The organism is Sphingomonas melonis DAPP-PG 224, from assembly GCF_000379045.1.
GTDB lineage: Bacteria > Pseudomonadota > Alphaproteobacteria > Sphingomonadales > Sphingomonadaceae > Sphingomonas > Sphingomonas aquatilis.
This window is the reverse complement of sequence record NZ_KB900605.1, coordinates 981,207-1,038,877: the sequence shown is the minus strand read 5'-3', so window position 1 is coordinate 1,038,877 and position 57,671 is coordinate 981,207. Positions and strand designations below refer to the sequence as shown.

Sequence of the window (57,671 nt, the reverse complement as noted above, 5' to 3'; positions counted from 1 at the left end):
GCGCTGCTCGTCGAGCACGCCTTGCGTGATCGCACCGAGCAGATAGCCCATGCGATCGCTCTCCAGGAACAGCGCACGGTCCAGCGCGCCGGTCGGCACCGTCTCGAAATAATTGGTGCGATCGAAATAGGTCGTGCCGTTGAGGTCGGTCGCGCCGATCTGCTTCAGCGGCGCGAAGAAGTCGCCCGGGGCATTTTCCGATCCGTTGAACATCAGATGTTCGAACAGATGCGCAAAGCCGGTCGAACCCTGCGGCTCGTGCTTCGACCCGACGTCATACCATACGCTGACCGCGACGACCGGCGCCTTGCGGTCGGTGTGAACGATCACGCGCAGCCCGTTCTTCAGCGTGAACTCCTGATACGGGATGTTCACTTCCTTGACCAACGCCGACACCGGCGCGGCCTTCACCGCCGCGGGCGAGGTCTGCGCAACGGCGGGCAGCGCAAGCGCAAGCGTCGCGGCCCCGGCCAGCGCGGCAAATTTGATCGTCGTCATGCAATCCCCCCGAGAGCGTCCCGTAATGGACGTGAACGGCGGCGAGCATAGCCCCGCCCCGACAACTGGCAAGCGGTGTCGGATGAAACCATCGACGACTATTGTGTTGCACAAAGGCAACACTACATTCCTGCCCAGTTAGGAAGGGGTAAGTGATGAACCTCGAAAAGTTTACCGACCGCGCCAAGGGCTTTCTGCAATCGGCGCAAACCGTCGCGATCCGTATGAATCATCAGCGGATTGCGCCCGAACACCTGTTGAAGGCGCTGCTCGAAGACGAGCAGGGCATGGCCGCCGGACTGATCCAGGCGGCCGGCGGCGACGCGCGCCGCGCCACCGCGGACACCGACGCCGCGCTCGCGAAGATTCCCGCGGTCAGCGGCTCGGGCGCGCAACAGACGCCCGGTCTCGACAACGACACCGTCCGCGTCCTCGATTCGGCCGAACAGGTCGCGCAGAAAGCCGGTGACAGCTACGTCACCGTCGAACGGCTGCTGCTCGCCCTCGCGCTCGCCCAGACCACCGCCGCTGGTAAGGCGCTCAAGACCGCCGGCGTCACCGCCGAAGGGCTGAACGCCGCGATCAACGACCTGCGCGGCGGCCGCACCGCCGACACCGCCAGCGCCGAAGACCGCTACGACGCCCTCAAGAAGTTCGCGCGCGACCTGACGCAGGCGGCGCGCGACGGCAAGCTCGACCCCGTGATCGGCCGCGACGAGGAAATCCGCCGTACGATCCAGGTCCTCGCGCGCCGTACTAAGAACAATCCCGTCCTCATCGGCGAACCCGGCGTCGGCAAGACCGCGATCGTCGAGGGCCTCGCGCTGCGCATCGCCAATGGCGACGTGCCCGATGGCCTCAAGGACAAGACGCTGATGGCGCTCGACATGGGCGCGCTGATCGCGGGCGCAAAATATCGCGGCGAGTTCGAGGAGCGGCTGAAGGGCGTCATCGACGAGGTGAAGGGCGCCGAGGGCGACATCATCCTGTTCATCGACGAGATGCACCAGCTGATCGGCGCCGGCAAATCCGACGGTGCGATGGACGCCGGCAATCTGCTCAAGCCCGCGCTCGCCCGCGGCGAACTGCATTGCGTCGGCGCGACCACGCTCGACGAATATCGCAAATATGTCGAGAAAGACCCCGCGCTCCAGCGCCGCTTCCAGCCCGTGTTCGTCGGCGAACCGACGGTCGAGGATACGATCAGCATCCTGCGCGGCCTGAAGGACAAATATGAGATGCACCACGGGGTGCGGATCACCGATGGCGCGCTCGTGTCGGCAGCGACACTGTCCAACCGCTACATCACCGACCGCTTCCTTCCCGACAAGGCGATCGACCTGATGGACGAAGCGGCGAGCCGCATCCGCATGGAGGTGGAATCGAAGCCCGAGGAGATCGAAAGCCTCGACCGCCGCATCCTGCGCCTGAAGATCGAGCGCGAGGGCCTGCGCCGCGAAACCGACGCGGCCAGCGTCGATCGCCTCGAAACGCTGGAGGGCGAACTCGCCAATCTCGAACAGCAATCGGCCGAACTGACCACGCGCTGGCAGGCGGAAAAGGACAAGATCGCCGGCGAAGCCAAGCTCAAGGAACAGCTCGACGCCGCCCGGCTCGAACTGGAACAGGCGCAGCGCGGCGGCGACCTCGCCAAGGCGGGCGAGCTGTCCTACGGCCGCATCCCCGCGCTCGAAAAGCAGCTCGCCGAGGCTCAGGGCGCAACGCAGGGCGCGATGCTGCGCGAGGAAGTGACCGCCGACGACATCGCCGGCGTCGTCAGCCGCTGGACCGGCGTGCCCGTCGACCGCATGCTGGAGGGCGAACGCGAAAAGCTGCTCAAGATGGAGGAGGTGCTCGGCGCCCGCGTCATCGGCCAGTCCGATGCGGTGCGCGCCGTCGCCACCGCCGTCCGCCGTGCCCGCGCGGGTCTGCAGGACCCGAACCGGCCGCTGGGCAGCTTCCTGTTCCTCGGGCCGACGGGCGTCGGCAAGACCGAGCTGACCAAGGCGCTCGCGGAATTCCTGTTCGACGATCCTGCCGCGATGGTGCGCATCGACATGAGCGAATTCATGGAGAAGCACGCCGTCGCCCGCCTGATCGGCGCGCCTCCCGGCTACGTCGGCTATGAGGAAGGCGGCGTGCTGACCGAAGCGGTGCGGCGCCGGCCCTATCAGGTCGTGCTGTTCGACGAGGTGGAAAAGGCGCACGGCGACGTCTTCAACGTGCTGTTGCAAGTCCTCGACGACGGCCGCCTGACCGATGGCCAGGGCCGCACCGTCGACTTCAGCAACACGATCATCATCCTGACGTCCAACCTCGGCAGCCAGTATCTGGCGAACCTCGAGGACGGCCAGTCGGTCGACAGCGTCGAACCGCAGGTGATGGACATCGTCCGCGCCCACTTCCGCCCGGAATTCCTCAACCGGCTGGACGAGATCATCCTCTTCCACCGCCTGGGGCAAGGCCACATGGGCCCGATCGTCGACATCCAGGTCGCCCGCGTCGCGAAACTTCTGGCAGATCGCAAGATCACGCTGGAACTCACCGATGCGGCCCGCGAATGGCTCGGCCGAGTCGGCTACGACCCCGTCTACGGCGCAAGACCCCTACGCCGTGCGGTCCAACGCCACCTCCAGGACCCCCTCGCCGAAGCGATCCTCCGCGGCGAGGTGAAGGACGGGTCGACGGTGAAGGTGGATGAGGGAGATGGAAAGCTAATAGTGACAGTAGATTAGTCGGCCGCGACCGCGAAATTCCCCAATCGAATTGGCAACAACGTCTGTAACAAAATTGATACACTCGGCCAGCAATCTTTCGATGTGACAGCTCTGTCATTTGCGATGGGGTTGCTGGCCTGCAACCCTCGGCGGATCATGCTGCGATTGCGAAGGCGATCATGGCATTGGCCACAAGAGGGGAACACAGTGATTAAACGGTCGCGTAACATTTTCCTGGTGACGACGATTCTGGCAGGCACGGCCTATGCCATGCCGGCTGTTGCTCAGGAGACCGGCGGGGCAGTTGCCTCGCAAACCACCGGACAAACCGCAGGAGCACAGCCAGACCAAACCGCCGCAGCATCTACGGATATCGTCGTTACCGGATCCCGCATCGCGCGACCCGACCTACAGGCATCGGTGCCGGTCGTAACCATTGGCGCCGAGAGGATTCAGGATACCGGCGCGTCGAATATCCAGGATGTTCTGGCCACCCTGCCTGCGGTGGGCCAGAACGTCAGTCGCACCAGCTCGAACTTTTCGAACACCGGCAACGGCGTGGCCACCGTCAATCTGCGCAACCTGGGCGCGTCGCGCACCCTTGTGCTGATCGATGGGCGCAGATCGCTCGGTATCGCGGGTTCGTCCGCTGTCGACGTCAACAATATCCCGACCGACCTGATCGAACGCGTCGAGGTCGTCACTGGCGGTGCCTCCGCCGTCTACGGATCGGAAGCCGTCGCCGGCGTCGTAAACTTTGTCCTCAACCGTAAGTTCGAGGGGCTGCGCGTCCGTGCGCAGAACACCATCTCGGACAAGGGCGATGCACCGCGCCAATACGTATCGATCACCGCCGGTCATGGTTTTGCCGATGATCGCGGCCATGTCGCTGCGAATTTCAGCTACGACAACGACCATGGGCTACCGTCTCGCAACCGCAGTTTTTCGGCCAAGGACGTACCAAACCGCAGCTCCTACGCAGCGCAGGGGCTCTTCGATGTCAGCAATCCGGCTACCCAGACGACCTTCTCTCCGGCGACCGGTCGAACCTTCACCTTCGATGGCAACAACGCGCTGAAGGGCTATCAGGGCGCCAATATTGATGGCTACAACCGCAATGGCGACCGCTTGCTGTCGGTGCCGGTTGAACGACTGCAAGGGACCTTCCTGGGCAACTACGACTTCTCGGATGCGTTCAAGGTTTATGCCGAGGGCGAATACGTTCACACCAATTCCAACGCATCGCTCGAACCGTCTGCAATTGCGAATAGCGGCCCTGGTGCTGCGCTGAACTTCGACGGTTCGGCCTATGCCGGCATTCCGATCACCAGCCCTTACGTTCCGGCGGCGGTCCGTGCCGCGGCCATTGCGAACGGCACCAACGTGATCCAGTTCCGTCGCCGTTCGAACGACATCTTCAGCCGTAGCAATCAGAACGATCGCGATTTCTACCGCGGCGTATTGGGCGTAAAGGGCGATATCGGCGGCAGCGGCAAGTGGTCGTACGATCTGTATTACGAACACTCGCAAAGCCGTGACCACACGACGGCACAGGCTATCTATACGCCGAACTATGGCGCCGCACTGAGCAACGAAATCGGGCCGGACGGTCAGGTTCGCTGTTCGAATGCCGCAGCGCGGGCCGCGGGCTGCGTTCCCATCAACATTTTCGGGTATAATACCGCCAGCGCCGCCGCGTCTCGCTTCTTGCAGACTTATACCGGCCCGACCACCAACGTGACGTTGGTCGATGGTAACGTCGTCCAACTGAAGAACGGCTCGAACGTGACGTTCGATTACCTGGCGAAGGTCAACCAAGACGTCGTCTCCGGTAGCATCAGCGGCAACCTGTTCTCCTTGTGGGGCGGCCCGGTTGCCGTGGCCTTCGGCGGTGAATATCGCCACGAGAAAAGCTCTGAGGTCTTCGATCCGTTCACGCAGGCCGGGTTGTCGTCGGGCAATCAAATCACGAACACCCAAGGCCAATTCAACGTTAAGGAAGGCTTCGTCGAGGTCGTCGCACCGATCGTCGAAGACCGTCCGGGCCTCCATTACCTCGGAATAGAGGGGGCAGCGCGTTATGCGGATTATTCCACCATTGGTGGAGTGTGGAGTTTCAAGGCCGGTGCGACCTATGCGCCGACCGCTGACATCCGCTTCCGCGGCGTCTTCGCCCGCGCCACGCGCGCGCCGAATATCGGCGAATTGTTCGCATCGCTCAGCCAGACGTTCCCTGCCGTAAACGATCCCTGTGATCAGGCACAGGGCAACGGCGATGGGGCAAAGACCGTGCCGCTACCCGCAGGTTGCTCTGCGATCCCGGGCATTGCAGCGACCGTCGCATCGCGCGGCAGCTTCCAGTACAGCACGTCTCAGATCCAAACGATTGACGGGCTGCTAGGTGGTAATCGCAACCTGAAGCAGGAAACCGCCGACACGATCACCGCGGGCGCCGTCATCACGCCGACTATGATCCGCAATTTCAGCCTGACGGTCGATTATTATCGCATCAAGGTAAAGAACGCGATTGGGATCATCGGCCAGCAGGTTTCGGTTTCGCAATGCTTCACCGGTGGCCAGCCGCTATTCTGTAACAACGTCATCCGCGATGCGAACGGCTTCATCACCCGCGTAAACGCATTGAACTTGAATACGGGGTCCTACCTTGTTTCAGGTCTTGACGTCGAAGGTCGCTATTCGATCCCGCTCGGTGGGACGCGATTGGATATCGACGTGCTTTATAACCACCGCTTCGATCAGCAGCAGACTCCTTTCCCGGGCGGTCCGGTGCAAAACGAACTCGGCCAAGCAAACTGCTACAGCTGCGGTCGCCTCGGCTCGGGGTTCAAGGACAGGGTTACCGGCAATTTCACGCTGGGCACGGAACGCTACCAGCTGAATTATCGTGTCGACTATCTTGGTCCGTTGAAGGACAACCTGGATGGCAGCACGACGGTCATCACTCCGATCCCCGCCTACTGGTATCATAACGTCCAGGGCAAGATTGCAGTGGGCGAGGGCCGGAAGATGGAACTATATGTCGGCGTGAACAACTTGTTCGACAAGAAGCCGCCGATGTTCGGGGATACGAATCCCGTAACGTGGCCTGGCACGCAGACCGTGGCAGATACTTACGACCTCTATGGGCGCATGTTCTACGCCGGCGCCACCATCAAATTCTGATCTAACACCGACTAAAGTACTAAGGCGGCCTTCGGTTCGAAGGCCGCCTTTTTTATGGGCAAGCCTAGTTTCCTTCACTTGCATCCCAGATGCACGGCGCCCGCTCTAAAGCCCAAGCAGCTTCGCGCTTTGCGATCGTCGACTAGTTCACCCTGATTGGGCGTCACCGCTGACAAAAAAAAGGGGCGGCCCTGCAGAGCCGCCCCGTCCTTGAGTCGCCACCCCTCCGCAGAGGGGCAGGGTAGCGGCGTTTAGAAGCCGAACTTCACGCCCGCGCGATACTGACGGCCGAAGATGCCGTCGCCGCCCTGGACGGCGTTGTACAGATACGCGCCGTACGTGACCGGATCGATCGGAGGCAGGCGGTTGAAGACGTTCAGCACGTTCACATAGAACGAGAACTTGTCGTTCACCCGGAACGTCGCGTTCGCATCCGCCGTGATGTAGCTCTTCACGCGGCAGCCGAAATAGGCCGGTGCCTGACCGCAGTCCTTGTACGCGTCGCCCTGGTCCATCGCCGACAGGTCGTAACCCGACGTGTAGTTGACGGTGCCGGTCAGCGCGAAATCGCCGAAGTCGAACGTGTTGGCCCAGTTGCCCTTCCACTCGAACGTGCCCGAACCGGCCGTCAGGTTGAAGTTGCCGAGCGTGTCGACATAGGTCTGGCGCACGCCGTCGACGGTGGTGCTCAGCTCCAGGATGAGGCTGGCGTTCAGCGCCGTGGTCCACTTCACGTTGCCGAAGTTGACGAAGCCGTTGGCGCCGAAATCGATGCCTTCCGACTTGATCGTCTGCGCGTTGATCAGCTGCGAGCGGACGAACGCGATCTTGGGCTTGGCGGTCGGGTTGTTGACGTCCACCGCGTCGGCGATGACGTCGAACCCGGCGGGGATCGCCGTGCCAGCATAATAGGCCGCGATCGCCGGCGACAGATCCGGCGTGGTGATCGCGCCGGTCTTGCGGATGTTGTAGTAATCGACCGTGAACGACAGGCTGCGGATCGGCTCGAACTTGATGCCGGCGGTGAAGCTGCGCGACTTTTCAGGCTGCAGGTTCGGCGATGCCAGCGTGGTCTGACCGATCGAATAGGCCGTGATGTACGACGAGCAGGCGGTCGGTGCCGCAGCCGAGCACGGCGTGGTCGAACCGCGATTGGTGTACTGCGCCAGGAACGCCGCCGGAATGCTCGACAGCTGCTGCGTCACGTAACCCGTCGTCGGCAGGGCGTTCGCCTCGCCGAACGAGGGGATGCGGAAGCCGCGCGAATAGGTGCCGCGCACGGTGACCTGACGGATCGGGTTGAAGATCGCGCCGAACTTCGGCGAGAACGCGCTCTGACCGGTCGAATAATGGTCGTAGCGACCCGATGCGTTCAGCGTCAGCTGGTCGAGGATCGGCGCGTTGATTTCGCCGAAGGCCGAGGTGACGGTGCGGTTGCCGCTGGTGCCGAAGGCGTTCAGGCGGAAATAGCGCTGCGTCGGGCCGTTGGTGTCCGGGTTGCCGCTGGGGGCGTCGACCGCTTCGTAGAAGATCGAGCCACCGAGCGCCACGCGCAGGTCGCCACCCGGCAGCGCCATCAGCGCCTTACCCAGGGTGAACTGCGCCTGGTACAGATCCGACGAGCTGTTGTTGATGAACTGCGGCGTCAGATAGTCGCGCACCGCCTGGCTGTTCTGGCCGGGGTTGAGGAAGTTGTAGCTGCCGTCGTTGATCACATCGAGCAGGTGCTGGATGTAGACGTAGCCGTCGGTGCGACGACGCAGGTCCGTGTGCATCGCGGTCGCGTCGACGCGATAGTCGACGTCGCCGAAGATGGTGCCGTTGATGCCCATCGCGGCGCGATAGACGCGGCTGCGGGTCTCGTTGAACTCACGCTCATTGGCCAGCGTGCCGACGATGCGCGCCACCTGGCCCAGCCCTGCGAACGGGTTGTTCGGGTTGAGCGTGCCGTTCGCCGCGGTGCAGGCCGCGGTCGTACCGCGCGGGCAGATGTAGACCGGCAGCGCCAGGATCGCCGAACGCGGATCGATCGACGGCGTCGGGCCCTGCGAGGTCGAATATTGCGGGAAGAGGATGCCCGCCGGAGCGTTGGCGCGGATCGTCGCCGGAACGCCCGTGTAGCTCGACGTCGACTGCTGGAAGTTGACCTGGAAATAGGCTTCCGACGTATCACCGACCTTGGCGGTGAACTTGGCCGAACCGCCGAAGCGTTCGATGTCCGGGGTCACGTTGCCGTACAGGTTCTGGGTGTCGACCTGGCAGACGGTGCCCGGTGCGGTCGGGTTGTTGGCGAGGTCGGTCGCGGTCAGGTTGTAGGGCGTACCGACGACGCAGCCCAGCGCCGGGTTCAGGAACTGATAGCGGCCCAACGCGGTCGTGTTGGTCGCATCGGCCGGACGGACGTAGAAGTTGCCGGTGCCGATCGAGAAGCCGGGCAGCGTGCCGTTTGGGCCGACGCTGTTGGCGATGTTGTTCGGACCGCACACCGTGGTCCCGGTGCGGTTGCTGCACAGGCTGCGCTCGTCGCTCGTGTTATACGGCGCCGGCAGCGACGACGCCTTCACGCCTTCGCTGCGATAATAGAAGCCGCTGATATAGGCGTTATAGCCCTTCTCATCGAGATCGCCGGTGCCGGCGGTCAGCGACAGGCGCTGGTTGGCGTTATAGCCACGCTCCGCAATGCCCGCTTCGACGCGGCCGGCGATGCCCTGGAACGAACGCTTGGTGATGATGTTGACCACGCCCGCGATCGCGTCCGCGCCATAGCTGGACGAGGCGCCGTCGCGCAGCACGTCGACGCGCTCGACGATGTCGTCCGGGATGGTGTTGAGGTCGACGAAGTTGCGCGAACCGTCATCCGACAGCGGATAGTAAGCGGCGCGCAGGCCGTCGAACAGCACCAGCGTCGAGTTGGTCGACAGGCCGCGCAGCGACACCGACGACGCACCCGAAGCGAATGCGCCATTGGCGGTGAACGAGTTGGTCAGCGCCGGGCCGTTGTTCGACGACAGCGCCTGGATGCCCGCCTGCACGGTGTTGATGCCGCGCACGTCGAGGTTCTCGGTCGTGATCGTGCTGACCGGCGACGGGCCGGCATCGGCGCCGCGGATGATCGAGCCGGTGACGACGATGTCGTTGCCGGTCGACGCTTCCTGCGGCTGGGCTGGGGTCTGCGGTGCGGCGGCTGCGGTCTGATCCGACGAATCGGTGGTCGGCTGCGGAGCCGGGGTGGTCTGCGCCGCGGCAACGCCGGCGGACAGCAGCACGAACGGCGTCGCGGCGGCGAGCAGGGCCGCCTTTCGCGTAAAGCGGTACATCGTGGTCATCGTCTTCCCTCGCTTGACCCGGATGGCCGGCCCGTTGTGACGGTGCCGGTTCCAGGCATGGCCAAGCCCCCTCAAGCCGCATTCGGCTTCCAAAGGACATGGGACAGGAATGCGTTCACGTATTTAGGGTGTAAAGCCGTCATTCATCCGCGGCTCATCTTTGCGCGCCGGTGTCGCCGAAATGACACAATGCCTGCCCTGTATGGCAGGCCGGATCGGGAATTCTGCCCGGTAACGGGCAGAACGCGCTGACAGGCATCTTAGTTCACCGACCGGCTAATTTGTTCCGAAACGGCTTTTTATCATAGATTTATGTCGCCGGGTGTGGCGGAACACCCACATCGTCCGGCCTGCAAAGCCTGTCTCTGCTCGACGGGGCAAATTGGACGTATGCTGACCTAATGACCTGGTTTGGGCCCTCCCAAACCGTCACCCGTCTCTATCGTCTAGTCGAAAAGGATAGGACATCTACTATGCCCTGCCTGTGCGGCACGCGGTTCCGCGGCCGCGCGCCCTGCGAGCGCGCGCGTCTTCATTCGATCGTCAAAAAAGCCGGCTTACTTGGCCGGCATCGCCCCCGCGACGAGCATCGGGTCGAGGCGCGCATCGCGCCAGCGCAGGCTCCAGTGGAGATGGGGACCGGTCGCGCGCCCGGTCTTGCCGACCGCGCCGATCACCTGCCCCTGGCGGACGTGATCGCCCACGGCCACGTCGATGCGCGACAGGTGCAGGAAGGCGCTGTTCAGCCCCATGCCGTGGTCGATCATCAGCAGATTGCCCTCCAGAGTGAAGGGATGATCCGCGGCCAGGATCACGACGCCGTCCGCCGGCGCGACGACGGGCGCGCCCACCGGCAGCGCCACGTCGGTGCCCGAATGATAGGCGCCCGGCTCGCCGCGATAGACGCGCTGCGACCCGAACCAGCCCGAAATGCGGCCGATCGCCGGCCAGACGAAACGCTGCCGCCACCCCTGCGCGTCGGTCTCGATCGCGCGCGCCGCGGCGATCTGCGCGAGTTCGGGCGGGCGCAGCTGCGCCATCACCGGATCGGGCGCCGGAAACCGGGGCAAAGTGTTGAGCCGCTCGATCCGCCACGCGCGCGGCGCGACGGTCAGCGCCGTGGTCACGACCAGCGGGGTGCCGGCGGGGCCCGTAAAATGCTCGGCGACCCGCATTGTGGCGGGTGCATCCCGATCGAAGCCGAGGACGAACGTGCCGTCCGCTGCGACCGGCACGTCATGCCCATCCAGCGTTAGCCGCGTGCCGGGGCGGGCATGGCCGCGTACCAGCGCGCCCTGCATCGGTGTCCCCTCCAGCCGCAGCGCGGACGCGCCGGCCGGCAAGGGTCCAGCGCCGCGCACGATCGGCGCCTGCTGCGCCACGCCGGGTGCCGCCCCACCAAGGATCAGCGCGAGCAACAGGCCGCCTCGCCCGCCGGCACGCCTCATTGCGGGCGCATCGCCTCGCTGGCGATCGCGGCCGTCGCATAGGCTTCCTGCTTGGCGACGCTCCAATAGCGCAACAGGTCGATCGGCACGCGTGCCCCGCTCACCGCGCAGGTGACATGGTCGCCGGGCGCCAGCACGCGAAAGCCATTGGCCATATAGTGCAGCCGCGCGGGCCGGTCGGAATTGGAAACGAGCATGTCTTGTGTCCGTATCAGAGCCCAGCCGTCACAATAACGTCGGCTGGTCGGGCGTGGGGGCGACATAGGCGCGCGCCGCCTTGCGCTCAACCTTGAGGCGCTCAACCTTGGGGGATACGGGGGCGGGCGCAGGCGCCGGCGCCTCATCGCCCACCACCGCATCGACGCTGTCGTCGCGGAAGCGCAGCGTCACCGCCCCCGCCACGCGCACCGCCGCCGCCGAGGACAGCGTCGTGCCGTCGCGCGCCGTCACCCGTGCATAGCCACGGTCCAGCACCGCATCGGGGTTGAGCGACTGTACCAGCCGCCACGTCGCCGCCAGCCGCTCGCGCCCGCGCTCCACCTGTCGCTCCAGCACCGCCGGCCGCAGCGCCCCCGCCGATCGATCGAGACTGCCGCGCGCCAGCGTCACCCGCCGCTCCAGCCCCCGGTCCAGTCGCTGCCCGGCGTCGTCGGCGCGCTGCCGCTGCGGCCCCAGCAGCGCCTCGCGCTTCGGCAGCAGCCGGGCGAGCGCGGCCAGCCGCTCGCGCCCGCGCTCGACATAGCGGTTGGCGCACCGCTGCGTCCGGCTGCCATGGCTCTGGATCGTGTAGCGCAGGTCGGCGAGCACCGGCACCGCCAGCTCGGCGGCCGCAGTCGGCGTCGGCGCGCGCAGGTCGGCGGCGAAATCGCAGAGCGTCGTGTCGGTCTCATGTCCCACAGCCGAGATGATCGGGATCGTGCAGTCCGCGACCGCGCGCACCACCACTTCCTCGTTGAACGCCCACAGATCCTCGATCGAGCCGCCGCCGCGCGCGACGATGACGAGATCGGGTCGCGGCACCGGGCCATAGGCGGGGATCGCATCGAAGCCGCGCACCGCCGCCGCCACTTCTTCCGCAGCACCCTGCCCCTGCACCTTCACCGGCCAGACGATGACATGGCTGGGGCAGCGATCCTCCAGCCGGTGCAGGATGTCGCGGATCACCGCGCCGGTCGGCGACGTCACCACCCCGATCGTGCGCGGCAGATAGGGCAGGCCCACCTTGCGCTCGCGATCGAACAGCCCCTCGCCCGCCAGCTTGGCCTTCAATTTCTCGAACAGCGCCATCAGCGCACCCGCGCCGGCAAGCTCCATCCGCTCGATGACGATCTGGTATTTCGACCGGCCGGGATAGGTGGTCAGCTTGCCGGTCGCGATCACCTCGATCCCGTCCTGCGGCGCAAAGGCGAGCGCGTTCACCTGCCCCTTCCACATCACGCCGTCGATCACCGCGGCATCGTCCTTCAGCGCTAGGTAGACGTGGCCCGAGGCGGCCCGCTTGTAGCCCGAAATCTCGCCGCGCAGCCGGACGTGGCCGAACTCGCCCTCCACCATCCGCTTCAGCTTGAAGCTCAGCTCGCCCACCGACAGCGCGAGCGCGTTGTCGCCGGGGCGCTCCTCGGCTAGCAGCCGGGCATCATCGGTATCGGATAGGAACTCTGGCATGAACGTCCTGCTGCTGGGCTCAGGCGGCCGCGAACACGCATTGGCGTGGAAACTGGCGCAATCGCCGACCCTCGATACGCTCTATGCCGCGCCAGGCAACCCCGGCATCGCGCAGCATGCGACGTGCGTCGCCCTCGACGCGACGGATCACGCCGCGGTGATCGATTTCGTGCGGGCGCAAGCGATTGGCCTGGTCGTGATCGGCCCCGAAGCGCCGCTGGTCGATGGGCTTGCAGACAGTTTGCGCACCGCAGGCGTCCCCGTCTTCGGCCCCGACAAGGCCGCCGCGCAGCTGGAAGGGTCGAAGGGTTTCACCAAGGATCTGTGCCGCCGCGCCGACATCCCGACCGCCGGCTATGTCCGCGTGACCTCGCGCACCGAGGCGGAGGCCGCCCTCGCCGCGACCTTCGGCTATCCCGTCGTCATCAAGGCGGACGGCCTCGCCGCGGGCAAGGGCGTGGTGATCGCGACCAGCGAGGCAGAGGCGGCGCAGGCGTTCGACGCGATGTTCGCGCAGGGTGACGCCCCCGTCGTGCTCGAGGAATTCCTGGAGGGCGAAGAGGCCAGCCTGTTCGTCCTGACCGACGGCACCGCGCTCCTCCCGTTCGGCAGCGCGCAGGATCACAAGCGCGTCGGCGAGGGCGATACCGGCCCCAACACCGGCGGCATGGGCGCCTACAGCCCCGCCCCCGTCCTCACTCCCGACCTGGAGGAGCGTGCGATCGCCGAGATCGTCGCGCCCACCGTCAAGGCGATGCGGGAGGAAGGCATGCCGTTCAGCGGCGTCCTCTACGCCGGGTTGATGCTGACCCGGACGGGGCCGAAGCTCATCGAATATAACGCCCGCTTCGGCGACCCCGAATGCCAGGTGCTGATGATGCGCTTCCAAGGCGATCTGCTCGCGGTGATGCTCGCCACCGCCGAAGGCCGGCTCGCGATGCTCGGCGACATCGCCTTGTCGGACGACATCGCGATGACCGTCGTCCTCGCCGCGGCGGGCTATCCCGGCACGCCCAAGGCCGGCGGCGCGATCCGCGGCATCGATGCGGCGGAAGCGACCGGCGCAATCGTCTTCCAGGCGGGCACGAAGCAGTCCGGCGATACGCTGGCAGCGTCCGGTGGCCGCGTCCTCGCCGTCACCGCCACCGGCCCCGACATCCGCGCCGCCCGCGACGCGGCCTATCGCGGCGTAGACGCGATCGACTTCGCCGACGGCTTCTGCCGCCGCGACATCGGCTGGCGCGAACTGGCACGATAAGGCGCGCGCTCGACACCCACGCCCACACCCACCCCCACACCCCCTCCGTCATTCCCGCGAAGGCGGGAATCCAGACACGCTTTCCTCGCGCCTCCAGCCGAAACGTCCGAGGTTATGGATTCCCGCCTTCGCGGGAATGACGAAGAAGGGGGGTAGCGTGACAAAAAAAAGGCCCGCCGGATCGCTCCGACGGGCCTTTTCTCATACCGAACGCACCGATCAGAAGTTGATCGTCGTCCCGATCGCGATGTTGCGACCCAGCGAGTCATAGCGCTGCGGGATCGTGTTCCCGCGGGCCAGGCTGATATTGTACGAATCCGGCACGATCGGCGCCGCCTTGTCGAGCAGGTTGTTCGCGATCAGGCGCAGCGAGAACTGCTTGGCGATCGCGAAGTTGAGCGCGAGGTCGAAGTAATTGGCCGGGGCGACCCGGTAATAGCTCGTCCGTGCACGCGCCGCCGTGCCGCCGATCGCGGGATCGCCCGAATTGTCGGCGTTGGTCAGCGACCCCACATAGCGCCAGTTGAACGATGCACTGAAGCCGCGCCCTTCGGTCGTATAGGTCGCGCGCAGGCCGTGGCTCCACTTCGGGATCAGCTGGCCGCAGCCGTTGCCGTAATAGCCCGCGCAGTTGCGCTCGGGCTGCACCGGCGAATCCTGGCCCCCGGCGAAGGTGGTCAGCGAGCCATTGAAGCTCCAGTCGATGCGGCCCGCGCTGCCCAGCTCCATCGGATATTGCGCCTGGAAGTCATAGCCACGCGCGATCGAGGTGTAATAGTTGCTGGTGCCCTGACGGATGAAGCCCGTCGTCGGGTTATTCGCCGCGTTCGAGAACAACGTGCCGTTCGCGTTGCGAACGATGCCCTGGCAGAAGAACTGGTCGCCGCCCGAGCGCAGACAGCCATCGGTGTAATAGCTGTAATCGTTGTAACCCAGCGAGTTGTCGATCTTGATCCGATACCGGTCGACCGAGAACACCAGGCCGCGCACGAACCGCGGCTTCAGCACCAGGCCATAGGTCTGGGTATAGGCCGTCTCCGGATCGGCGGTGAAGCCGCCCGAGCGGACGGTGCAGGCCGCGGTGCCGTTCGGCGTCGTGCCGTTGCTGCACAACAGGCTGGTGCTGCCATACAGCGCGTCGGACAGGCCGGTCGCACGGCACACCTCACGCGAGGCGAGCGGCGCGCCATAGGTCACGCCATTGGGGCCGGGGATCGGCGTCGGCGCGCAGAAGTCGTTGAACGTGCCCGCACCGCCGGCGGCGAAGTCGATGTTCGTCGCCTGCCGGATTTCGACCACCGTCGGCGCACGCTGCGCCTTGTTGAACGAGGCGCGGAAGGTGATGTCCTTCACCGGCGCATAGATGCCCTCGATCTTCCAGGTGTTGAAGGTCGATGGATTGCTGCTGTACTTCGACAGGCGATAGCCGCCGTTGACCTGCGCCAGCTCGACGAACGGCTTGTGCTCGATCAGCGGCACCTGCACTTCGGCGTTGGCTTCCCACACGTCCTGGCTGAGATAGCTGTCGGTGCCGCCCAGCGCGCTGCGATAGCTGGCGTCGGCGGTCGATTTCAGCGTGTCCTTGCGATATTCCGTGCCCAGCGCGATCGCCACGCCCTGTTCGGCGAACGGTGAGGTGATGCCGTATTTGCCCAGGTCGCCGCTGACGTTGGCGAGCACGTCGTACAACGTCCCCGTCGTCTGCGACGTGCCGGTCGTGAACAGATAGTTGATCAGCGCCGGATTGGTGTTGCCCGCGCTGAAGATGTCGAAGGGCACGCAGCCTGCCGCGCCGCTCGCGCAGACCGGGTTCGCCGCGGTGCCGCCGACGTTTACCGCATTCTGCAGATTGCCAGGGGTGCGGAAGCTCGGGATGTAATCCTGATGATTGCGCGCATAGACGCCGCCGACGTCATAGGTCCACGCATCGCCCACCTTGCCGCGCACGCCGCCGGTCAGGCGCACGCCGGTGTTGACGAACGTGTCGGGGCGGTCGTTCATCTCGCCCAGGCGATAGGCGAGGCTGACCGGCACGCTGGTCGCACCCGCGACGCCGCAACCGATCGCGGTCGCTTGGCTGGCTGACAGGAAGGGGTTGGCGCAGGACACGTTGACCGTGCCGCTCGCGATCGTCGGATAGTTGGTGTACGACTTGTCGCGGAACCACAGGCCCGACGCGTAGAGCTCCGCCTCCGGTGCCAGCTCGGCGGTCACGAAGCCGCCGGCGTTCACGCGCTCGCTGGGACGCTGATAGGCATAGCCGCTGAAATAGTTGGACGCATTGCCCTGGCCCGCGCCGAACGGCACGAAGGTGCGCGTGCCATTGGGGTTGTTGACCAGCTGCGCGCCCGCATTCGGGCCCGACTGCGGCGTGATGAGGCCGCTCGTCGAGCTGCTCGGCGTCAGGCCGCACGACAGCGGGCCGTTGAGCTGCAGCTGCGTCAGGTAACAGCCGGCGTTCGAGCGCGAGGTCAGCGCGATCTCGTCGGTGTTCTTGTAATTGACGAAGCCGCTGACATGGACCTTGTCGTCGAAGAAGCCATGGCCTGCGGTCAGCGTCAGGTCGGCCCGGCCGCCGTCGTTGGTCCAGCCGCGCGGCGACGGGAAGCCCGCCGCACGCGCCAGCGGCGACACGACCGTGTCCTTGTTGTTGTGATTGTAGAAATTGTAATTGGCGTCGAGCTGCAGCCCTTCGAAATCCTTCTTCAGGACGAAGTTGACCACGCCCGCAACCGCGTCCGATCCATAGACCGACGACGCACCGCCGGTCAGCACGTCGACGCGCTCCAGCAGCGTTGTCGGGATGATGCCCGTGTCCTGGCCGTTCTGCGTGCCCAGGCGCTTGCCGTCGATCAGCACCAGCGTGCGCTCGAAGCCCAGGCTGCGCAGCTTGATGCGCTGGCGCCCGTCGGAATCGTTATAGGTCTGCTGCGCGTCCGGCGCGACCTGCGGCAGGCGGTTCAGCACGTCCTCGACGTTCACCGCGGCCTGCGCGCGGATATCGGCGGAGGTGACCGAGGTGATCGGCGCGGCGGCGGTGACGTTGGGGCGAACGATGCGCGTGCCCGTCACGACGATATCGCCACCCGGCTGCGCAGCCGGCGGCGTCTCGCCCGCGGCGGTCGCGGCCTTGGCGGCGGCTTCCTGCGGAGATTGTCCGATATTGGTATCGTCGGTCGTGGTGGTCTGTGCCAGCGCGGGTGCGCTCACCATCGCCAGGCTGCCTGCCAGCGCCACGAGCGAAACCCCATTCTTCCCAATCATAGCCTTGCCTCTCACCGAGGCTCGCTACCATGGAGCCTCTTTACGTCAGACAAGTTTTCCTATCCGGGAGACGGCGTCAATACCGCAGTGATACCTTTGCATACCATTTTGTCACCGCTGTGACAGGAAAGCATCACTCACCCTTTCGCCACGCCGAGCCGTGCGCAGCGGGCGCCGAACGCCCGTCCGCACGATGCGCTCGTTCATGCAGCGTTCGGATTGCGGCGCGATCAGCCCAGCTCGGCGCGCAGCGGACGGGCGAGCAGCGCACCGATCACGTCCGTCGCGGGGGCGCCATCGAGCAGACGGCACACCGCCGCGGTCACCGGCATGTCGACTCCGGCCTCCGCCGCCGCCTCGGCCAGCACCGGTGCGGTGAACGCACCTTCCGCCACTGTCCGCCGGTCGGCGAGCAGGTCCGCCGCGGCGCGCCCCTGCCCCAGGCCCAACCCCAGCGAGAAATTGCGGCTGCTCGTCGATGAACAGGTGAGCACCAGATCGCCCAGCCCCGACAGGCCGGCGAGCGTCTCGGCGCGCGCGCCACGCGCCAGGCCGAAGCGCGTCATCTCGGCGAAGCCGCGCGCGATCAGCGCCGCACGCGCATTCTGCCCCAGACCCGCGCCCTCCACCACGCCGCACGCGATCGCGAGCACGTTCTTCACCGCCCCGCCGATCTCCGCGCCGACCACGTCGCGGCTGGCATAGGGGCGGAAGTGCGGCGCCGCGAGCCGCGCGGCCAGCGCCTCGCCCAGCGCTTCGTCCGCCACCGCCAGCGTCACCGCGGTCGGCAGGCCCGCCGCCACCTCATGCGCGAAGGTCGGGCCGGAGAGCACCGCGATCGGCGCCTGCGGATGGACGGCCTTGGCCACCTCGCCCACCAGCCGCCGCGTCCCCGCCTCGATCCCCTTGGCGCACAGCACGAGCGGCCGCGTACCGACGTCGATCTGCGCGAGCACGCCGCCGACATGCTGCGCCGGCGCGACGACCAGCAGAGCGTCAACTGCATTAAGGTCACCGAAATCGGACGTCGCGCGGATCGACGGCGACAGCGGCACGCCGGCCAGGAACAGCCGGTTTTCGTGGGCGTCGTTGATCCCCGCCACCACCTCCGGCTCGCGCGCCCACAGCGTCACCGGTTCGCCGCGATGCGCCGCAACCTGCGCCAGTGCCGTGCCCCAGGCGCCGCCGCCGATGACCCCGATCTTCATGCTGCTCATCCCTGGACGCCCAACCTCACACACTCCGTTCGCCCTGAGCCTGTCGAAGGGCACCGTGCCGCGGGCATAGCGTTCGCGGATGGCCGTGCTTCGATAGGCTTAGCACGAACGGGGATAAGACATCATGCCATTGCCGTCACGCGTCACGCGTCACGCCTTCACCCCCGCACCGCGCACCGCCTCTGCCCCCGGATCGAGCGGCCACCTGGCCCGCGCCGGCGTATCGAGCGGATCGGTCAACCCGGCGGCGAAGCGCTCCGCCCCCGCCCAGCCGATCATCGCCGCATTGTCGGTGCACAGCCACAGGGGCGGCGCGACGAAGCGCAGGCCATGCTCGGCGGCGAGCGCCTGCAGCGCAGCGCGCACCGCACCGTTCGCCGCGACCCCGCCCGCGACGACCAGCGCCGTCGCTTCGACACCGGCGATCCCCCGCCGCGTCCGGTCGATCAGGCAATCGACCACCGCCGCCTGGAAGGATGCGGCGATATCCTCGGGTGCATGATGCCCCACCGCCCGCGCCACCGCGCTCTTGAGGCCGGCGAAGGAGAAATGCGGCTCGGCCGATCCCTTCAGCGGCCGCGGCAACGGCACGGTCGGCTGCCCCAGCGCCGCCGCCTTCTCGACGTTCGGCCCGCCGGGAAAGCCCAGGCCCAGCAGCTTCGCGGTCTTGTCGAACGCCTCGCCCGCGGCATCGTCGATCGTCGTCGCAATCCGGCGATAGCGGCCGACGCCCTCGACAAGCAGCAGCTGGCAATGCCCGCCCGATACCAGCAGCAGCAGATAGGGAAAGGCGAGGTCCGGGTCGGACAGCCGCGGGCTCAGCGCATGCCCCTCCAGATGATTGACCGCGACGAACGGCTTGCCCACCGCATGGGCCAACGCCTTGCCGGTGACGAGGCCCACCATCACGCCGCCGATCAGCCCGGGCCCCGCGGTCGCCGCGATCGCATCGACCTGATCGAGTCGCAGCCCGGCATCCTTGAGCGCCGCCGCGACCAGCGGCTCCAGCGCCTCGACATGCGCACGCGCCGCGATTTCGGGCACGACGCCCCCGAAGGGCGCATGCGCCGCCTCCTGCCCCGCAAGTCGGTGGCTGAGCACCTGCCGATCGCTGGTGATGAGCGCGGCGGCGGTTTCGTCGCACGAAGATTCGAGGCCGAGGATGATCCGGGGGGGCATGGCCGGCCTTCTATCGCGCCGCACGGAGGTTGTCGAAGGGTGGGGGTTTGGGCATGGCTGGCGGCAGGATTGGAAACACCCTCACCCTTCGCCGTCTTTGGCGGCTCTTCCCTCTCCCGGCGGGAGAGGGAGGGAGGCGCGCAGCGCCGGAAGGGTGAGGGTGTGAATGGATGAAACGATGGCGATCAGGTTCAAACTCGGCACGCGCGGATCGCCGCTGGCGCTGACCCAGGCCAATATGGTCCGCGACGCTTTATGCGCCGCCCACGGCTGGGCACCGGACGAGATCGACCTCGTCGTCATCCGCACCACCGGCGACCGCGTACAGGACCGTGCGCTCGCCGAGATCGGCGGCAAGGCACTGTGGACCAAGGAACTCGACCGCGCGCTGCTCGCCCGCGAGATCGACGCCGCGGTCCATTCGATGAAGGACGTCGAAACGATCCGGCCGCCCGAGATTCGCATCGCCGCGATGCTGCCGCGCGCCGATGTGCGCGACCGGCTGATCGGCGCGGACAGCGTCGCGGAGCTGCCCCGCGGCGCCGTCGTCGGCACCAGTTCGCCGCGCCGCCGCGCGCAGCTGCTGCGGCTGCGCCCGGACCTCAGGGTCGTGCTGTTCCGCGGGAACGTCGACACCCGCCTCGCCAAGCTGGCGGCGGGCGAGGCGGACGCCACCCTGCTCGCCGCCGCCGGGCTCGACCGGCTGGGCCGTGACGGCGTCGGCCGCGCGATCCCGACCGACGAGATGCTGCCCGCCCCCGCGCAAGGCGCCGTCGGGATCGAGGTGCTGACCAGCCATGACGAGGCGATGGTCGCCGTGGCCGCGATCGACGATCCCGCGACCAGCGCCTGCGTCCTGACGGAGCGCGCGCTGCTCGCCGCACTGGGCGCCGACTGCCACTCCCCCGTCGCCGCGCTCGCCGCTTTGTCGGGCGAGATGCTCACCCTGCGCGCCGAACTGATCGCCGAGGATGGCAGCCTGTTCGTTGACGGCACCGGCGAAGGCACCGACGGCGCGCTCGTCGCCGCGGAACTCGCCGCCGACCTGCTCGCCCGCGCCCCCTCCAGCGTCCGCAGCCTGTTCGCGCCGTGACGGGCATCGCGCTCTCGGGCGTGCTGGTCGTCCGCCCCGAACCGGGCAGCACGCGCACCCTCGCCCGCCTGCGCACGCTGGGCGTGGACGCCGCCGCCCTCCCCCTGTTCGCGACCGCACCGGTGCCGTGGGATGCCCCCGATCCCGCCGCCCATGACGCATTGCTGATCACCAGCGCCAATGCGGTGCGCCACGCCGCCCCCACCCTCGCGCGCCTCGCGCATCTGCCCGTCATTGCGGTGGGCGCGCAGACCGCCGAGGCAGCGCGCACCGCCGGCCTCACGGTCGCGATCGTCGGCACCGGCGGCGTCGCCGAGGCGCTTGCCGCCGCCAGCTTCACCCGCCCCCTCCACCTCGCCGGCCGCGACCACATCGACAGCGGCCACCCGACGCGCATCGTCTACGCCAGTGACACGATCGCCGCAGACCCCGCCGCCTTTGCCAGCGCCGCGCAACACCGCATCGTCCTGCTCCATTCGGTCCGCGCCGCCGCCCGCGTCGCAGCCTTGCTGCCCGACCGCAGCGCCATCGGCATCGCCGCGCTCAGCCCCGCGGTCCGTGCCGCGGCCGGCGACGGCTGGGTACTTGCACTTACCGCCGACACCCCCACCGACGCCGCCCTGTGCCGGGTCGGGGCGGCGGCATGCACGCCAGCGATTGACCCTGCGGCGGGGGGCGGGGATAAGGCGCCATGAGCGATTACGTGCCGATCGATCCGCCGTCCGGCGCCCGCGGAGCGCAGGGCCTGCGCACCGGCGTCTTCCTGGCGATCATCGCGCTGGCCTTCGTCGCGGGCGCGGTGCTGACCGGCTATCTGATGCGCCACGTCCCCTGGCTGGGCGGGACGACAAGCGCGCAAAAGGCGACGCCCGAACCGGTGAACTACAACCCCGCCTTGCCGCTCAACGCCAATGGCGAGCGGACCAACCCGCAGCTCGACCCCAATGCGCTCGCCTCGCGCGAAGCGACGCTCGCCGGGCAATTGTCGGCGCTGGAGACGCGCACCGCCGCCGTCACCACCGATGCCAACGCCGCCGCCGCGCAGGCCGGCCGCGCCGAGGGGCTGCTGATCGCCGTCGCCGCGCGCCGTGCGCTCGATCGCGGTGTCGGCCTCGGCTATCTCGAGGAGCAGCTGCGCAGCCGCTTCGGCACCGCGCAACCCAAGGCGGTCGCCGCGGTCATCGACGCCGCGCGCCAGCCGGTGACGCTGGAGGATCTGCGCCAGGGGCTGGAGGCGATCGCGCCCGACATCGCCTCGGTCAGCACCGACGGCTGGCTCGCCAGCCTGCGCCGCGAAGTCGCCGGCCTGGTCGTGCTGCGCCAGGCCGGCACCCCCTCGCCCCGCCCCGCCGACCGGCTCGCTCGCGCGCGCCGCCTGCTCGACGGCGGCCAGGTGGAGGCCGCGCGTGCCGAGGTCGCGCGCCTGCCCGGCGCCGCGCAGGCCGGCAATTGGATGCAGGCCGCCGACCGCTATATCGAGGCGCGCCGCGCGCTCGATCTCATCGAAAACGCCGCGCTGATGGGCCAGGCGGTCGCCCGCCCGATCCCGCCGACGACGGTGCAGGCGCAGACGCCCGCCGATACCACGCCGGCGACCGATCCCGATACGAACACGCAGGAAACCACCTCGGTCGGCATGTAACGGCGCGCATGATCGCCCCCGTCGTTACCACCGACCGGCTGATCCTCACCGGCCACCACCCCGATCACCTCGACGCGCTCGCCGCCCTGTGGGCGGACCCGGCGGTCTACACGATGATCGGCGGCGTGCCCCGCAGCCGCGAAGAGGTGTGGCTGCGCCTGCTCCGCTCGATCGGCCAGTGGCAGGCGTTCGGCTATGGCAGCTGGGTCTTCTGCGCGCCCGACGGCACCGTCCTCGGCGAAGGCGGCCTGATGGAGGCGCGCCGGACGATCGACCCGCCGCTGACGCTGCCAGAGGCGAACTGGGTGCTCGCCCCCCACGCCCACGGCCGCGGATTCGCGCAGGCGGCGATGACGGCCGCACTCGGCTGGGCCGACGCCCGAGGCATCGCCCGCACCACCTGCATCATCGACCCCGCCAACACCCCCTCGCTCCGCCTGGCGGCCAAGCTCGGCTACACCGCGGTGCGCGACGCGACCTACAAGGACCGCCCCATCCACGTCCTCGAACGCTGATCGACGTCCACCCCCGACGCAAGACACCGACGCGCACCCCACCCACGCCGTCACCCCGGACTCGTTCCGGGGTCCACTCCGCGGCGAGGGGGATGGCCAGTACCTCCTGCCGTCCCCCCGCGGCCCAGTGGACCCCGGACCAAGTCCGGGGTGACGAAGGAGATGTGGCGGGCTTCATCCCCACCGATCACCTCCTCGCCCTCCGCACCCCACGTCGTCGTCCCGGAACAGGGGCCTTCCACCAAAGCCGGGTGACGAACGGATGCGGGCACCCCGTATCCCCCACCCCCACAATCCGCTACACCACCCGCATGCTGCTCGCCGTCACCCTGTCCGCTCTGGCGATGACGCTGATCGTCGGTGTCCGCTATCTGATCGTGTCGGGCGCCTTCGCCGCGGCGACGCGCCTGAAGCACCCCGGCCTCTATCGCGGCCTCGATGCGCAGATGCGGCGCGAGATCGCCTGGAGCCTCGCGTCCGCCGCCATCTACGGCGTGCCCGCGGGCATCCTCGCCTGGGGGTGGAAGGCGCACGGCTGGACCCGCATCTACGACGACGTCCACGCGAGGCCGCTCTGGTACGTGCCGCTGTCGGTGGTCGTCTACCTGTTCCTCCACGACACCTGGTTCTACTGGACGCATCGCTGGATGCACCGGCCCGCGGTGTTCAAGGCCGCGCATGCCGTCCACCACGCCAGCCGGCCGCCCACCGCCTGGGCGGCGATGGCGTTCCACCCGATCGAGGCGGTGACCGGCGCTGTGGTAATTCCGCTACTGGTGCTGCTGATTCCGATCCACATCGGCGCGCTGGGCTTCGTGCTCGGCCTCATGACCGTTATGGGCGTAACCAATCACATGGGATGGGAGGTTTTCCCGCGGTTCATGTGGGGGGGACCATTGGGGGGCTGGCTCATCACCGCGAGCCATCATCAACGCCATCATGAGCAATACGGGTGCAATTATGGGCTGTATTTCCGCTTCTGGGATCGCCTGTGCGGCACCGACCGGGGGGTCGGGGATTTCGCGCGGGCCCACGCCAAGGCGGCGCGCGCGCACGCTGGCGCTGGCGGGCCTGCTGCCGGCGGCGGTGGTGATGCTGGGCGCCGCGCCGATCGCGCGGCTTGACGTCGGCGTCAGCCAGATGCGCTCGGCCAAGGGATCCTTGCGCGTCTGCCTGACCGCGGACCCGGACAATTTCCCCGCCTGCGTCGACGATGCCAATGCCGTCACCCGCTCCGTCCCCGCCTCGACGCACGCCTTACACTTCGACGGCCTGCCGCTGGGCAATTACGCGGTCGCGGTGATCCACGACGAAAACAACAATGCGAAACTCGATACGCTCGCCGGCATCCCGCGCGAAGGCTTCGGCTTTTCGCGCAACCCGCCGATCCGCTTCGGCGCGCCGCGCTTCGCCGCCGCGCGCTTCACGGTGACGAGTGATGCAAATCAGCAACAGATCAGAATGCGCTACATCTTCTAATCGGTTGCTACGGGAAAGATTCCGCAACCGCTGCGTTACGGTCACGTAACAGGTTGGAGCCTTCCCCGTGTCGTTCAAGTATTTGGCCGCGCTCGCCGCGTCCGCCGCGTTCGCCGTACCCGCGTTCGCGCAGGAAACCCCTGCCGAGTTCGACACGAACCGCGACACGATCACCGCGGGCGTCGCCGGCGTGTACCTCAGCGACTATGAAGGCTCGAACGACTATCGCTGGGTGCCTGCGCCCGCCGCGGTCGGTTCGGTGAAGGGCTATGCCTTCCTGCTCGCCGGCAACCGCGCCAGCGTCGATCTGATCCGCAACGAACCGGGCCCCGTGTGGGACATTCAGGCCGGCCCGATCGGCGTCGTCAACTTCAACCGCTCCAGCCTCGACAGCATCGACGATCCGCGCGTGAGGGCGCTGGGCAAGGTGAAGACCGCGATCGAACTCGGCGGCTATGTCGGCATCGGCAAGACCGGCGTCATCACCAGCCCCTACGACAAATTGTCGGTCTCGCTCAGCTACCGCCACGACGTCGCCGGCGCGCACGACAGCGGCATCTGGCAGCCGAGCATCAACTATCTCACCCCGCTCAGCACCAAGGCGGCGGTCGGCCTGTTCGCCACCGCGGAGCACGCCGGCCGCGGCTATGCGACCAGCTATTTCTCGATCTCGCCGACGCAATCGATCGCCAGCGGCCTGCCGACCTACAATGCGCGCGGCGGCTGGAAGAATTATTCGATCGGCGGCCTCGCCACCTATTCGCTGACCGGCAACCTGCTGCACGGGTGGAAGGTCGTCGCCGGCGGCACCTATCGCCGCATGCTCAACGATTTCGGCGACAGCCCGGTGGTCAGCATCGCCGGCTCGCGCAACCAGTGGCTCGGCGCGGTGGGCGTGGCGTACACGTTCTGAGGCCGTCGAGGGTCAGCGCCCCTCACCCCAATATCCCCGTCACCCCGGACTTGGTCCGGGGTCCACCGGGCCGCACGGGCACGGCAAGAGGCTCAAACCACCCCCCTCGCCGCCGAGTGCACCCCGGACCAAGTCCGGGGTGACGGCCTGTAAGAGCCGCCCTTAGCCCCCAATCACCCCGCCAGCTTACCCGCCACCACCACCGGCCCGGTCGGCAACCCGGTCGGCGATCCGCCCGCCGGCTCGATCGAGATCGCCAGCACCGTATCCGCCGCCATCTCGGCGCGCAGCGCTGCCGGCACGACCACCCGGCCCGCCGCCATCACGCCCAGCGAGCGCGGCGCCGCGCTGCCACGGATCGCCCACAGCTCGGCCGACCGCTCGGCCGGCACCGCCACCGCGCCGCCGATCCGCACCACGCCGGTCTCGCGATCATAAGCCGCAGCGATCGGCGCGCCCTTGCCCTCGCTCGGCGCCAGCGCGGCGAGCAACGGCGCCTGCGCCGCGACTGGCACGGGGACGCGCACGGGTTCGGGCGCCGGCCGCAGCGCCAGCATCACCGTCACAACGAGCAGCAGGCACGCCGCCAGCCCCGCCGCGATCGCCGCCCCGCGCCACAGTCCGACACCCGGATTGTCGTTCGCGGCCGGGGCCCATCGCTCGGCATCGCGGCCCATGCCATCCAACGACGCCTCGATCCGCCGCAGCACGGCGGGCGGCACCGCCACGTCGGCGCCATCGGCGAACAGCGCGGCAAAGCGCGCCTCCCACCATGCCACCGCCAGCGCGAACGCCGGGTCCGCCGCCACCCGCGCCAGCGCCGCGACGCGCGCCTCGCCGTCCAGCAGCCCCAGCGCCAGTTCGGCCGCGGCGAGGTCGTCGGGCCCGATATCGTCCGGTTCAGCGCTCGCCATCGAGGCATCCCTTCAGCGCCAGCAGCCCGCGCCGCACCCAGCTCTTCATCGTCCCCAGCGGCACCGCCGCCTGCACCGCCAGCTCGGCATAGGTCAGGCCGCCGAAGAAGGCGCGGCGGATCGCCCCGCGCTGCCGTTCCTCCAACCTTTCGAGGCACAGATGCAGCCGCGCCTGCGCCTCTTCGGCCATCAGCACGTCGTCCTGGCGCAGCGCGCCATCGGCCACCGCCTCGGCCTCCTCGATCGGCGCGGTGACGCGCCCGTGCCGCCGCCGCCAGTCGATCGCCCGGTTGCGCGCGATCGTCGCCAGCCACGAAATCGGACTCGCCCGCCCCGGCTGATACGCGCCCGCGCGCTGCCAGATGGTGATGTAGACGTCGTGCAACACGTCCTCCGCGGCCTGCCTGTCGCCGCAGATACGCAGGCAGATGCCGAAAAGCTTCGCGGAGGTCAGCGCATAGACGCGGCGGAAGGCCTCGCGGTCCGCCGCCCCCGTCGCCATCAGCGCCTCGACCAGACGCGCACGCGCCGCCGCGGCGGGCAGGGGGGGCAGGTCGGCAGGATCGTCGGCGGGCACCACGGGGTCGAAGGCTAAGCGGCCGCCGCCGGCCGGGCAAGCCTCCAGCCTGTCATAAGCGGCTGCGCGTTATATATTTTTATTGCGCGCATCTTTTTGTCGCCGCCGAACGTACCTGCCGTTGGTCATCCCGATCCGTGCGCATCGACGCGCCCCGGGTCCGCGAGGCTGGCCGGGACAGGTGAGGAAAGGCAGGCTGACGATGACTCAAACGGATCAGCTCATCGAGGCGTTCGACGCCGAAGCGAGGCGCCGCGAAGACCGGCGCGACTTCTTCCGCAACATGATGGGCGCCGCTGCGATGACCGCCGCGGGTGCCGCCAGCCTTTCGCTGGCCACCGCCGCGCAGGCGCAGTCGACCGCGCTGTCGGAAGTCGACGTCCTGAACTTCGCGCTCAACCTCGAATATCTCGAAGCGCAATTCTACAGCTATGCCGCTTATGGCACCGGCCTGCCCAACAACCTGCTGACCGGCGGCGTCGGCACGCAGGGCGCCGTCATCACCGGCACCGGCGCCGGCTCGGCGCGCAAGGTCAACTTCACCGATCCCGCCATCGCCGCTTATGCGCGCGAAATCGCGGCGGATGAGGTGGCGCACGTCACCTTCCTGCGCACTGCGATCCGTGGGAGCAGCGGCAGCGACGCGTTGATCGCCGCACAGCCGACGATCAACATCTCCGGATCTTCGGGTGGCGCCTTCGCTGCGGCGGCATCGAGCACCAGCCCGTCGCTCGCCGGCTTCGATCCCTATGCCGACGACAACAGCTTCCTGCTCGCCGCCTATATCTTCGAAGACGTCGGCGTCACCGCCTACAAGGGCGCAGCGGGCGCGCTGATCAATAACAAGACCTATCTCGAGGCGGCCGCCGGCATCCTCGCGGTAGAGGCCTATCACGCCGCACTGGTTCGCACCGCACTCTATGCCCGCGGCCTCAACGTCGCGTCGCTGCGCACCGCCGCCGATTCGATCTCGAACCTGCGCGATTCGGTCGATGGTTCGACCGATCTCGACCAGGGCATTTCGCCGACCACCCAGTCGGGGAACCTCGTGTCGAACATCGTGCCGCTCGACAGCAATGGCCTCGCCTTCAGCCGCACGCCTGCGCAGACGCTCAACGTCGTCTACCTGAACCGGTCTGCGGTTTCGTCGGGCGGGTTCTTCCCGGCCGGTATCAACAACGGCAACGCCGCCATCCGCACCAGCGGCGCGAACTGAGGGGACCCGACATGACCAAGGAAGTTTCGGTCCTCGAGATCATCGAGAAGACGACCGCCCGCCGCAACGCGCGCCGCGCCTTCATGAAGACCGCCGTGGGCGGTGCCGCCGCCGTCGGTGGCCTGTCGCTGCTCGCCGCCTGCGGTGACAACAACGATTCGGCGCAGACGCCGGCTCCCACCCCTACGCCGACGCCGACCGCGGTCAGCACCGACGTCGCGGTGCTGAACTTCGCGCTCAACCTCGAATATCTCGAGGCGCAATTCTACAGCTATGCCGCCTTCGGCACCGGCCTCACCGCCGCGCAGCTGACCGGCAGCGGTACGCAGGGCGCGGTCATCACCGGCAGCGGAGCGGGCTTCCCGCGCGCGGTCGACTTCAGCGGCGATCCGCTGATCGGCCAATATGCGCGCGAGATCGCCTACGATGAAATCGCCCACGTCAACTTCCTGCGCGCCGCGCTCGGCACGTCGGTGGTGGCACAACCGGCGATCGACATTTCGGGCACCTCGACCGGCGCCTTCACCGCGGCGGCGCGCGCCGCCGGCGTGGTCGCGGCGGACGGCCTGTTCGATCCTTACGCCAGCCCGACCAACTTCCTGCTCGGCGCCTATATCTTCGAAGATATCGGCGTGACCGCGTACAAGGGCGCATCTCCGGTCATCTCGTCGATGTACCTCGACGCGGCGGCAGGCATCCTCGCGGCAGAGGCCTATCACGCCGGCCTCGTCCGCACGATCCTGTACACGCGCGGCGTCACCAATGGCGACATCATCACCGCGACGACCAAGATCTCCGACGCGCGCGATCTGCTCGACGGTACGACCGGCGGCACCAACGGCGACGACGATCAGGGCATTGCCGGCAGCAATATCGGCAACCTCACGACCGGCATTTCGAACATCGTGCCGACCGACGCGAACGGCATCGCGTACAGCCGGACGAGCCAGCAGGTCCACAATATCGCCTATCTCAACGTCAATGGATCGAACCGCACGCGTGGTGGTTTCTTCCCCAACGGCACCAACAACCCCAATCCCGCCTTCACCGTCGGCCTCGGCTGACGGGTAACACCTCGGGCACCCGCTCCCCCTCCCCCCCTTTGGGTGCCCGGCGACCGTCCGTTCCTTCCGTGGACGGGCCGGTCATGGATCCTCCTCCACCTGCCCCCCGGGTGGGGGAGGATTTTCGTTTCAAGATTTGCTCCACCACTGCGGAACGGTCACCCCAGTGCAGACTGGCGTCTTTCGCGGTTGCCAGCGCCCTGATCAAAAACTTCAAGCCCACGCTAGGATGACGGCCGGAGTCAGTCCTCCCCCGCCAGGGGGAGATGGCATGCCGAAGGCATGACGGAGGGGGAGGAAACATCAACCGATGTGTCTCTTACCTCCCCCTCCGTCACCGCTTCGCGGCGCCACCTCCCCCTGGCGGGGGAGGAATTGGCGTCGTCTGCAAGCCCCTTCGGCCTTGATCTGCGCGATGCTCCTTTTCCCTCACCCAAAGGCGCATGCCCCTCTGCGTCCTCCGCGCCTCTGCGCGAAATCCGTTCTTCCGTCGCGGCTTCGCGGCTTCGCGGCTTAGCGCGAACCATCGCCGCCGCCGCCCCCTGACGACCACACCCCGACCTTCCCCAAAGTTACGCAGACACGCCGAGCCGAGCGCTTTCCCCGCCATGCGGGGTTGACGCGTCCGGCGGGATGCGGAACGGCTGTTGCCATTCTCGGCGGTCCGCCGCCGCCCGCGTGTTTGGGGAGGACCCTGAAGTCATGACCGCCCGTACCGATATCGACAGCGACCGGCTGATCGCCGCCCTCGACGCCCGCGTCGACCGCCGCGAACAGCGCCGCGCCTTCTTCCGCGATGCTTTGGGCGCCATGGCCGTCACCGGGGCGCTGGGTCTCGCCAGCGGTGCGTCCGCCCAGTCGACGCCGACGCCGACCCCCACCGCGACCCCGACGCCGACCTATACCGATCAGGATATCCTGAACTTCGCGCTCAACCTCGAATATCTCGAAGCGCAATTCTACGCGTACGCCACCACCGGTGCGGGCATTTCGTCGAGCCTGCTCGGTGGCGCCGGCACAGCGGGGTCGGTGAATGCGACCGGCGCCACCGCGGTGCCTTTCGCCGATCCGATCATCGCCCGCTACGCGCGTGAAATCGCTGCGGACGAGGTCGCGCACGTCACCTTCCTGCGCAATGCCCTCGGCAGCAGCACGGTCGTCGCGCAGCCCGCGCTCGACCTGTCGGTCGGCCCGAACAGCGCCTTCTCCGCCGCCGCGGTCGCCGCGAAGATCATCACCGCCGGCCAGACGTTCAATCCGTATGCGAACGAGGATGCCTTCCTCCTCGCCGCCTTCATCTTCGAAGACGTCGGCGTCACCGCGTACAAGGGCGCCGCGCCGCTGCTCACCAAGACCTATGTCGAGGCTGCGGCCGGCATCATGGCGACCGAGGCCTATCACGCCGCGACGATCCGCGGCGAATTGTACCGCAAGGGCCTGGTCTCGGGGTCGCCGCTGATCGGCTGGGTGCAGGGCATCTCCGACGCGCGCGACAGCCTGGACGGGGCGACCGACATCGACCAGGGCATCACGCCTGGCACCACCACCGCGCCCGCGGGCGGCGTCACCGCGACGCCCACCCCGACGCCGACGCCCACCCCCACGCCGACGCCGACCCCCACCGCAACCGCCTCGCCGACGCCCGCGCCGACCTTCCCGGTGTCGAACATCGTGCCGGCGGACGCGAACGCCGTCGTCTACAGCCGCAGCCCCAACCAGGTGCTCAACATCGTCTATCTCAACGCCGCGGCGACGAGCGCGGGCGGGTTCTTCCCCGCCGGCCTCAACGGCACGATCAAGGCGGCCACCGCCTCCTGATCGCCGACGCGCTCCAACCGATTTCGCCAGGGACAGACCCGATGACCGATCTTCCGACCGATACCATCCTTTCCGCGATCGCCGATCGCCGTGCTGAACGCCGCGCCTTCCTGCGCTATGCCGGCGGCGCCGCCGCCTCGGCGGGGGCGCTCTCGCTGCTCGCCGCCTGCGGTGGCGACACCGGCGGCACCGCGACGCCGACCCCCACGCCCACCGGCAGCCCGACGCCGATCGCCGCGGACGCCGACGTGCTCAACTTCGCGCTCAACCTCGAATATCTCGAGGCGCAATTCTACAGCTGGGCCGCCTTCGGCCAGGGCCTGAACCCCGGCCTCACCACCGGCGTCGGCATCGGCGGCACGGTGACCGGCGGCGCGCAGGTGCCCTTCCAGGACCCGGTCGTCGCGCAATATGCGCGCGAGATCGCCAATGACGAAATCGCCCACGTCACCTTCCTGCGCACCGCTTTGGGCGCCGGGGCGAACGGCGTCGGCGCGGCGGTGGCGATGCCGGCGATCAACATTTCGGGCGACGCCAACGGTGCCTTCACCGCCGCCGCCCGCGCGGCCGGCGTGGTCGGCGCCAGCGGCACGTTCAACCCCTATGCCGACGACATCAGCTTCCTGCTCGGCGCGTACCTGTTCGAAGACGTCGGCGTCAGCGCGTACAAGGGCGCCGCGCCCGCGATCGGCAACAAGGTGTATCTCGAAGCCGCGGCCGGCATCCTCGCCGCCGAAAGCTACCACGCAGGCCTCATCCGATCGGTCCTGTATCGCAAGGGCATCGACGCCTCGTCGATCCTCTACAACCCGGCGATCCTCAACAACGCGCGCCTCATCTCCGACGCGCGCGACAGCCTGGACGGCACCAGCGACACCGACCAGGGCATCGGCGACACCACCACCGCCAACATCGTGCCGACCGATTCGAACGGCATCGTCTACAGCCGTTCGACCGGCCAGGTGCTCAACATCGTCTTCCTCAACAAGGCGGCGGTGACGGCCGGCGGCTTCTTCCCCAACGGCATCAACGGCAACATCCGCACGTCCGCCGCGAGCGGCTGACCCCAACAAGTCCTCCCCCGCCAGGGGGAGGTGGCAGCGAAGCTGACGGAGGGGGAGGACGGCGGTACGTTGACGATAGTCCGCGCCGCCGACCTCCCCCTCCACCATTCGGCTAAAGCCGAACGGTCCCCCTCCCCCTGGCGGGGGAGGAATGGGATGGCGCCCTCCCAAAAAAACGCGTAAACCCCTGTCATCCCCGGGGGAGCGCTACCGGGTTCCCATCAAAGTGATACTTTGATGGGGTCCCTATCGGCGCTTGAGAGGCGGCCACGAGGCCGCGACCCGCTGAACCTGATCCGGTTGACACCGGCGGAGGGAGGGAGCGGTCTACACCCGTACACCGCCCGCTCTCCGTATTTGGAGAGCAAGACCCATGGCCGACATCCCCGCGCGCACCGAAATCGGCGTCACCACCGGGCCCATCCGCGGTTCGAAGAAAGTCCACGTCGGCCCGCTCAACGTCGCGATGCGCGAAATCCACCTCGACCCATCGTCGGGCGAGCCCCCCGTCCGCGTCTACGACACCTCCGGCCCCTATACCGACCCCAACGCCCGCATCGACATCATGGCCGGCCTGCCCCAGCTGCGCCGCCAGTGGATCGACGCCCGCGGCGACACAGAGGCGTATGACGGCCGCGCCATCCGCCCCGAAGACAACGGCCAGCTCGGCCCCGACCGGTCCGGCGGCGTGCCCCAATTCCCCCACACCGGCCGCAAGCCGCTCCGCGCCAAGCCCGGCGGCAACCTCAGCCAGATGCACTATGCCCGCCGCGGCATCATCACGCCCGAGATGGAATATGTCGCGACCCGCGAAAACCTCGGCCGCGAACGTCTGCGCGAATACGCCCGCGACGGCGAAAGCTTCGGCGCCGCCATCCCCGATTACGTGACGCCGGAGTTCGTCCGTGACGAGGTCGCCCGCGGCCGCGCGATCATCCCCAACAACGTCAACCACCCCGAATCCGAACCGATGGCGATCGGCCGCAACTTCCTCGTGAAGATCAACGCCAACATCGGCAACAGCGCGGTCGCCAGCAACGTCGCCTCCGAAGTCGACAAGCTCGTCTGGTCGATCCGCTGGGGCGCAGACACGGTCATGGACCTGTCGACGGGCCGCAACATCCACGACACGCGCGAATGGATCATCCGCAACAGCCCCGTGCCGATCGGCACCGTGCCGATCTACCAGGCCTTGGAAAAGGTCGGCGGCATCGCCGAGGATCTGACGTGGGAGATCTTCCGCGACACGCTGATCGAACAGGCCGAACAGGGCGTCGACTATTTCACCATCCACGCCGGCGTCCGCCTGCCCTACATCCCGATGACCGCCAAGCGTGTCACCGGCATCGTCAGCCGCGGCGGCAGCATCATGGCGAAATGGTGCCTCGCGCATCACAAGGAATCGTTCCTCTACGAACGCTTCGACGAGATCACCGAGATCATGAAGGCCTATGACATCGCCTACAGCCTCGGCGATGGCCTGCGCCCCGGATCGATCGCCGACGCGAACGACGAAGCGCAGTTCAGCGAGCTCTACACGCTCGGCGAACTCACCCACCGCGCCTGGGCGCAGGACGTCCAGGTCATGATCGAAGGCCCCGGCCACGTGCCGATGCACAAGATCAAGGCGAACATGGACAAGCAGCTCGAAGCGTGCGGCGAAGCGCCCTTCTATACGCTCGGGCCGCTCACCACGGATATCGCGCCCGGCTACGACCATATCACCAGCGGCATCGGCGCCGCGATGATCGGCTGGTACGGCACAGCGATGCTCTGCTACGTCACGCCCAAGGAGCACCTCGGCCTGCCCGACCGCGACGACGTGAAGGTCGGCGTGGTGACCTACAAGCTCGCCGCCCACGCCGCCGACCTCGCCAAGGGCCACCCCGCCGCCCAGGTCCGCGACGACGCCCTCAGCCGCGCCCGCTTCGAATTCCGCTGGCGCGACCAGTTCAACCTGAGCCTGGACCCGGAAACGGCCGAGCAATACCACGACCAGACGCTCCCCGCGGAAGGCGCCAAGACCGCCCACTTCTGCTCGATGTGCGGCCCCAAGTTCTGCAGCATGAAGATCACGCAAGAGGTGCGCGACTTCGCCGCGAAGCAGAATGCCGGCATCGACACCTTCCTCAATTCCTCCCCGCTCCGCGGGGAGGGGGATCATGCGCAGCATGGTGGAGGGACAGCCCAAAGCGAAACGGACGCCGAAGCCGGCATGGCGGAAATGAGCGAGAAGTTCCGCGAGAAGGGCAGCGAGGTGTATCTGCCAGCGGCCGAGTGATGCGGTGGTTTGGCAGGCGTAGGAGCGACAAGCCCAAGACGCTTGCCGATCTCTCCTATGAATGCTGGCAATGCGAGATCGAACATCGCGGCATGTTCCATCTCGCCTGCCATACCCCTGACCATTGGGAGGGGGATAAGACCCGCGAGTCCAATGCCGCCCTTCGACTGGACGCAGACTTCCTGTCGGAGGATTTTTGCGTCATCGGTGGCGAACACTTCTTCGTCCGCTGCGTGGTCGAAGTGCCGGTCATCGGCAGCGCGGAGAAGTTCGGCTACGGCGTATGGTCGACGTTATCGCGCGCCAATCTCGAAAAATATGTCGCGGGATTCGACAAAGATCGACCCGACGACCTAGGTCCGTGGTGGGGATGGTTTGCCAACAATCTGAAGACATGGCCTGACACGCGCGACACAGGCTGTTGGGTTCACCCCCAGCTGGATCGTCAAAGACCCGTGATCGTGCTGGACGATCCAAACCACCCTCTGTCGATCGCACAAGATGAGGGCATATCCGTCGAGCGCCTGCTGGCGATCTACGCAGCCAACGGCCACGGCCCCAAATGAGTCAAAATCAAAAAGGCGGCCGGCGCTTTCACGCCGACCGCCTATCTTCCAAGTCGCTTCGGGGTTGGCTCGCTTAAAGGCCGATCACGACCATGCGAGCAGCATCACGGTTTTGAACGGCTTCGTCTCTTGTGAAGAAGCCGTCCTTGGACATGGCAAACGCTTGGCCACGGTCATTGGTCAAAAACCAACGCCACATCCAGTTGCGGTCCATGTGCAAGAACCATTCGTGCTGCACCATACGCCTTCTCCAGAAGTTCGTGTGGTGTCATACGCGTAAGGACAAAGCTGCGCGTACTAGGGTTTTCGATGAAGCTTGGTCGCGTCTGGTATCTGGATTTCTCCAACGTCTCCGTAAACAACCAATATCTTTATAGCCACCCGTTAGTCAGCCAAAGCCTTCAGCGCGGCGGAGATGGGGTCATAACAGCGATCGAATAGGCACCTCCATCAGTTGGATCGGCCCGAAGCGATTCGGTCGACTAAAGGAAGCTAACACAATTCATGACGCGAACAAGAGGAGAACGGTTCGCTTTGCGGCAAAGCCGTCTCTCAATAATGATACCGGCACTGCGCCACTTGCAGCACCTGTTCCTCACCACTGCCCGCGACGCGATACACCAATCGGTGCTCGGACGTGATCCGGCGCGACCACCAGCCTGACAGATTGCCGCCGAGCGGCTCGGGCTTGCCCGTCCCCTTGAACGAGTGACGCCGGCATTCCTCGATCAGCGCATTGATCTTGTCAGTAAGCTTCGTATCGCTGCGCTACCAATAACGATAATCGTCCCACGCCGTCAGCTAGGACGACACCCTCACGGGAAAGCGACGCCTCCCTCCCCCGCTTCGAACCCGCGCACCGCCTCCAGCAACCGATCGGCGTTCTTGGGGGATCGCAGCAGGTACAACGTCTCATCAATCGACGCCCATTCGCTCGCCGACACCAGCACCGCGCCTTCGCCGCGTTCCAGCGTGATCGCCAGCGGCGTACAGTCGGCAACGACCCGCTCGATCGCTCCCGCCAGATCGGCACTCACCTCGGAACAACTCATCGCGCGCATACGGCAAATCTGCGCTTCGCCTGCGGCGATGGCAACCCGCCCCCTAATCGACAGCCCATAGGATTCCCCCGCGCCACACCCCGCAGAAAACCGCGCCTTTCCGCCACCCCCTGTCCTACACGCGCAAAACCTGCCCAATGGCGACGCATGTCCCATGCACCCCATCGCTCGCCCCGCCGCCGCAAGGCCGCGCCCCGCAACCCTCTCGATTTTGACACCGTCGAACTCCGCCATCGTCACGATGGCTGGACGCCGCAGCGGCAGGTCGATTTCATCCGCGCGCTCGCCGAATGCGGCTGCGTCGACAGTGCATGCAAGCGCGTCGGGATCAGCACCAGCGCGGCCTATGCGCTGCGCGCGCGCACCGATGCGCAGAGCTTCCGCTTCGCCTGGGATGCCGCGCTCGACCAGGCGATCCAGCGCCTGTCCGACGCCGCCTTTTCCCGCGCGATCCACGGGGTCGCCACGCCGATCTTCTACAAGGGCGAACAGATTGGCGAACGCCGGCGCTATGACGAAAAGCTGACGATGTTCCTGCTGCGCTACCGCGATCCCGTCCGCTACGGCGCGTGGATGGACACGGTGCGCGCCGAGCGTTCGCCCGATGCTGCGACGCTCTGCCTCAACCGCATGATCGATCAGGTCGAGGCGGACGCCTATGCCCGCGAGGCCGGCGACCCGCTGCCGAAACCCTTCGTCCGCTACCAGCCGCCGCGCTTCGTGTCGGAGGCGGAGCAGGATGCGATCGAGGAGCGGGCCGCGGCGGCGCGTGAAGAGGCGGCGCACCGCGCCGAGCTGCGCGCCAGCGACGAAGCGTGGGAGCGCGACCTCGCGGCGATGGGCGACGCCGGCTCGGCGTGATTCCGGACGATGACGTACCGTCCACTTCGTCCACTTCCGCGCGCAATCGGCCCAAGGAAACCGCCTGCCCCCATCCCGTTCGCCCTGGTGAGCAGGTCGCCCAGCCTCCCAGGCTCGGCTGAAACCATCCGGGGGATGGCTTCACCTGCTCACTGTCGAAGGGCGGGTCCGCCCACAGCGTCACGCTTGCGGACAAGCACCCTTCGACAGGCTCAGGGTGAACGGAAGGATGCGGCCATGCCTTGCCTCACGTCGCGGGCAATGCCCAGTCCACCGGCCCGCGGCCGTGCGCGGTCAGGAAGGCGTTCGCCTGGCTGAACGGCTTGCTGCCGAACCAGCCGGTATACGCCGACAGCGGCGACGGGTGCGGCGATCGCAGCACCAGATGCCGCCCGCCGTGCGCCACGTAGGTGACGAACGCCGCCTTCTTCTGCGCATGCGCGCCCCACAGCAGGAACACGACCGGCTCCGGCTTGGCCGCAACCGCGCGGATCACCGCATCGGTGAACGCCTCCCACCCCCGGCCGGCATGCGCCGCGGCGCGTCCGTGCTCGACGGTCAGCACGCTGTTGAGCAGCAGCACGCCCGCCCTCGCCCAGCGCTCCAGATGCCCGTGGCCCGGCGGGGCAACGCCCAGATCGTCGTGCAATTCCTTGAAGATGTTGCGCAGCGACGGCGGCACCTTCACCCCCGGCTGCACCGAAAAGCTCAGGCCATGCGCCTGCCCCGGCCCATGGTACGGGTCCTGCCCCAGGATCACGACCTTCACCGCATCGAGCGGCGTCAGCTCCAGCGCCCGAAACCAGTCGTGCGGCGGCGGCAGGATGGCCTTCCCCGCCGCCTCTTCTGCGGTCAGGAAGCGGCGCAGGTCCGCCATCGCCTCACCCGCCAGGACCGGGTCGAGCGCCGTGCGCCAGCTCGGGTCCAGCCGCCGGCCGATGTCCGCCACGTCCATTCAGCGCTTCCGCACGAACTCGGCGCGCAGCACCAGCCCCTTGATCCCGTCGAACTTGCAGTCGATCTCCTGCGCATCGCCGGTCAATCGGATGCTCTTGATCAGCGTGCCGCGCTTCAGCGTCTGGCCCGCGCCCTTGACGGTCAGGTCCTTGATCAGCGTCACCTGGTCGCCATCGGCCAGCAAATTGCCGACCGCGTCGCGCACCTCGACGGCGCTGTCGCCGCCACCGCCCGCGCCGCCGGACGCGGCCGCCTTCGCCGCCGCGTCGCTGGCGCTGATCCACTCGCCGCTCGCCTCGTCGTACACGAAGCTGTCGTCGTCCTGCATGTCACCCCCGATGTTGGTCGGGGGTGGCCATATCGGCAAAAGCGCGCGGCGTCAGTACAGCCCCGGCACCTCGCGCTGCGCCGGCGTACGGCGTTCGGCCGGCGGCATCAGCGCCTCGCGCTCGGGCACGTCGGTCAGCATCGAGGTGCGCGTCGCGAGCGGGCCGGTTCCGCTGCCCGCATTCGCGCTCGCGCTCGCCGAGGCGGCAATGCGCGTGCAGCTCTTGCCCTGCAGGAAGTCGAGCGCCGCCCGCGTCGATGCCTCGCGCGCATCGCCCATCGGGTACGAAATGTCGTCGCCCGCCTGGCAGGTCGACACCATCGTGCTCGCGAGGCCGTTATAATAGGCCCCCTGCCGCGCCGCATTCTGCAACGCGAAGGCGATCACGCGCAGCCGGTCGTCGCACGACTTCTGGTCCAGCGCGATCTGCCCCACCGGCTTGCCATAGGTGTTGCCGCCGATCAGCCCGTCGTTGGCGCCCAGATAGGGGACGAACGCATTGATGACGAACTCGCTCGCCGATGCGGTGCTACCCGTGCCGATGAAGGCGATCTTGGTCGCCGCGATCGCGTTCGGCTCGGACTGGAACAGATAGGTCGTGTTCTCCGACGCCTTTTCCGGACGGAAGGTCATGTAGCTCATCACGTCGGTCGTCGCGCGGTTGCCACCCAACAGGTTGCTCATGACGACCGCAGTGTCGATAAGGCCACCGCCATTATAGCGCAGGTCGACGACGACGTTGGTAATGCCCGCCGCCTTGAACTGGGCGAAGGCGCTGCGCAGCTGGTCGTTCGCCGTGGTGATGAAGGTGCGCAGGTTCACGTAACCGTAGCGCTGGCCGTTGTCGGTGATGATCTTGACGCCGTACCGGTTGGACACCGGGCTGAGCGTGAAGTCGGTCTTCGTCACCGCCACGGTCCGCGTGCCGCTGGCGTCACGAATCTGGAAATAGCGCTGCGTACCGGTCGTGCTCGGCCCCAGCGAATCGCTCAGCGCGCTGCCGCCGGCATTGTACAGGCTGCTGACGGTCTGCAAATTGCTCGACGACGTGCCGATCGCCAGGATTTCCGCGCCGCGATCGATCCCGGCGTTGAGCGCCGGCGCGCTCTCATAGGCTTCGGTGACGTACAGCCGCCCGGTCGAATCGAGCCCCAGCCGCCAGCCGAAACCCGCGCTGGACCCTTGGCTGTAATAGGCGGTTTCCTGCTGGATCGACGTCAGATAGGTGAAATACCGGTCCTTGCGCTGCGCCCGCGCCGTCGCGGTCAGCGCATCCAGATAATCGTCGACGTTGGTGTAGCCGCTCGGATCCAGGCTGTTCGGCAGGGTATCGTAGAACAGATACCATTCCTTCATCTGCGCCAGCACCCAATCCTGGCGGCTGCGCAGCGAACACCCATTGCTGGCGGTGGGGGTCGGCGTCGCCGTGGATGTTGGAGTCGGCGTGCTTCCCGTCGCTCCGCCGCCGCCCGATCCGCCGTCACCACAGCCCGACAACAGCGCCGCCAGCGCCAGAATCCCAACCCCACGCCGTACGCTCACACGTCTTCTCCCACCCCGAGACCTGTGCAGCCTATGCTTGCGCCGAAAGACACGCAACATGGATCGCAGTAACAACCAATTTAATCTGGATCAGCGTCCTGTCTTGCCGCGGCAGCACGTCGGCGGTACATCTTCGCCGGCCGCGAACAGCAAGGACATCGGCGCTTCCGGTCGAAGTATTCGGCGTCGGTAAACCTTTACGCCGATCGGCGCGCGACTCCCCGATCGGTGGATCGCCACCGGCTCTTGGCGTCCAGTCCCCCTCGGCCTGACGGCCGCCCGATCACCCCAGGCTCTTCGAGGCCTGTTCGAACAGGTCGCGCGACAGGCCGGGGACCGCGACGATCCGCTCAAGCGCCGCCCGCATCGCCGCCGACCGGGTCGAATCGAAGCGCCGCCAGCGCCCCAGCGGCGGCAACAGCTTCGCCGCGGTCTGCGGGTTCAGCTTGTCGAGCTGGATCAGCTGTTCGGCGAGGAAGCGATACCCCGAACCATCCGGTGCGTTGAACGCACGCTGGTTCGCCCCGAACGCCCCGATCAGCGAGCGAGCGCGATTGGGGTTGGCGAGCGTGAAATCGGGATGCCGCGCCAGCTCCTCGACCAGCCGCCCGGTATCGTCACGGCTGGCGAGCGCCTGCGTCTGGAACCATTTGTCGATGACCAGGCTGTTGCCGGCATAGCGGTTGTAGAAGATGTCGAGCGCCGCCTCGCGCTCGTCCGAATAACCGCTCGCCAGCGTCGTCAGCGCCCCCTGCCGATCGGTCATATTGTCGGCGCGCTCGAACTGGCGGAAGGCGAGGCTCGCCGCATCTTCCGCACCGCTCGCGGCGATATAGCCGAGCGCCACATTGCGCAGCCGGCGCAGCCCCTTGGCGACCGGCGTATAGGCATAGGCCTCGCGCGGACCCGCCTCATAGGCATGCCGCCACACATCGGCGAGTTCCGTGCCTAGTGCCCGGCGCAGGCTTTCGCGCGCCGCGAAGATCGCATCGGGATCGACCAGCGCCAGCTGGTCGCCGATGAAGCTTTCGGACGGCAGCAGCACCGCCTCGGCGATGAAGGCGGGATCGAGGTCGCGATTGCCCAGCGTATCGGCAACCGCCGCGATCACCGCAGCATGATCGGCCTGCCCCTCGACCGCGCCCGCGACCAACGTATCGAGCATCAGCTGCTGCATCGCCTCGTAGCGGGCGAACGGATCGTCGTCATGGCCGCTGAGGAAGGCGAGATCGGCGGCGCTGCGATCGCTTTCGACGATTACCGGCGCCGAAAAGCCGCGGTTGATCGACAGGACGGGGCGTTCGGTGACGCCGTCGAACACGATCGTGCTCGCCGCCGCGTCGAGCAGCACCAGCCGCTCCGGCCCGATCGGCTGACCCGTCTCGGCGCCGAACAGGCGGATCTTGAGCGGCAGCACCATCGGCTGCTTCGTCTCCTGCCCCGGTGTCGCGGGGACGTGCTGGGCAAGGCGCAGCGTCGCACGGCCCTCGCCCGCCTCATGGCCCAGACTGGCGGCGACACGCGGCGTGCCGGCCTGGCTGTACCACAAGCGGAACTGGGTAAGATCGATGCCGCTCGCCTCTTCCATGCAGGCGACGAAATCCTCGCACGTCGCCGCCGTCCCGTCGAAGCGGCTGAAATACAGGTCCGTCGCAGCGCGGAACGCCTGGGGCCCCAGGATCGTCGCCATCATGCGGATCAGCTCGGCGCCCTTGTTGTAGATGGTCGCCGTATAGAAGTTGCTGATTTCGAGGTAGCTTTCGGGACGCACCGGATGCGCGAGCGGCCCGGCGTCCTCGGGGAACTGCGCCGCGCGCAGGCCGCGCACATCCTCGATCCGCTTGACCGCCGCCGAACCCTGGTCCGCCGAAAAGCCCTGGTCGCGATAGACGGTGAAACCTTCCTTCAAGGACAGCTGGAACCAGTCGCGGCAGGTGATGCGGTTGCCCGACCAATTGTGGAAATATTCGTGCGCCACCACCGCGGCGATCGCGTCATAATCGTAATCGGTGGCCGTGTCGGGATCGGCGAGGATGTAGCGGCTGTTGAAGATGTTCAGCCCCTTGTTCTCCATCGCGCCGAAGTTGAAATCGTCGACCGCGACGATGTTGAACACGTCGAGGTCGTATTCGCGGCCATAGACGCGTTCGTCCCACGCCATCGACAGCTTCAGCGCATGGAGCGCATGATGCGTCTTGTCGATATCGGCGGCGCGCACCCAGATGCCCAGCGCGACCTCGCGGCCCGATTGCGTGACGAAGCTGCCGCGATTGACCGCCAGATTCCCTGCGACGATCGCGAACAGATAGCTGGGTTTGGGGAAGGGATCGTTCCACTCCGCCCAATGCCGCCCATCCTCCAGGTCGCCGCTCTCGACGGGATCGCCATTGGCGAGCAGCACCGGATAGCGCGCCTTGTCCGCCACCAACCGCACGCTGTAGCGGCTCAGCACGTCGGGCCGATCGGGGAAATAGGTGATCCGGCGAAAGCCTTCCGCCTCGCATTGCGTACACAGGATGCCGCCGCTGGCGTACAGGCCCATCAGCTGCGTGTTGCGTTCGGGGGCGATCTCCACCTCGGTCTCGACCATATGCGCGTCGCCGGGCAGCGGCACGACCAGTTGCTCGCCTTCGATCCGCCAGTCGCGCACCGCGACGCCATCGACGCGCACAGCGAGCAATTCCTGCCCCGCCCCGTCCAGCCGCAGCGGCTGGCCCGCACCGCCATCGGGATTGCGCGTCACCGACAGCGTCGCCGTCACCCGCGTCGCGGCGGCATCCAGATCGAACACCAGCCGCGTTTCGGGCACGGCCCAGGCCGGCGGCCGGTAATCGTGCCGACTGATCGCCGTGGCGGGCGCAGAGACGGCGGGCTGGGCGATGCTGTTGGAAACGTCGAGCATGAGTCCTTTATAGGAGCCCCCACGCCCCCTGCCAGCCATCGCTTGCGGCCTTTTCCGGTATCTTGCCACCCGCGGCGGTGCCGTTACGCTGGTCCGATCGATAGTCGGGACTTTCCAGCATGATCCGTATTTCCGGCGCGCTTGCCGCGCTGACCCTCGTCGCGTCCGCTCCCGCCCAGACCGGCCCTGCCAAGATGGCCGCGGCCGACACCGCAGCCGTCCTGCCGGCCGATCAGGCCGCGATGCGTGCGCACGTGATGTTCCTCGCCTCCGATGCCCTGCGCGGCCGCGAAGCGGGCACGCCGGATTACGACGTCGCGGCGCAGTATGTAGCGGCGCAATTCCAGGCGGCGGGCCTGCGCCCGGCGGGCGATGCCGGCAGCTACCTGCAACACGTGCCGCTGACAATTTACAAGGCTGCCAGCGAAGGCACGATGCGCTGGACCGACGCGGCAGGACGCGCCCGGCCGCTCGTGTTCGACACCGATTACATCCCCAGCCCCAACCCCGCTCGGGCCGAGACCAGCGTCACCGCACCGGTCGTCTTCGCCGGTCGCGGCATCGTCGCGCCGCAATTCGGCGTCGACGACTATCGGGGCATGGACGTGCGCGGCAAGATCGTCGCGATCTTCGCCGGATCGCCGACGCGTTTCCCCGGCGAGGAGCGCGCCTATTTCGGCTCCGCCGCCACCAAGGCGCAGATCGCGGCGGCCCGCGGCGCCATCGGCATCGTCATGCTGGATGCCCCGCGCGCCGGTCCGCGCCAGCGCCCGTTCGCGGCGCTGGTCGGCGGCTATGCCTCGCCCAAGACCACCTGGGCCAAGCCCGACGGCACCGGCACCAGTGCCGCCCCCTCGACCCCGGTGCTCGGTACGCTGAGCCAGGCCGCCGCCGCGACGCTGTTCCAGGGCGCCGCGACGCCCTGGTCCGCGGTCGTCGCCGAAGCGCAGCGCGCCGACCCGACCTACACGCCCGTCGCGCTCAAGGGCACGCTCGCCGCAACGACGCGGACCAGCTTCACCCCCGCCGCCAGCAGCAACGTCGTCGGCATCGTCCCCGGCACCGACCCCACGGTCGGCAAGGAGGTCGTCATTCTGTCGGCGCACCTCGACCATATCGGCGTCTCGCCCGCCCGCCCCGACGACGCGCCCGGCCGCGACCGGATCAACAACGGCGCGCTCGACAATGCGATCGGCATCGCCAGCCTGATCGAAGAGGCCAAGCGCTTCGCCACCGCGCCCACGCGCCCCAGGCGGACGGTGATGTTCCTTGCCGTGACGGGCGAGGAGAAAGGGCTGATCGGATCGAGCTATTTCGTCGATCATCCCACCGTGCCGCTCCAGACGATCGTCGCGGACATCAACCTCGACATGCCCGTGCTGCTCTACACGTTCGAGGATATGATCGCCTTCGGTGCGGACCGTTCCAGCCTCGGCCCGATCGTGACAAAGGCGGTGAACGCGATCGGCATCGGCCTGTCGCCCGATCCGATGCCCGAACAGGGGTTCTTCACCCGTTCGGATCACTTCAACTTCGTCAAGAAGGGCATTCCCTCGCTGTTCCTGTGGCCGGGGGTCAAGGGCGCCGGCGCCAAGCCATTCGAGGATTTCCTGGAGCACTGCTACCATCGTCCCTGCGACGATCACAGCCAGCCGATCCTGTGGGATCAGGGCGTCCGCTTCGTCGCGACCAATTACGCGATCGCCCGCGCCGTCGCCGACGCGCCGCAGCGTCCGACCTGGAACAAGGGCGATTATTTCGGCACCACCTACAACGGCCCGATGGCGCAGTGAGCGCTTCCTCGCTCTCGTCACCCCGGACTCGGTCCGGGGTCCACCGGGCCGCAGGGGAACGGCAAGCGGCGCCAGCCGTCCCCCTAGCCGCAGAGTGGACCCCGGAACGAGTCCGGGGTGACGGAGCATGCGGGGAAACCCCATGCTACTGATCTTCGGCCTCGGCTACACCGCTGCCCGCATCGCCGCCGCCTGGCCGGACGCAACCATCGGCACCACCCGCGATGGCCGAAACAGCACGCTCCGCTTCGACGACGAACCCGCCGTCCGCGCCGCGCTGACCACCGCCACCCACGTCTTGTCCTCGGTCCCGCCGGAGGGGGACGCCGACCCCGTCCTGTCTCGCTACGGCGACGCGCTGCACGACCGCTGGCTCGGCTATCTGTCCTCGACAGGGGTCTATGGCGATGCGGGCGGCGCCTGGGTCGACGAAACCGCCCCCACCGGCACCGGCCGCCGCTCTGCGCGCACCGCCGCCGATGCCGCCTGGCTGTCCCGCGGCGCGCATGTCTTCCGCCTACCCGGCATCTACGGCCCCGGCCGCTCGCCGCTCGAGCGGGTGGCGGAGGGGCGCGCCCATCGTGTCGGCCTGCCGACGCAGGTGTTCAGCCGCGTCCATGTCGACGATATCGTCGCCGGCGTCCTTGCCGCCCGCCACGCCCCGCCGGGCGCCTACAATCTCGCCGACGACCGCCCCTGTCCGCAGGACGACGTGGTCGCCTTCGCCGCCGGGCTGCTCCGCCGTCCGCCGCCACCGATCGTCGCGCTGGAGACGCTCTCGCCGATGGCGCGCGCCTTTTACGCCGAGAACCGCCGCGTCGCGAACGGCAAGGCCAAACGCCTGCTAGGCTGGCGCCCGGCCTATCCCGATTACCGGTTGGGCCTGCGCGCGCTCAACGCGATGACCAGTCCGATACCGGCCAGGCCTGCGCCCGCCGCGGCGAGCGGCGACCAGTGATAATCCTCGAACAGCGTCGACAGCAGCATCGCGATGACGGGGACGATGACGCTGGAATAGGCCGCCTTGGCCGGCCCGATCACGCGCAGCACGCGGTAATAGAGCGGGAAGGCGAAGGCCGAGCCGAACAGCCCCAGGTACAGAATACCCGCCCAATAGCCCGCGCGCATCTCGACCACCGGCGGTCCGGTCAGCGTCCAGGCGACCGCCCCGTCGATCGCCGCCCCGATCAGCATCGCGACCGCCAGCGTCGACAGCATCGGATAGCGTTTCGCGGTCGGCGTCGCCTGCAACACGTTGGCACCGGACGCCGACAGGATCGCGATGGCGGTAAAGCCGATCCCCGCCAGCGTCGCCGCGGCACCCGCCGGTCCGGTCCGCGCCTCGTGCAGGAACAGCAGCGCGATGCCCGCCATCGCCACGGCGGACCCGGCAATCAGCTGCCGACCCATCCGCTGGCCGAGAAACAGGCGCGCCAGCAGCGCATTGGGCACGAGCAGCATCGCGAACACCACCGCGACCAGCCCCGACGTGATGTAATGTTCCGCCCGATAGACGAAGTTGAAGTTCAGGCAGAATTGCAGCAGGCCGACCGCACCGGCGAACACCCAGCCGCGTGTATCGAGCGCCCACCGTTCGCCTTTCACCGTCGCGACCAGCGCCATCGCGATGCCTGCGACGATGAAGCGATACGTCACCGACCAGCTCGGCGGCACGACGCCCAGCTGATCGCGGATTACCAGCCACGTCGATCCCCAGATCAGCGTGACGATCGCGAACGGGATCAGGATCGCGGCCCGGGTCGATTGTGGCGGCGGCGCCCCTCCCGTCACGGTGTCGCTCACAGCGCCGCGATCGCCTTGGCGAGCGCCGCGACATGATCCGCCGCGCTGTCCCACGCCGTCACCAGCCGGATTTCGCCGGGCGCCCAATCGTAGAAGTCGAAGCCCTGCGCCCTCAGCGCCGCTGCTTCCTCGGGCGTAGCGCGCAGGAAGACCTCATTCGCTTCGACCGGGTGGACCAGCCGGCCGCCGGCCGCCGCAGCGAGTGTGCTGGCGCAGGCATTGGCGGCGCGCGCATTCGCCAGCCACAGATCGTCCTCCAGCATCGCGATCACCTGCGCGGCGAGATAGCGCCCCTTCGAAAACAGCAGCCCGGCCCGCTTGCGGCGATAGCGGGTCACGTCGGCAAGGTCCGGGCGGAAGAAGACGAGCAGTTCCGCACTCATCGCACCGTTCTTGACGAAGCCGAAGCTCAGCGCGTCGACGCCCGCTTCCCACGTCACCGCGGCGGGCGTGCAGCCGAGCGTCGCCACCGCATTGGCGAAGCGCGCACCATCCATGTGCAGGCCCAGCCCACGGCGCTTCGCCAGCGCGCCGATCGCCCCCACCTCGTCCGGTGTGTAGACCCGGCCATATTCGGTGGCGTTGGTGATCGAGATCGCATGCGGCTGCACCCGGTGGACGTCGTTGGGGATCGCATCGGCCACCGCCGCGATCGTCTCCGGTGTTACCTTCGCGCCGTCGCCGTCGGCCAGGAACAGCTTGGCGCCGTGGGTGAAGAATTCCGGCGCGCCGCCCTCATCGTTCTGGATATGCGCGTCGCGGTGGCAGATCACCCCGCCATGCGGCGGACACAGCGCGGCGAGCGCGAGGCAGTTGGCCGCGGTCCCGGTCGGCACCCACAAGGCCGCGACATCCGTGCCGAACAGATCGGACAGACGCGCATCAAGGCTGCGCGACAGGCCATCGCCGTCATAGGCGGTGTCGAGATGGTTGGCGTCGGCCATCGCCGCCATCACGCGGGGATGCACGGTCGCGGCATTGTCGGAAAAGAAGCGCATGCCCCTGCCTTGCGGCGCAACGGGGTACAGCGTCAACCATGGCTATCGCATCCCCGCCCGGCCTTGCTAAGTGCTGCTGCAGAAGGGGATTTATAGATGCGTTTTCTTGCTGCAGCCTTGCTGCTCGCCTCCGTCGCCGCGCCGGCCCTCGGCCAGGCGCTGCCGCCGCCCGCCCCGCTGCCCGGCGATGGCGCGGAGGACATGAAGCTCAAGCGCCTGTTTTACGACAGCGACGAACGCGATCTGGCGCTCAACCCGATCAGTGCGATCTTCCGCGGCGACCTGCGCTATGCCGATCGCTTCGGCGATTACATCAGCGATCCCGCGACCGCGCGCGACAAGCGCAACCTCGAATCCGACCTCGCCGTGCTGAAGGCGATCGACCGGTCGAAGCTGACCCGCGTCGACCAGCTCGCCTATGACGTGTTCCGCAATCAGGCGGAGATCAACCTGCGCGGCTATGCCCCTGCGATCCAGGCGGTCGACCGGCTGCTGCCGATGGATCATTTCAGCGGTTTCCAGACCTTCTATCCCGATTTTGCGGGCGGCAAGGGGGCGGCACCGTTCAAGACGGTCACCGATTACGAGAACAATCTGAAGCGCAACGCCGGCTATGCGGCGCTGTACGATCGCGCGATTGCCCGCTTCCGCGAAGGCATGGCGAAAGGCGTCGTCCAGCCGCGGCTGGTCGTCGAGAACATGATCGCGCAGTTCGATGCGCTGATCGCGCAGGGCGTCGAAGGATCGGTCTTCTACGCGCCGGTCACGATGTTCCCCGCCAGCATCTCCGCCGCCGACCGGCAGCGATTGACCGCGGCCTATGCCGCGCAGGTTCGCGACGTCATCACCCCGGCGCACACGCGCATGCGCGATTTCCTGAAGACCGACTATCTGCCCAAGGCGCGCGCGACCGTCGGCCTGTCGGCTCTGCCGGGCGGCGCGGCGCTCTATGCCTATCGTATCGAGCAGAATACGACGCTGCCGCTGGCGGCCGAACAGGTCCACCAATTGGGCCTCAGCGAAGTCGCGCGCATCACGCGTGAGATGGAGGCGCAGAAGACCGCCGCGGGATTCACGGGGACGCTGCCCGCCTTCTTCGACTATCTCCGCACCGAAAAGCGCTTCCAGCCGACCAGTGCCGAAGCGGTCCGCGAAGGCTTTGAAGCGATCGGCAAACGCATCGACGCCCGCGTGCGCGAACAGTTCGGCGTGATCCCCAAGACCCCGCTCGAAATCCGGCCGGTGCCCGATTACCGCGCGAAGAGCGATGCGGCAGGCAGCTATCAGGGCGGCACCCCCGACGGGACGCGGCCGGGCGTCTTCTATTACAACACCTATGACCTGCCGGTCCGCTACACCTGGGGCATGGAGACGCTGTTCCTGCACGAAGCGGTGCCCGGCCATCACTTCCAGATCAGCCTCGCGCAGGAAAATGCCGCGCTGCCCGCCTTCATGCGTTTCGGCGGCAACACCGCCTATGTCGAAGGGTGGGCGCTCTATGCGGAAACGCTGTGGAAGCCGCTGGGCATGGAAACCGATCCCTACCAGCGGATGGGCGGCCTGAACGACGAAATGCTCCGCGCGATGCGCCTCGTCGTCGACACGGGAATCCATGCAAAAGGGTGGAGCCGCGAGCAGGCGATCGATTACATGCTGACCCACTCCGCCATGGCAAAAACGGATGCGACCGCCGAGGTCGAACGCTACATCGCCATCCCGGGGCAAGCGCTCGCCTACAAGATCGGCCAGCTCACCATCCTGAAGCTGAAGGCGGAAGCACAGGCCAAGCAGGGCGCTTCGTTCGACCCGCGCGGCTTCCACGCCGCGGTCCTCGACAGCGGCGCGCTGCCGATGCCCGTGCTGGAGGACAAGGTCCGCGCGTGGATGGCGACGAAGTAATCGATCACCGGACCGGGCCGGGATGATTCTCGGCCAGGAACCGTCCGACCATCTGACGCACCGTCTGATTGGGAATGCCCTCATAGGCCGCATTGAAGTCGTGGCCTCAAAAAGGAGAGATCACCAGTCGGATCGCATTCCCCTGGGCGGCCGAACGCGGCGAATTGGCGGCGGAGGTTATTGGTAGGATCGGATCGTCCTACGCCGCCAGGATCAGCGTCAGCGATAACGGGCTGGCACATCGAACGGCGACCCGAAAAGGCGGGCAGCCATCAGACGGGGTTGCGCGGCAGCATCGATCCTCCGCGTCATCGCCTTAGGAGAAATCCGTAAAGCTGAGGGTTGGGTTAAATCGTCGAAATGCCTTGGGTCGGCAGGATCATTCCCCTTCACCGCCCTCATCACCCCGTGCACGCGGCTCGCGAGGCTCTCGTGGGGCATCTGGTTCGCGGTCGCGGCCAGGCGTGATGCTGATGCTGCCGTCGCGCCCCATCTTCATCTGCAGGCCCAGGCCGTCGAGGGTTCCCTCGACCTCCGGCCCCGCCTGGTCGATCATGTCGCCGACGGGGTCTTCCGGCCCGACGATCGCTTCGGGATCGCTGGCATTCTCCTCGACCACCACCGGTGCCTGTGGCGGCGCGAGACCAAGCGCGGAGACCATGAAGTTTCGCCAGATTTGCGCCGGCACGCCGCCGCCGTGCAGACCAGGATTGGGCGAGCTGTCGTCGTTGCCGACCCAGACGCCGACGACCAGATCGCCGGCAAAGCCGATAAACCACGCATCGCGGCTCTGTTGCGACGTGCCGGTCTTGCCATAAGCGTCCGTGCTCAGCACCGCCTCGCGTCCCGTACCGCGCAGCGACGACGACAACAGGTCGAGCATCTTCTCGCGGATGTCGTCGGGCATCTTGGTGGTGCCGCCGGTCAGCGATTCGTACCAGCTCTTGTTGTCGCCCGTTTCCTCCAGCCCGCGCGGACGCACCGGATATTGGCCGTTGGCGATGGCGGCATAGGCCGCGGTCAGTTCGAGCAACGAGACTTCGGCCGTGCCGAGGCCGATCGTCGCCTCGTTCGGGATCGGCGTCGTGATGCCCAGGTCCCGCGCCGCCTTGATGACGTTGCGCACGCCGACCTCCTGCGTCAGCCGTGCCGCGACCACGTTGGACGAACGCGCGAAGGCCCGGCGCAGCGGGATGGGGCCCAGATAGCGCCCATCGTCGTTCTTCGGCTTCCACCCGGCGATCTCGACCGGCGTATCGTCCGCCATCGTGTCGGGCGTCATGCCCTTCCGCATCGCGGCGAGGTAGACGAACAGTTTGAACGTCGATCCGGGCTGTCGCTGCGCCTGCGTCGCCCGGTTGAACGGGCTCTTGGTGTAATCCTTGCCCCCGACCATCGCGACGACGCGGCCGTCGCGACGCATCGCGACCAGCGCCACCTGCGCCTGCCGCAGCCCTGCCTGCCGCACGACACGTTCGGCGGTGCGCTGCAACCGGCGGTCCAGCGTCGTCTTCACCGTCGCTTCGGTCTTGATCTCGCCCGCCTGGTCGCGCGCCTGCGGCAGCACCCAGTCGGCAAAATAGGTGCCGCTGGGCAGGCTCGTCGGGCGGCTCGCCAGCACGCGCTGCGGCTGGACATCGGCGGCTTCGGCCTTGGTCAGGAAACCCGCATCCGCCATCGCGCGAACGACGACCATCTCACGCTTGCGCGCACCTTCCAGGTTGCTGGTGGGGGCAAGGCGAGACGGCGCCTTGACCAGCCCCGCCAGCATCGCCGCCTGCCCAATATTCATCTTTTCCGGTTCGCGGCCGAAATAATGTTTCGACGCCGCGCGCAGGCCATAGACGTTGTCGCCGAAATAGACGTTCGACAGATAACGCGACAGGATTTCATCCTTCGACAGCCACGCTTCCAACCAAAAGGCGATCATGACCTCGCGGATTTTGCGCGCCGCGGTGCGGTCTGAGTCGAGAAAGGCGTTCTTGGCGAGCTGCTGGGTGATCGTGCTGCCCCCCTCCCGCACCCCGCCCGATCCGACGTTGTGGACGAAAGCGCGCAGGATGCCGCGCGGATCGATGCCCCAGTGCGACCGGAAGCGACGGTCCTCGATCGCAAGGAACGCCTCGGTAACGTGCGGGGGCAGCTTGGCGGCGTCGACGGGCTTGTCGATGATCGCTCCCCGCCGGGCGATCGGCGTGCCGTCGTCCGCGGTCAGCGTAATCGACGGCGGGGTCGGCGGCTGCAACGACTTGCTCAGCGGCGCGGTCACGGCGAGCCAGCCGATCGCGATGACCAGCAGGACGATGCCCGCGGCGATACCGCGCAGAATCCAGCGGCCGATATGGCGAGGCCGACGGGGCGGCTGCTCTGCCGCGGCGTCCTGTTCGGAATCGAGGAAGGCGTCGAACCGCCCGGCGTACCGATCCTCGTCCGGCGCCCGCGCCTCTTCGCGACGCCAGCGCGGCGCCGATTCGAAGCGGTCCTCCCCGTCGTCGAGGTCGTAGCGCTGGCCGATGCTGCCGCGGCGGTTGGTATCGATCGGTTCGTGACGCATCGGCTCGTCCCAGCGGTCAGCCATGACGTGTATTACTATCCTATAACAGCACGCGCAAGGGCCGGACGCTGTGGGGGAGGTGCAGGCCCATTTACCCTTTTGCAGGCGCGAACGCCAGCGGCTGGCGCAGGCCCGCGGGGAGCGCTATCGCGGGGCCATGACCCAGCAGCCCTCCTCACCCCCGCTCGTCGTCGGTATCGGCGGCACGATCGGCGGAGTTTCCTCGACCGAGCGCGCGCTGCGCATCGCGCTCGACGCGGCGGAACGCGAGGGCTTTGCAACGCGGATGTTCGGTGGCGCCGACATGGCGCGCCTGCCGCTCTACGATCCGCGCGCGACGAGCCGGACGGAGGACGAACAGGCGTTCGTCGCCGCGGTGCGCGGTGCATCGGCGGTCATCATCGCCAGCCCCGGCTATCACGGCAGCATCTCGGGCGTGGTCAAGAACGCGCTCGATCTACTGGAAGAAACCGCGCGCGACGAACGCCCCTATCTCGCCGACCTGCCCGTGGGGCTGATCGCCACCGCTTATGGCTGGCAGGCGACGGGGTCGACGATTGCGGCGCTACGCTCGATCGTCCATGCCCTGCGCGGCTGGCCGACGCCCTTTGCCGCGGCGATCAACACGCAGATCACCAAATTCGACGACGAAGGCGGCGCGAGCGATCCCGCAGTCTACGATCAGCTGTGCCTGATCGGTCGTCAGGTCGCGCGCTTCGCACCGCTGGTAGCGCCGCGATAAAGCCGATCAGCGCAGGCTGACCTGCAGCCCGTCCATCACGAACTGTACCGCCAGCGCCGCCAGTAGCACACCGAGCAGACGCGTGATCACCGCCTCGATCCGCGTGCCGAGCAGCCGCATCAGCGGCCCCGCGGCGAGCAGCGCGACCAGCGTAAGCAGCAGGATCGTCACCATCGCGGCCAGCACGACCAGCGTCGCTTCCAGCCCGTTCGTACGCGCCATCAGCAGCATCACGGTCGCGATCGATCCCGGCCCGGCGATCATCGGCATCGCCATCGGGAAAATCGACACGTCTTCCACTTCCGGATCGGCGGCGACCTCCGCGGCGCGATCCTCGCGGCGTTGCGTGCGCTTCTCGAACACCATTTCGAGCGCGATCAGGAACAGCATGATGCCGCCCGCGATCCGGAAGCTCGCCAGGCTGATGCCCAGGCCGCGGAGCAGTTTCTCTCCGAACAGCGCGAAGACGAACAGGATCGCGCTTGCCACGCCGACCGCACGGATGGCCATACTGCGGCGTTGCAGCGGCGACGCGCCCGACGACAAGCCGGCATAGATGGGTGCGCACCCCGGCGGGTCGATCACCACGAAGAAGGTGATGAGCGACGAGACGAACAGCTCGATCACGATGCGACGCTCACGCCCTCGCGGCGGCAGGCGGATATGTACGTGTTGCGGATCAGACAGGCGATCGTCATCGGCCCGACGCCGCCGGGGACCGGCGTGATGGCGCCAGCCACGTCCTTGGCGGCGGCGAAGTCGACGTCGCCGACCAGCCCCGTCTCGGTCCGGTTGATGCCCACGTCGATCACCGTCGCGCCCGGCTTGATCCAGTCGCCCTTGATGAAATGGGGAATGCCCACCGCCGCGACGACGATATCGGCGGCCCGGCAATGCGCCGCGACATCGCGCGTGCGGCTGTGGACGACGGTGACGGTGCAGCTCTGCTGCAACAACAGCTGCGCCATCGGCTTGCCGACGATGTTCGACCGACCGACGACCACCGCCTCCATGCCCGACAGGCTGGGATGGATGTCGCGCAGCAGCATCAGACAGCCCAGCGGCGTGCAGGGCACGAACCCTTCCGCCCCGATCGCGAGGCGTCCCGCGTTGACCGGGTGGAAACCGTCGACGTCCTTGTCCGGATCGATCGCGAGCAGCACCGCTTCGGCATCGATATGCTTCGGCAGGGGCAGCTGAACGAGGATGCCGTCGACGGTCGGATCGGCATTCAGCCGCCGTACCAGAGCCAATAGAGCATCCGCATCCGTGTCGGCGGGCAGGCGATGCTCGAAGCTCTCCATCCCGGCCTCACGCGTCGCCTTGCCTTTGGAGCGGACATAGACCGACGACGCCGGATCCTCGCCGACCAGGACGACGGCTAGGCCGGGCGCCCGGCCGGTCGCGTCGCGGAAGGCGGCGACATGCGCGGCGGTGCGGGTACGGAGCGCAAGGGCGTGCGCCTTGCCGTCGATGATCGTGGCGGTCATGGCGCCACGTCATAGAGGGCGGCAGCGGTTTTCGCCAGCACGGCCGCGTCCCCCGCAACATGCAGCCGCTTCAATCGCGCGGTGTCTCCGCCGATGAGCACGACCGCGCGCTTCGGAACGCCGAACCGGTCCGCCACCAGCGCAAGGAGCGCCGCATTCGCCTTGCCGTCGACCGGTGCGGCGGCCAGTCGCGCGGCAAAATGATCTTCGGTGCCAGCCAGTAAGGCATCGCGCCCGCTACGGGGTGTCACTCGAATGGCAAGGACAATGCCGTCGTCGCGCACCGTCCAGGCGGGCATCGGCGACGCCTCAGGCCGCGCCGTTGGTCAGGATCGCAGCGGCGATGTTGGGGAGGAGGACGGAGTCCAGGATGCGGATGATGATTAGCACCGCGAGCGGCGCCAGATCGATTCCATTTATGTTGGGCAGAACGCGGCGGAGCGGGCGGTAGAGCGGCTCCGTCAGCGAATCGAGCCCGTAGTGCAGCGAGCGCACGAAATTGTTCGACGTGTTGATGACGTTGAACACGATCAGCAGCGACAGCACGAACTGGACCATGATGATCCACCACAGCACGTCGAGCAGGATCATGATGATCTGAATCAGGGAAAGCGCGACCACGCCTGGGCTCCGGATTATGGGTAGAAGCCGGACCTAGCGATTAAACCCGGCGCGGCCAAGCGCTGTCGGTCAGGCGTGGACCAACGTCCCCGCGCCCGCCGAGGTGAAGATTTCGAGCAGCATCGCATGCGGCACCCGCCCGTCGAGGATCACCGCGGCGTCCACCCCCGCCTCGACCGCGGCGACGCAGGTATCCACCTTGGGGATCATCCCGCCCGAGATCGTGCCGTCCGCCTTCAGCGCCGTGATGCCCGCGGGGTCGAGGTCGGTGAGCAGCATCTTGTCCTTGTCCAGCACGCCCGCGACGTCGGTGAGCAGGAAGAAGCGCGAGGCACCCAGCGCCGCGGCGATCGCGCCCGCCATCGTATCGGCGTTGATATTGTAGGTGTGCCCGTCCGCACCCAGGGCGATCGGCGCGACGACGGGGATGATGCCGCTGGCCGACAGCGTGTCGATGATCGTGCGGTCGACCGCCACCGGTTCGCCGACGAAGCCCAGATCGACGTGACGCTCGATCCCCTGCAACGTATCGGGCGTGTCGCGCCCGACCTTCATCGCGGTGACGAGGTTCGCGTCCTTGCCCGAAATGCCGACCGCGCGGCCGCCCGCCTGCCCGATCCAGGCGACGATTTCCTTGTTGATCGATCCCGCCAGCACCATTTCGGCGATGCGGGCGGTTTCGGCGTCGGTGACGCGCAGGCCGTCGATGAAGCGCGATTCGACGCCCAGCCGCTTCAGCATCGCGCCGATCTGCGGCCCGCCGCCGTGAACGACGACGGGATTGATGCCGACCGCCTTCAACAGCACGACGTCTTCGGCGAAATCGCGCGCCAGTTCCGGATCGCCCATCGCATGGCCGCCGTATTTCACGACGAAGGTCTGACCGGCATAGCGCTGCAGATAGGGCAGGGCCTCGGTCAGCGTTTCGGCCTTGGCGAGCAGGGCAGCGGTGGCGGCGGAGTCGGTCATGCGGCGGCCTTTAGCGGTCCAAGGACGGTCCTCATAGTCCTGCCGCCGTGCGACAGAGTCGTGGCGGGCCATGACGGGCGGCGTCGCTGGCCGCCCCCTCCGTCAGCTTCGCTGCCACCTCCCCCTGGCGGGGGAGGACTTGGGGGACTTAGGCGTGGCGGTCGAGCCGTTTGCCGAGGCCGACGAACACGTAGATCAGCGGCGGCACGAGGAGCGCCGAGAGCACGACCTTGACGATCATCTGCCCGGCCAGCAGCTCGCCGATCGGGAAGACGCCGGCGAAGGCGATGGTGACGAACAGCAAGGTATCGACGATCTGGCTGAGCATGCTGGCGATGCCGGCACGCAGCCAGAGGAGGCCGCCGCCCTCGCGCCCCTTCAGCGCCGCGAAGATCGTGACGTTCAGCGTTTGCGAGATGCCATAGGCGACGATCCCGCCCAGCCAGATGCGCCACGTACCACCGAGCACGAGCTGGATCGCATCGCGATTGGCCGGCTGCATCTCGGGCGCGGCGGGCAGCGCATGGACGATGAACGACAGCAGGATCGAGACGATCAGCGGCACGAAGCCGATCTGCACCAGCCGGTTGGCGATGCTGCGCCCGTGCAGTTCCGCCATCGCGCTGGAGGTGACGACGAGCAGCAGGAAGGCGAAGATTCCCGCCTCCACCGCCAGCGGCCCCAGCCCGACCAGCGGACCAAGCGCGGACAACGGCCCTAGCGCCACCTGCTTGTTGCCGAGCACGCCCGCGATGCAGACCATGCCGCCGTAGAAGATCGAAAAGGCGAAGAGCGAGCGCGGGATCGGCGCGGCGTGGGTGTCGTCCATCGCGCGGACCCTATCGGCTTTGGCGCGCGCGTCAAAGGGAATGGCGCGTGTGACGGGTTCGGCGGCCTTTGCTTTCAAGAGGCTGGTGGCAATCGCCGTGCGATGGGGCGCGCTCGGCCTCTTCCGGCGGGGATGGCGCTTTGGGAGGCGGGACGGGAGAGGCGGACAGGGGCCGGAGCGCTGCGCTGACCTCCCCCTCCGTCATGCCTTCGGCATGCCACCTCCCCCTGGCGGGGGAGGACTTAGCATCGCTCCGGATATCGATCGGGACGAATCTACTTTATCATCGGCCCGGCGCAACTCTTTGAGCTGTCATGCGCTTCAGCATCTTGCGCGCGCGTGAGGGACGCGCTTTGCGCAGGAGGGGCCGGCCATGTTGAAGATCGCACCCGGCCCAAACGCCGCCCTTGCCGCACGTTATGATTTGGTTCGCGCCCTCACCGTCGCGTTGACCGCGCCGCTGTCCGACGCCGATGCCAGCGTCCAGTCGATGCCCGATGCGTCGCCGGCCAAATGGCATCTCGCACATACGACCTGGTTCTTCGAAACCTTCGTGTTGCGCGATCACGTGGACGGCTACGTGCTGCACGACGAACGCTTCCCGTTCCTGTTCAACAGCTATTACGAGGCGGAGGGCCGCCGCCACGCGCGCGACCGCCGCGGCATGATTACCCGGCCGACGCTGGACGAAGTGCTCGCCTATCGCGCCTATGTCGATGCGGCGCTGCTGTCGGCGCTGCCCGACCTGCCCGATGCCGCGTGCGAGCTGGTAGCGCTAGGCTGTCATCACGAAGAGCAGCATCAGGAACTGCTCGTCACCGATATCCTGCACCTGTTCGGTGAAAATCCGCTGGAGCCCGCGCTGTGGCCCGCCGCGCCCAAGGTGCCGGTTGCGATGCCGGGGCCGATCCGCTGGATCGAGCGGGATGCGGGAATCGTCCGCGTCGGGCACGATGGCGACGGTTTCGCCTTCGATTGCGAGGGGCCGCGGCACGATGCGTTGCTCGCCCGCCATGCGATCGCCGACCGCACGGTCACCAATGGCGAATGGGCGGCGTTCATCGCCGATGGCGGCTATGCGGACGCGCGGCACTGGCTCGCCGACGGTTGGGCATGGGTGAAGGCGAACGGCATCGCCGCGCCGCTGTATTGGGAACGGCAGGACGGCGTGTGGACGCGCTTCGGCCTGGATGGGCGCCGGCCGATCGATCCTGCCGCGCCGGTGACGCACGTCAGCCTGTACGAAGCGGACGCCTATGCCGCCTGGGCCGGCGCGCGCCTGCCGACCGAGTTCGAATGGGAGGCCGCTGCGCAAGCGGCCGACGCGGCGGGTGGCAACCAGATGGACGCCGCTGGCCCGGTCGAGCCGCGCCCCGCCGCCCCCGGCGACCCCGCCTTTTTCGGCGACGTGTGGGAATGGACGGG

At 67.5% G+C, this 57,671-nt stretch carries 47 protein-coding genes and 1 pseudogene (2 of these 48 cut by a window edge); 22 read left to right on the top strand and 26 right to left on the bottom strand.

The window, feature by feature from the left end; all coding sequences use genetic code 11:
• A protein-coding gene (locus SPHME3_RS0105145; protein ID WP_017980345.1) for a M16 family metallopeptidase crosses the window boundary here: on the bottom strand, positions 1-498 show its 5' end (the start). The gene continues 2,337 nt to the left of window position 1, outside the view; only the first 498 of its 2,835 coding nucleotides appear in the window; the start codon lies at positions 496-498; the stop codon falls past the left edge of the window.
• A 155-nt stretch (positions 499-653) separates the two neighbouring features.
• Between SPHME3_RS0105145 and clpB the strand changes: the two genes are divergently transcribed.
• Together clpB and SPHME3_RS0105135 are read left to right on the top strand one after the other, a co-directional pair.
• Complete coding sequence (clpB, locus tag SPHME3_RS0105140) at positions 654-3,233, top strand: ATP-dependent chaperone ClpB (protein WP_017980346.1); 2,580 nt, start codon at positions 654-656, stop codon at positions 3,231-3,233.
• Between the two features lie 189 nt (positions 3,234-3,422).
• Positions 3,423-6,398, top strand: coding sequence for a TonB-dependent receptor domain-containing protein (locus tag SPHME3_RS0105135; RefSeq protein WP_231376743.1), 2,976 nt, complete (start codon positions 3,423-3,425; stop codon positions 6,396-6,398).
• Positions 6,399-6,649: 251 nt separating this feature from the next.
• Here SPHME3_RS0105135 and SPHME3_RS0105130 read toward each other — a convergent pair whose 3' ends face one another.
• From SPHME3_RS0105130 to xseA, 4 genes are all read right to left on the bottom strand, one after another.
• Positions 6,650-9,724 (bottom strand): TonB-dependent receptor domain-containing protein, encoded by a 3,075-nt coding sequence (locus SPHME3_RS0105130; protein WP_017980348.1) that lies wholly within the window; start codon positions 9,722-9,724, stop codon positions 6,650-6,652.
• Positions 9,725-10,281: 557 nt separating this feature from the next.
• Positions 10,282-11,172: a M23 family metallopeptidase gene (locus SPHME3_RS0105125; RefSeq protein WP_017980349.1), complete on the bottom strand. Its 891-nt coding sequence runs from the start codon at positions 11,170-11,172 to the stop codon at positions 10,282-10,284.
• Positions 11,169-11,369 carry a DUF2093 domain-containing protein gene (locus SPHME3_RS0105120; protein WP_017980350.1) on the bottom strand — a complete coding sequence of 67 codons (201 nt, stop codon included), beginning with the start codon at positions 11,367-11,369 and terminating at the stop codon, positions 11,169-11,171. The genes SPHME3_RS0105125 and SPHME3_RS0105120 overlap by 4 nt, the downstream gene beginning before the upstream one ends.
• A 28-nt stretch (positions 11,370-11,397) precedes the next feature.
• On the bottom strand, positions 11,398-12,837 hold the full coding sequence (xseA, locus tag SPHME3_RS0105115; RefSeq protein WP_017980351.1) for an exodeoxyribonuclease VII large subunit: 1,440 nt from the start codon (positions 12,835-12,837) through the stop codon (positions 11,398-11,400).
• Between xseA and purD the strand changes: the two genes are divergently transcribed.
• Positions 12,836-14,095, top strand: a complete 1,260-nt coding sequence (gene purD, locus SPHME3_RS0105110) for a phosphoribosylamine--glycine ligase (RefSeq protein WP_017980352.1) — start codon at positions 12,836-12,838, stop codon at positions 14,093-14,095. The genes xseA and purD overlap by 2 nt on opposite strands.
• Positions 14,096-14,314: 219 nt before the next feature.
• On the opposite strand, the gene SPHME3_RS0105105 is transcribed toward purD, so the two are convergent.
• The 3 genes from SPHME3_RS0105105 to tsaD all read right to left on the bottom strand — a co-directional run bounded on the left by SPHME3_RS0105105 (position 14,315) and on the right by tsaD (position 19,755).
• Positions 14,315-17,359: a TonB-dependent receptor domain-containing protein gene (locus tag SPHME3_RS0105105; protein ID WP_017980353.1), complete on the bottom strand. Its 3,045-nt coding sequence runs from the start codon at positions 17,357-17,359 to the stop codon at positions 14,315-14,317.
• A 230-nt stretch (positions 17,360-17,589) separates the two neighbouring features.
• Positions 17,590-18,567 (bottom strand): NAD(P)H-dependent glycerol-3-phosphate dehydrogenase, encoded by a 978-nt coding sequence (locus SPHME3_RS0105100; RefSeq protein ID WP_020486626.1) that lies wholly within the window; start codon positions 18,565-18,567, stop codon positions 17,590-17,592.
• A 159-nt stretch (positions 18,568-18,726) separates the two neighbouring features.
• A complete protein-coding gene (gene tsaD / locus SPHME3_RS0105095; protein ID WP_017980355.1) occupies positions 18,727-19,755 on the bottom strand; it encodes a tRNA (adenosine(37)-N6)-threonylcarbamoyltransferase complex transferase subunit TsaD in 1,029 nt (342 codons plus the stop codon).
• A gap of 178 nt (positions 19,756-19,933) precedes the next feature.
• Here tsaD and hemC point away from each other — a divergent pair, with 178 nt between their 5' ends.
• From hemC to SPHME3_RS0105060, 7 genes are all read left to right on the top strand, one after another.
• The gene (gene hemC / locus SPHME3_RS0105090; RefSeq protein WP_024310327.1) at positions 19,934-20,848 is read left to right on the top strand and encodes a hydroxymethylbilane synthase; all 915 of its coding nucleotides are present in this window, start codon (positions 19,934-19,936) and stop codon (positions 20,846-20,848) included.
• Complete coding sequence (locus tag SPHME3_RS0105085; RefSeq protein ID WP_017980357.1) at positions 20,845-21,543, top strand: uroporphyrinogen-III synthase; 699 nt, start codon at positions 20,845-20,847, stop codon at positions 21,541-21,543. Before hemC ends, SPHME3_RS0105085 begins: the two co-directional genes overlap by 4 nt.
• Positions 21,540-22,490 (top strand): MICOS complex subunit MIC60, encoded by a 951-nt coding sequence (locus SPHME3_RS0105080; RefSeq protein WP_017980358.1) that lies wholly within the window; start codon positions 21,540-21,542, stop codon positions 22,488-22,490. The genes SPHME3_RS0105085 and SPHME3_RS0105080 overlap by 4 nt, the downstream gene beginning before the upstream one ends.
• Before the next feature lie 8 nt (positions 22,491-22,498).
• Positions 22,499-23,005, top strand: a complete 507-nt coding sequence (locus tag SPHME3_RS0105075) for a GNAT family N-acetyltransferase (protein WP_017980359.1) — start codon at positions 22,499-22,501, stop codon at positions 23,003-23,005.
• A 311-nt stretch (positions 23,006-23,316) separates the two neighbouring features.
• The gene (locus tag SPHME3_RS0105070; RefSeq protein WP_017980360.1) at positions 23,317-24,129 is read left to right on the top strand and encodes a sterol desaturase family protein; all 813 of its coding nucleotides are present in this window, start codon (positions 23,317-23,319) and stop codon (positions 24,127-24,129) included.
• The gene (locus SPHME3_RS0105065) at positions 24,098-24,484 is read left to right on the top strand and encodes a DUF2141 domain-containing protein (RefSeq protein ID WP_017980361.1); all 387 of its coding nucleotides are present in this window, start codon (positions 24,098-24,100) and stop codon (positions 24,482-24,484) included. The genes SPHME3_RS0105070 and SPHME3_RS0105065 overlap by 32 nt, the downstream gene beginning before the upstream one ends.
• Positions 24,485-24,551: 67 nt before the next feature.
• Entirely contained in the window at positions 24,552-25,397 is an 846-nt protein-coding gene (locus SPHME3_RS0105060) for a MipA/OmpV family protein (protein ID WP_017980362.1), read from the top strand.
• Between the two features lie 173 nt (positions 25,398-25,570).
• Here SPHME3_RS0105060 and SPHME3_RS0105055 read toward each other — a convergent pair whose 3' ends face one another.
• Together SPHME3_RS0105055 and SPHME3_RS0105050 are read right to left on the bottom strand one after the other, a co-directional pair.
• Complete coding sequence (locus SPHME3_RS0105055) at positions 25,571-26,311, bottom strand: anti-sigma factor (RefSeq protein WP_017980363.1); 741 nt, start codon at positions 26,309-26,311, stop codon at positions 25,571-25,573.
• Positions 26,298-26,891 (bottom strand): sigma-70 family RNA polymerase sigma factor, encoded by a 594-nt coding sequence (locus SPHME3_RS0105050; RefSeq protein WP_017980364.1) that lies wholly within the window; start codon positions 26,889-26,891, stop codon positions 26,298-26,300. Before SPHME3_RS0105050 ends, SPHME3_RS0105055 begins: the two co-directional genes overlap by 14 nt.
• 199 nt (positions 26,892-27,090) lie before the next feature.
• Between SPHME3_RS0105050 and SPHME3_RS0105045 the strand changes: the two genes are divergently transcribed.
• The 6 genes from SPHME3_RS0105045 to SPHME3_RS0105020 all read left to right on the top strand — a co-directional run bounded on the left by SPHME3_RS0105045 (position 27,091) and on the right by SPHME3_RS0105020 (position 34,897).
• Positions 27,091-28,104 (top strand): ferritin-like domain-containing protein, encoded by a 1,014-nt coding sequence (locus SPHME3_RS0105045; RefSeq protein WP_017980365.1) that lies wholly within the window; start codon positions 27,091-27,093, stop codon positions 28,102-28,104.
• 11 nt (positions 28,105-28,115) lie between these two features.
• Positions 28,116-29,168, top strand: coding sequence for a ferritin-like domain-containing protein (locus tag SPHME3_RS0105040; protein WP_017980366.1), 1,053 nt, complete (start codon positions 28,116-28,118; stop codon positions 29,166-29,168).
• A 702-nt stretch (positions 29,169-29,870) separates the two neighbouring features.
• Positions 29,871-30,986 carry a ferritin-like domain-containing protein gene (locus tag SPHME3_RS0105035; protein WP_017980367.1) on the top strand — a complete coding sequence of 372 codons (1,116 nt, stop codon included), beginning with the start codon at positions 29,871-29,873 and terminating at the stop codon, positions 30,984-30,986.
• A gap of 41 nt (positions 30,987-31,027) precedes the next feature.
• Entirely contained in the window at positions 31,028-32,050 is a 1,023-nt protein-coding gene (locus SPHME3_RS0105030) for a ferritin-like domain-containing protein (RefSeq protein ID WP_017980368.1), read from the top strand.
• A 373-nt stretch (positions 32,051-32,423) separates the two neighbouring features.
• A complete protein-coding gene (thiC, locus tag SPHME3_RS0105025) occupies positions 32,424-34,331 on the top strand; it encodes a phosphomethylpyrimidine synthase ThiC (protein WP_017980369.1) in 1,908 nt (635 codons plus the stop codon).
• Positions 34,331-34,897 (top strand): DUF2199 domain-containing protein, encoded by a 567-nt coding sequence (locus SPHME3_RS0105020; protein WP_017980370.1) that lies wholly within the window; start codon positions 34,331-34,333, stop codon positions 34,895-34,897. Before thiC ends, SPHME3_RS0105020 begins: the two co-directional genes overlap by 1 nt.
• Before the next feature lie 73 nt (positions 34,898-34,970).
• Here the strand turns inward: SPHME3_RS0105020 and SPHME3_RS21290 are convergent, their stop codons facing one another.
• The 3 genes and pseudogenes from SPHME3_RS21290 to SPHME3_RS0105010 all read right to left on the bottom strand — a co-directional run bounded on the left by SPHME3_RS21290 (position 34,971) and on the right by SPHME3_RS0105010 (position 35,949).
• Complete coding sequence (locus SPHME3_RS21290) at positions 34,971-35,138, bottom strand: hypothetical protein (RefSeq protein WP_017980371.1); 168 nt, start codon at positions 35,136-35,138, stop codon at positions 34,971-34,973.
• A 311-nt stretch (positions 35,139-35,449) separates the two neighbouring features.
• A pseudogene (locus SPHME3_RS20630) lies at positions 35,450-35,650 on the bottom strand (Txe/YoeB family addiction module toxin); the annotation flags it as partial.
• 62 nt (positions 35,651-35,712) lie between these two features.
• Positions 35,713-35,949: a type II toxin-antitoxin system Phd/YefM family antitoxin gene (locus tag SPHME3_RS0105010; protein ID WP_231376742.1), complete on the bottom strand. Its 237-nt coding sequence runs from the start codon at positions 35,947-35,949 to the stop codon at positions 35,713-35,715.
• A 156-nt stretch (positions 35,950-36,105) separates the two neighbouring features.
• On the opposite strand from SPHME3_RS0105010, the gene SPHME3_RS0105005 reads away from it, so the two are divergent.
• Positions 36,106-36,819, top strand: coding sequence for a hypothetical protein (locus SPHME3_RS0105005; RefSeq protein ID WP_017980373.1), 714 nt, complete (start codon positions 36,106-36,108; stop codon positions 36,817-36,819).
• Between the two features lie 247 nt (positions 36,820-37,066).
• Here the strand turns inward: SPHME3_RS0105005 and ung are convergent, their stop codons facing one another.
• The 4 genes from ung to pepN form a co-directional block, all read right to left on the bottom strand.
• Positions 37,067-37,774: a uracil-DNA glycosylase gene (gene ung, locus SPHME3_RS0105000; RefSeq protein WP_017980374.1), complete on the bottom strand. Its 708-nt coding sequence runs from the start codon at positions 37,772-37,774 to the stop codon at positions 37,067-37,069.
• Positions 37,775-38,104 carry an alkylphosphonate utilization protein gene (locus SPHME3_RS0104995; RefSeq protein ID WP_017980375.1) on the bottom strand — a complete coding sequence of 110 codons (330 nt, stop codon included), beginning with the start codon at positions 38,102-38,104 and terminating at the stop codon, positions 37,775-37,777. It abuts the gene before it with no gap.
• Between the two features lie 51 nt (positions 38,105-38,155).
• Positions 38,156-39,472 (bottom strand): S41 family peptidase, encoded by a 1,317-nt coding sequence (locus SPHME3_RS0104990; RefSeq protein ID WP_017980376.1) that lies wholly within the window; start codon positions 39,470-39,472, stop codon positions 38,156-38,158.
• 457 nt (positions 39,473-39,929) lie between these two features.
• On the bottom strand, positions 39,930-42,548 hold the full coding sequence (pepN, locus tag SPHME3_RS0104985) for an aminopeptidase N (protein WP_017980377.1): 2,619 nt from the start codon (positions 42,546-42,548) through the stop codon (positions 39,930-39,932).
• Between the two features lie 119 nt (positions 42,549-42,667).
• Between pepN and SPHME3_RS0104980 the strand changes: the two genes are divergently transcribed.
• Both SPHME3_RS0104980 and SPHME3_RS20625 read left to right on the top strand, forming a co-directional pair.
• The gene (locus SPHME3_RS0104980) at positions 42,668-44,341 is read left to right on the top strand and encodes a M28 family metallopeptidase (protein WP_017980378.1); all 1,674 of its coding nucleotides are present in this window, start codon (positions 42,668-42,670) and stop codon (positions 44,339-44,341) included.
• A 142-nt stretch (positions 44,342-44,483) separates the two neighbouring features.
• On the top strand, positions 44,484-45,299 hold the full coding sequence (locus tag SPHME3_RS20625) for a Rossmann-fold NAD(P)-binding domain-containing protein (protein ID WP_017980379.1): 816 nt from the start codon (positions 44,484-44,486) through the stop codon (positions 45,297-45,299).
• Here the strand turns inward: SPHME3_RS20625 and SPHME3_RS0104970 are convergent.
• Together SPHME3_RS0104970 and SPHME3_RS0104965 are read right to left on the bottom strand one after the other, a co-directional pair.
• Positions 45,212-46,144, bottom strand: a complete 933-nt coding sequence (locus SPHME3_RS0104970) for a DMT family transporter (protein ID WP_017980380.1) — start codon at positions 46,142-46,144, stop codon at positions 45,212-45,214. The genes SPHME3_RS20625 and SPHME3_RS0104970 overlap by 88 nt on opposite strands.
• A complete protein-coding gene (locus SPHME3_RS0104965; protein WP_017980381.1) occupies positions 46,141-47,142 on the bottom strand; it encodes a threonine aldolase family protein in 1,002 nt (333 codons plus the stop codon). The genes SPHME3_RS0104970 and SPHME3_RS0104965 overlap by 4 nt, the downstream gene beginning before the upstream one ends.
• Positions 47,143-47,238: 96 nt before the next feature.
• Between SPHME3_RS0104965 and SPHME3_RS0104960 the strand changes: the two genes are divergently transcribed.
• A complete protein-coding gene (locus tag SPHME3_RS0104960; protein ID WP_018250593.1) occupies positions 47,239-49,041 on the top strand; it encodes a DUF885 domain-containing protein in 1,803 nt (600 codons plus the stop codon).
• Between the two features lie 379 nt (positions 49,042-49,420).
• Here SPHME3_RS0104960 and SPHME3_RS0104955 read toward each other — a convergent pair whose 3' ends face one another.
• Positions 49,421-51,619: a transglycosylase domain-containing protein gene (locus tag SPHME3_RS0104955; RefSeq protein ID WP_017980383.1), complete on the bottom strand. Its 2,199-nt coding sequence runs from the start codon at positions 51,617-51,619 to the stop codon at positions 49,421-49,423.
• 133 nt (positions 51,620-51,752) lie between these two features.
• Between SPHME3_RS0104955 and SPHME3_RS0104950 the strand changes: the two genes are divergently transcribed.
• Positions 51,753-52,337, top strand: coding sequence for an NADPH-dependent FMN reductase (locus tag SPHME3_RS0104950; protein WP_017980384.1), 585 nt, complete (start codon positions 51,753-51,755; stop codon positions 52,335-52,337).
• Between the two features lie 6 nt (positions 52,338-52,343).
• On the opposite strand, the gene SPHME3_RS0104945 is transcribed toward SPHME3_RS0104950, so the two are convergent.
• The 6 genes from SPHME3_RS0104945 to SPHME3_RS0104920 all read right to left on the bottom strand — a co-directional run bounded on the left by SPHME3_RS0104945 (position 52,344) and on the right by SPHME3_RS0104920 (position 56,246).
• Positions 52,344-52,964 carry a MarC family protein gene (locus tag SPHME3_RS0104945; protein WP_017980385.1) on the bottom strand — a complete coding sequence of 207 codons (621 nt, stop codon included), beginning with the start codon at positions 52,962-52,964 and terminating at the stop codon, positions 52,344-52,346.
• Positions 52,961-53,827, bottom strand: coding sequence for a bifunctional methylenetetrahydrofolate dehydrogenase/methenyltetrahydrofolate cyclohydrolase FolD (gene folD / locus SPHME3_RS0104940; RefSeq protein WP_017980386.1), 867 nt, complete (start codon positions 53,825-53,827; stop codon positions 52,961-52,963). The genes SPHME3_RS0104945 and folD overlap by 4 nt, the downstream gene beginning before the upstream one ends.
• Positions 53,824-54,126 carry a DUF167 domain-containing protein gene (locus SPHME3_RS0104935; RefSeq protein ID WP_017980387.1) on the bottom strand — a complete coding sequence of 101 codons (303 nt, stop codon included), beginning with the start codon at positions 54,124-54,126 and terminating at the stop codon, positions 53,824-53,826. The genes folD and SPHME3_RS0104935 overlap by 4 nt, the downstream gene beginning before the upstream one ends.
• 10 nt (positions 54,127-54,136) lie before the next feature.
• The gene (locus tag SPHME3_RS0104930) at positions 54,137-54,448 is read right to left on the bottom strand and encodes a YggT family protein (protein WP_017980388.1); all 312 of its coding nucleotides are present in this window, start codon (positions 54,446-54,448) and stop codon (positions 54,137-54,139) included.
• A gap of 69 nt (positions 54,449-54,517) precedes the next feature.
• Positions 54,518-55,417: an acetylglutamate kinase gene (argB, locus tag SPHME3_RS0104925; protein ID WP_017980389.1), complete on the bottom strand. Its 900-nt coding sequence runs from the start codon at positions 55,415-55,417 to the stop codon at positions 54,518-54,520.
• A 148-nt stretch (positions 55,418-55,565) separates the two neighbouring features.
• Positions 55,566-56,246, bottom strand: a complete 681-nt coding sequence (locus SPHME3_RS0104920) for a queuosine precursor transporter (RefSeq protein ID WP_017980390.1) — start codon at positions 56,244-56,246, stop codon at positions 55,566-55,568.
• A 373-nt stretch (positions 56,247-56,619) separates the two neighbouring features.
• Here SPHME3_RS0104920 and egtB point away from each other — a divergent pair, with 373 nt between their 5' ends.
• Positions 56,620-57,671: the 5' portion of an ergothioneine biosynthesis protein EgtB gene (gene egtB / locus SPHME3_RS0104915; protein ID WP_017980391.1), read on the top strand. The gene runs 205 nt beyond the window's last position; the window shows 1,052 of its 1,257 coding nt (coding positions 1-1,052); it begins with the start codon at positions 56,620-56,622; the stop codon falls past the right edge of the window.

Excerpts from the sequence above, each read along its gene's own strand:
- clpB (WP_017980346.1), top strand. The coding sequence starts at position 654 with ATGAACCTCGAAAAGTTTACCGACCGCGCCAAGGGCTTTCTGCAATCG.
- SPHME3_RS0105130 (WP_017980348.1), bottom strand. The coding sequence starts at position 9,724 with ATGACCACGATGTACCGCTTTACGCGAAAGGCGGCCCTGCTCGCCGCC.
- SPHME3_RS0105125 (WP_017980349.1), bottom strand. The coding sequence starts at position 11,172 with ATGAGGCGTGCCGGCGGGCGAGGCGGCCTGTTGCTCGCGCTGATCCTT.
- SPHME3_RS0105120 (WP_017980350.1), bottom strand. The coding sequence starts at position 11,369 with ATGCTCGTTTCCAATTCCGACCGGCCCGCGCGGCTGCACTATATGGCC.
- purD (WP_017980352.1), top strand. The coding sequence starts at position 12,836 with ATGAACGTCCTGCTGCTGGGCTCAGGCGGCCGCGAACACGCATTGGCG.
- xseA (WP_017980351.1), bottom strand. The coding sequence starts at position 12,837 with ATGCCAGAGTTCCTATCCGATACCGATGATGCCCGGCTGCTAGCCGAG.
- SPHME3_RS0105105 (WP_017980353.1), bottom strand. The coding sequence starts at position 17,359 with ATGATTGGGAAGAATGGGGTTTCGCTCGTGGCGCTGGCAGGCAGCCTG.
- SPHME3_RS0105100 (WP_020486626.1), bottom strand. The coding sequence starts at position 18,567 with ATGAAGATCGGGGTCATCGGCGGCGGCGCCTGGGGCACGGCACTGGCG.
- tsaD (WP_017980355.1), bottom strand. The coding sequence starts at position 19,755 with ATGCCCCCCCGGATCATCCTCGGCCTCGAATCTTCGTGCGACGAAACC.
- hemC (WP_024310327.1), top strand. The coding sequence starts at position 19,934 with ATGGCGATCAGGTTCAAACTCGGCACGCGCGGATCGCCGCTGGCGCTG.
- SPHME3_RS0105080 (WP_017980358.1), top strand. The coding sequence starts at position 21,540 with ATGAGCGATTACGTGCCGATCGATCCGCCGTCCGGCGCCCGCGGAGCG.
- SPHME3_RS0105075 (WP_017980359.1), top strand. The coding sequence starts at position 22,499 with ATGATCGCCCCCGTCGTTACCACCGACCGGCTGATCCTCACCGGCCAC.
- SPHME3_RS0105070 (WP_017980360.1), top strand. The coding sequence starts at position 23,317 with ATGCTGCTCGCCGTCACCCTGTCCGCTCTGGCGATGACGCTGATCGTC.
- SPHME3_RS0105065 (WP_017980361.1), top strand. The coding sequence starts at position 24,098 with ATGCTGGGCGCCGCGCCGATCGCGCGGCTTGACGTCGGCGTCAGCCAG.
- SPHME3_RS0105055 (WP_017980363.1), bottom strand. The coding sequence starts at position 26,311 with ATGGCGAGCGCTGAACCGGACGATATCGGGCCCGACGACCTCGCCGCG.
- SPHME3_RS0105045 (WP_017980365.1), top strand. The coding sequence starts at position 27,091 with ATGACTCAAACGGATCAGCTCATCGAGGCGTTCGACGCCGAAGCGAGG.
- SPHME3_RS0105040 (WP_017980366.1), top strand. The coding sequence starts at position 28,116 with ATGACCAAGGAAGTTTCGGTCCTCGAGATCATCGAGAAGACGACCGCC.
- SPHME3_RS0105035 (WP_017980367.1), top strand. The coding sequence starts at position 29,871 with ATGACCGCCCGTACCGATATCGACAGCGACCGGCTGATCGCCGCCCTC.
- SPHME3_RS0105030 (WP_017980368.1), top strand. The coding sequence starts at position 31,028 with ATGACCGATCTTCCGACCGATACCATCCTTTCCGCGATCGCCGATCGC.
- thiC (WP_017980369.1), top strand. The coding sequence starts at position 32,424 with ATGGCCGACATCCCCGCGCGCACCGAAATCGGCGTCACCACCGGGCCC.
- SPHME3_RS0105020 (WP_017980370.1), top strand. The coding sequence starts at position 34,331 with ATGCGGTGGTTTGGCAGGCGTAGGAGCGACAAGCCCAAGACGCTTGCC.
- SPHME3_RS21290 (WP_017980371.1), bottom strand. The coding sequence starts at position 35,138 with ATGGTGCAGCACGAATGGTTCTTGCACATGGACCGCAACTGGATGTGG.
- SPHME3_RS0105010 (WP_231376742.1), bottom strand. The coding sequence starts at position 35,949 with ATGAGTTGTTCCGAGGTGAGTGCCGATCTGGCGGGAGCGATCGAGCGG.
- SPHME3_RS0105005 (WP_017980373.1), top strand. The coding sequence starts at position 36,106 with ATGTCCCATGCACCCCATCGCTCGCCCCGCCGCCGCAAGGCCGCGCCC.
- ung (WP_017980374.1), bottom strand. The coding sequence starts at position 37,774 with ATGGACGTGGCGGACATCGGCCGGCGGCTGGACCCGAGCTGGCGCACG.
- SPHME3_RS0104995 (WP_017980375.1), bottom strand. The coding sequence starts at position 38,104 with ATGCAGGACGACGACAGCTTCGTGTACGACGAGGCGAGCGGCGAGTGG.
- pepN (WP_017980377.1), bottom strand. The coding sequence starts at position 42,548 with ATGCTCGACGTTTCCAACAGCATCGCCCAGCCCGCCGTCTCTGCGCCC.
- SPHME3_RS0104980 (WP_017980378.1), top strand. The coding sequence starts at position 42,668 with ATGATCCGTATTTCCGGCGCGCTTGCCGCGCTGACCCTCGTCGCGTCC.
- SPHME3_RS20625 (WP_017980379.1), top strand. The coding sequence starts at position 44,484 with ATGCTACTGATCTTCGGCCTCGGCTACACCGCTGCCCGCATCGCCGCC.
- SPHME3_RS0104965 (WP_017980381.1), bottom strand. The coding sequence starts at position 47,142 with ATGCGCTTCTTTTCCGACAATGCCGCGACCGTGCATCCCCGCGTGATG.
- SPHME3_RS0104960 (WP_018250593.1), top strand. The coding sequence starts at position 47,239 with ATGCGTTTTCTTGCTGCAGCCTTGCTGCTCGCCTCCGTCGCCGCGCCG.
- SPHME3_RS0104955 (WP_017980383.1), bottom strand. The coding sequence starts at position 51,619 with ATGGCTGACCGCTGGGACGAGCCGATGCGTCACGAACCGATCGATACC.
- SPHME3_RS0104950 (WP_017980384.1), top strand. The coding sequence starts at position 51,753 with ATGACCCAGCAGCCCTCCTCACCCCCGCTCGTCGTCGGTATCGGCGGC.
- folD (WP_017980386.1), bottom strand. The coding sequence starts at position 53,827 with ATGACCGCCACGATCATCGACGGCAAGGCGCACGCCCTTGCGCTCCGT.
- SPHME3_RS0104935 (WP_017980387.1), bottom strand. The coding sequence starts at position 54,126 with ATGCCCGCCTGGACGGTGCGCGACGACGGCATTGTCCTTGCCATTCGA.
- argB (WP_017980389.1), bottom strand. The coding sequence starts at position 55,417 with ATGACCGACTCCGCCGCCACCGCTGCCCTGCTCGCCAAGGCCGAAACG.
- SPHME3_RS0104920 (WP_017980390.1), bottom strand. The coding sequence starts at position 56,246 with ATGGACGACACCCACGCCGCGCCGATCCCGCGCTCGCTCTTCGCCTTT.